The sequence below is a fragment of the Acinetobacter sp. YH12046 genome, from assembly GCF_013419905.1.
GTDB lineage: Bacteria > Pseudomonadota > Gammaproteobacteria > Pseudomonadales > Moraxellaceae > Acinetobacter.
On the sequence record NZ_VOZF01000017.1, the window covers coordinates 1 to 57671 of the forward strand.

The following is a 57671-nucleotide window of genomic DNA, read 5'->3' on the forward strand; positions in this document are numbered from 1 at the left end:
CATAATCTCTTAATGATCTTCTTGCTACTTCGTCAGTAGCAAGCTAGGTCGGCTATATTACTCTCTATCTCTAGAAAGTCAACCAGTAATGAAAATTATTTTTAAACTTTCTTTCTAAAACCCAACTTAACCATTTCACGCTAAGTTACTGTTTTATCAGAAGTTTTAATCTTCATCACCGCCGATGGATGTGCATTCTACAGCATTTCAGAGGGCTTGCAACACCTTTTTCAAATAAATCTTACCGCATGTCTAATTTTTAGCCTTTTATGAAGTTTTTATTCATTTATTATACAATTTTGCTTAAATTACGCCTATTCCTAGTAATACAGTTTATTATTCCGGGTTAAACAACGCCACTATACTCAGAACAAGGCTTTGGGGTTTCCTTATGCATCGCTCTATTTATTTATCTTTATGCTTATTTTCTTTGGCCTCTAGCCCATTAATTTTTGCTGAAGACACTACTCAGGCTGAACAGACTGAAATAGAAACTGAATCTTCTACTACTGCTACGGTTCCACTCAGAGAAAAAATATCTTCTAAAGTGAGTCACCTGCAAACCCAGCTAAAAGTCGATGCTAGTGCTGCACAGGCTGAAGAAGTTAAAGATCCTTTCCAGGGCTGGAATAGAAAGGTGTATCAATTTAATGATGCAATCGATCAGGCAGTTGTTCGCCCCATTGCGGTTCAGTATCAGGAAAAGGTTCCTCAAGATGTGCGTGGCAGCTATACCCAGTTCCGTAGCAATTTAGGTGAACCATGGAATGCGGTAAACCAGTTGATTCAGGGCCGTCCTGCTCGTGCAGCAAAATCTTTGGGCCGTTTTACCATTAATACCTTAACTACTTTAGGTCTGGCAGACCCAGCCCGTCGTCTGGGACTGGATCATGAAGATGAAAAGTTCGGGATTACGCTAGGTTATTACGGTGTACCTTCCGGTCCTTATGTGATGTTACCGTTCCTAGGCCCAAGTTCTGTGCGTGATACTTTCGGTATGGCAGTCGATAGCCAGACCCGTCCACAGAAATATATTCTTGAAGATGATGAAGGCTTGTATTGGGGTGATCAATTCTGGCGTGCAATTGATAATCGTGCAGAATTACTTGATATTGAAGGTGTGTTAACAGGTGATCGTTATGCACAAATTCGCGATATTTATTTGCAACGCACCAATTATATGATCGCCCAGAAAAAAGGTCTGGAACAGGAATCTTTATTCCTTGAAGATGACTTCGATGATGAAAATCTTGAAGATGAATCTTTCGATGAAAATGAGACTGAATCTTCTAGTGATGACCTTTGAAACCTAAGCTCAATGATGATTTGCTAGCGAAAACCGTTCGCTAGCAATCATTTGCTTGTTATAGTACATCTTATAACTCATCCTAGGATCGAACTACCTGTCTATGTATTTCATTCAACCTACCCGTGATATTCCTTATTTAGATCAAGTGCTTGAGAAGCTTCCGCACGTTCAAGTAATCAAGCTGGAAGATCACGAGTTGTACGATGCGACGATTATTGCCATTGCAGATGTACATGATTATCTGAAATATAAGTGGAACCTTCCGACTGTCGTATTAGCGCTGGAAAATGAAGGAACAGCCTTGGCACAAGCTTGGGAACAAGGTGCTTTGGCAGGCTGGATCTGGGATAAACTGCCTGAACAACCCGATATCGCATTACAAAAAATCGATGCGCAATATAAGCGTAATCAGGATAGTCGTGATCTTCCTTCAGCAGCAGAGCTACAAAAACGTTTGCTACCGAATGAAATTGAATTAACCAATTATGCGGTTGAAACCTATTTTCAGCCTTCTGCCTATCTATCTGGCGATTGGTATGATTACTGGAAAATCAGCGATAAAGAAGTCATTTTCTATCTGGCAGATGTTTCTGGTCATGGCGTTACCAGCAGTTTATTAACATCCTGGATGGCAGCCTTTCATGGACGTTCGAAAACGCCTCGTGAGCTGATCAAGAAGCTGAACGGGATGCTGGTTCAGGAAAATATTGAAAAACATATCACCATGATAGCCGGAATTCTGAACCTGGAAACCCATGTCTTGAAATGGTCCAGTGCTGGCCACTACCCTCCTCCGATTATCTTTGAACCGAATCAGGAACCTAAAATCCTGTCATCCAGCAGCTTTCCTCTTGGCCTCACTGAAGACCTTGAGGTAGAAGAAAATGAATATATCCTCAGCCGCAATGCACGATTTATTATCTGTTCAGATGGAGCATTGGAGCCGTTTAACGGCGGTCTGAATGAACAATTTTCCCAATTATTGCATCACTTACAGAACGAATCCTTCGAGGCACCCGAACATGTTGCCGACGATATTGCCATTCTCAGCTTTATAAGAGTGAAATAGCAGTATAATCACAAGCTTTATAAGCACTTAATTTGATTGCGACTTTCAGCTACTTGAGTATCCGTAGACCCTATGGGATAATTTAATATCCTTCTCTGCAAATGGCATTTATATGTCAACAGGTCATGTTGAATATGCAAGCTTGAATGGAACGCATATTTTTAAGCTTATCGGCGAAGTGCGGGCCCAATCTTGTATTAGTCTAGACAAATTACTGAACAAACTTGAGCAGCAGGACAACGTTGTTGGCGCAATTGTTGATCTGACTGAAACCAGCTTTATTGACAGCACTGTACTGGGTGTCCTAGCAAAATTAGGACTTAAACTTAAGCAGCTCCATAAGATCCAGGCGGTGATGTTGTCGACTAACTCTGATATCACGACTCTGGCCAACAGTATGGGCTTGGGGCAGGTCTTTGTCATTTTGGATTACTGCGGTGATTCAAATGTATGTACGCGTAAACTGATGGAAGAACATGTGACGCATCAAGCAATGCTGAAAACTGTTCTGGATGCACACAAGACTTTAATGCGGTTAAATCAGAGCAACCAGAATATGTTTGAGCCCTTGGTCAAACAGTTGCAAAAAGAACAAGATAATCTAGATCAAGTGTCTGAACAAAAGGTATGAACACACAATAAGGAATCCCTATGACTTTACTTTCTGTTGCACAGATGAATTCCCAGAATGAAATTGAGCAAAATTTCATGACCATCGAATCATTAATTCAACAAAGTAAAGCAAAAGGTGCTGAGCTTATTGTCTTTCCTGAAAATTTCGTCTGTTTTGCTGCTGGTAAGCAGCGCGAAACCGCTGCTCAGTTCGAGAGCATTCAACAACGTCTGGAACAACTAGCGCATCAATATCAGATCTGGATTATCGCAGGGACATTACCCTGTCCTTATCGTCCTGATGGTTCGATTATTGAAGATGACAGGGTTCGTACCGTTAGCTTGTGTATTAGCCCAGAAAAAACTGAAGCCCGCTATGACAAGATTCACCTCTTTGATGTACAGGTCGGTGATGCTGTTGGTGGCTATCAGGAATCCCAATTTTTTGAACCAGGTACCGATGTTGTTGTTGCGAAAACACCTTTTGGCAATATCGGTATGATGGTCTGCTATGACCTGCGTTTTCCTGAACTTGCGCTTCATTTACGTGCCCATGGCGCGAATATTTTAACTGCGCCATCTGCCTTTACTTACACCACTGGCCAAATGCACTGGCAATTATTATTGCAAGCACGTGCTATGGATACCCAATGCACAGTTCTCGGTGCTGCACAACAGGGTTGGCATGGTGAAAAACGTCAAACTTGGGGACATGCCGCTGCCACAAACAGCCGTGGTCAACTTCTCGATATGGTGCATGCGGAAGGCGCACAGATTATTACGGTTGATTTTGATTTGACTGGGCAGGCCAAAGTGCGTGAGTCTATGCCACTCATGCAGCATCGCAAGCTACTAAAGTTCTCTTAAGTCAGACTTTTTACCGCATTCTCATTCGCTTGCATAAATTAACAAAATCCCTGCTTATTCTTCCCTAGAAATTATGGAGCATAGAAGTTCCATAAAAGAACAAGCAGGAAATACTCTCATGTCATTAGAAAAAGCAGTATATACCGCACGTGCCAAAGCTACAGGCGGTCGAGATGGCCGTGCAACCTCTGACGATCAGATTCTGGATGTGAAACTGGCAGTGCCCAAGGAAATGGGTGGCCCAGGTGGCGGGACCAATCCTGAACAATTGTTCGCTGCAGGTTATTCAGCCTGTTTTTTAGGTGCCATGAAGTTTGTTGCCAACCGGGATAAAATCAATATTAGCAAAGATGCCTATATTGAAGGTGAAGTTGGCATTGGTCCGATTCCTACCGGTTTTGGCATTGAAGTGACTTTAAATATTCATTTAGAAGGAATGGAACAGGACGAAGCTCAAAAGCTGGTCGATGCCGCACACATCGTTTGTCCTTATTCAAATGCAACCCGAAACAATATTGATGTTACTTTGAATGTCATCACCTAAGTCTACATAAGCATTCCACTCTCTATCCTGAAAAATCAGAAGTCATTTCAGGATAGAGCTGATTATTCTTATAAAATTTTAATCAAAATTACTTTGTGCTATTTCATAGAAAAATGATCACTTGAGATATTTACTTAAGAAAACTGTGCCTTCCTATCCCATCGAATAAAAATTTACTCTGCCGCCTCATTGGTTACACGCAAAACTTCTTCAATCGTGGTTTTTCCAGCCAGTACTTTACGTAAACCATCATCGCGAATTGAACCAGATTGCTGACGTGCATAGGTTTCCAGCTCATATTCAGCCGCATTACCATGAATCAGACGGCGCATATGCTCATCAACCGGTACAATTTCATAAATGGCGGTACGTCCACTAAAGCCGGTATTACCACACCGTTCACAACCGTGCGGTTGAGGTAATCTTAAATCCTGTGGATGCTCAATATGTTCAAACAGATTCTTTTCAAATGCATCCGCATCCTTCCAGGTCGCACAATGCGGACATAAGGTACGTACCAGACGCTGAGCAACTACCCCAATTAAGGAGCTGGATAGCAAGAATGGCTCAATTCCCATGTCTTTTAAACGGGTCACTGCACCAATCGCAGTATTGGTATGTAGTGTTGATAATACCAGGTGACCAGTCAATGATGCCTGAACTGCAATTTCTGCGGTTTCCAGATCACGAATCTCACCGACCATCACCACATCCGGATCCTGACGCAACATGGCTTTTAAAGCACGAGCAAAGGTCATGTCGACTTTGGTATTTACCTGAGTCTGACCAATCCCTTCTAACTGATATTCCACCGGATCTTCAGCCGTCAGGATATTTTTGGAACCATCATTTAGATCAGAAAGTGCTGCATATAAGGTAGTGGTCTTACCCGATCCGGTAGGTCCAGTCACCAGAATAATGCCATGAGGACGATGCACCAGGGTCTTGAGTCGATCATAATCGTTATTCATCAAGCCCAGATGAGTCATATTTAGACGGCCAGCCTGTTTGTCTAGCAATCGCATCACCACCCGCTCCCCATAAGAGGATGGCAAGGTTGAAACACGGACATCGACTTCACGCCCTGCCAGACGCAAGGAAATACGTCCATCCTGAGGAATACGTTTTTCTGCAATGTCCAGCTTGGCCATGACCTTGATCCGTGATACCAGTAATGGCGCCAGCTCACGACGTGGCTGCACAATTTCACGCAACTGCCCATCGACACGCAAGCGTACGGAAAGTCGTTTTTCGAAAGATTCCACATGAATATCTGAAGCTCCAACCCGGATTGCTTCAGACAACAAGGCATTGATCAGACGGACAATAGGCGCATCATCCTCCTGATCCATCAGGTCTTCAGCTTCAGGAACTGAATCGGCAAGACTTAATAAATCCGGGTGATCTTCCAGACCAGCCGCCACCTGCTGTGACTCACCGCTATCACCAGCAAAACTGGAACTGAGTAACTGATTGAATTCTTGTTCTGTACAATGTTGATACTGAGCCGGATGACCCAGCAAACGGCGTGCTTCCTGTAATGCAAGCATAGATGTATTGTCACGACGGACAATAAAAGCCTGATCTCCCTCGTAACGCAATAGCACACCATGACGTTTCGCAAAGCTATACGGGATTTGTAATTGTTTCAGTACTTGCATCGCAGATTATAATAATGATGAAAAAATTTAAATTGAGTGTACTCTAAGCATATGACAGCGTGAAGTATGTTTTCAAAGATTTAGCAAGAAAGGATGCCAACATTGCCCCAAGATCAAGAGGAATTGAACCTGCAGTCTCCCAGAATTCAATGGTGGGGAGAGCAAAGTTTTGAAATTAACGAGTCCAAGGCCTGGCAATTTGGCTCTCTGCTGTTTCGTTTGACCCGAGGCTTGCAAGAATGGCGACTGGAATATTATCGTCCGACGGTGCAGTACGATTATGAACAGCAATGGCATCAGATTAGTGATCCACTATTTGCATTCCCGACCCCGGTGAAAATTGAACGCTATATGTTCAAATCTACCCAAAGCAAGTTACAGCTTATGCCTCGTCTGGCGAATCGCTCCGTAGTAATTAAACCGGTTGATCCGATTTATATTCCGGCTGGACAACGTGGAACGCTCTATATCAGCACCCCGCTATGGATTGCCGGTTTTGTCGAAGGTCAACGTGAACCGATTTTTGATCTTCCAGTGATTTTACCGAAAGATACCTGGTTTGGGCCAAATCACCGTTCCGGTGAAATTTGCTATGCTACCGCAGTCGATGGCCGGACTGAATTGCAACAATTACGTCCTCGTGCATTCCGTGCTGTGACCCCGATTGAGTTTCATAATACCAGTCAGCAGCAACTGCGTTTCGATCGGATGAATGTTCCAGTACCTGCATTGCCTCTCTTTTATAGTGCCAGCACTGAACGTCTGTGGACCTCGCAGATTAAGGTTTTGCATGAAGGTCTGGATCGCCCACCCCGGATCCGGGTGGAAAACCGTACCCCGCCCAATGCGGGTGAAGTGGATTATTTACACCCACCGCGTGATCCGGCGGGAAATTTATTTAATATGTTTGATTCATTTTTCTAAGAGCGTGTGATGCCAAATTCGAATATTCCAACCGAAGTCACCAACAGTCTCAAGGGAGTATTTACCAATATTAATACCGATCGCCTGACTGAAATCGTCGTCGCGGTTGTGCTGTGTTTTATTGGTTTCCTGATCGCACGTTTTTTTTCGAATGCTTTTATCCGTACTATTGGTATACGCTTTAATGCGCATCAGCAAATGGTCTGGCGCCGCGGGATTTTCTACTTTATTTTCCTGCTGTTTGTGATGGCAAGTTTGAAGGAAGCTGGTTTTAAACTCAGTGTTTTCCTTGGTGCAGCGGGTATTTTAACCGTCGCACTGGGTTTCGCTTCTCAGACTTCAGCGTCAAACTTGATCAGCGGTATCTTCCTGATCGGTGAAGGATCTTTTGAGGTCGGTGATACCATTCAGATTACACTGATTCGTGGACATACCGTTGAAGGTGAAGTGATTTCGATTGATCTGCTCTCGGTTAAACTGCTTACCCAAGACAATATCTATGTACGTTTGCCGAACGAACAGCTGATTCGGGCTCCGGTACATAACCTGTCCAAGTTTCCGATCCGGCGTATTCCGATTACCTTGGCTATTAATTTCCATGAAGACATCATCAAGGTGCGTGAAGTACTGCTTGATGTTGCCAATAAATATCCACTGGTTCTGGCCGATCCAAAGCCTGCAGTCACAGTCACCGCCTTCCGTGAATCTTCGATTGAACTTTTGTTTGCGATCTGGTGCCAGCAGGAAAATTATCTGAAAGTCCGTGATGAAATGCAGGAACGAATCCGAAATGGCTTTCTCGATAACCAGATTGAAATTCCGGTACCGAAAATGGGCTTTGTTGATCATCCACTGGCTCGCCCACTGGAAAATGAAGACGTTGATCAATATGCCAATGAGAAGGAGCTGAAGAGAGAGCCGGATTTAAAATAACTTTTTCTAAATCACTCCTCACCTCCCTTTACTAAGGGAGGAACTGTCATAAAAAGCCTGTCTTTCTTTTACATATCGCTTAAAGCAGTGCTTTAAGCTCGTTCAGGGTTTGGGGAGATTAAATTAACGCTCAAATCGAGTAATTTAGATTCAAACCCTTTTCTCCCCATCCGGCATTGGTGCTATATACGCAATCAGTAGCATGACCCCACCGGCCAGCAAGAATGAAATCACACGTGTCAGTGTACCGGTATGAGATAAGTCGAATAACACCAGCTTCAAGCTGACGATTACCAGAATACTGCCTCCTAAAATCCACATCGGTTTAAGCCTTTTTAGCGTAGCCGTCCACATAGTCGCCCAGGCCAGCAATACCCAAAGAATCGTCAGGCTTAACTGTACTGTGGCATTACTCCACAATTCCAGGCTATTGAATGGTGTTTGCAGATAGATATGTAAGGCCCGTAATACAATATAGCTCGACAGCCATAACAGGCTTAGTACCATCAGTACCGACATCATCCCGCGATCGTGTCCTGCCCGAATCTGCTGCAACAGCATCCACAGGAAACTGGCAAGCATGGCCAGACTGATCAGATCAAATGGATTGAATAGAGGTAACCAGTAATATTGGAAAGCTTGCTGGTTAAACAGCTGTGAGCATATTAACCAAGCTCCCATTAACACTAAGCAGTTTTTACTCTGCCAGAGTAAGCGCCACTCTGAATTTTCTTTTTGTCGGTAACACCAGAACCAGAACACCAGAGGAAAAATTACCATACTCAGATAAGGCATGCTCGGTATTAGGCATACACTAGCCAAAGCCAGGCTGGCAAATACCCCAAAGCTCATCCACTCTTTGGATAAATCAATCCCTTTCACCGGTCTTAACCATAAGGCAGCCAGCAATAATGATGAAAGTGCAAAGATTCCACGCTCTAAAGCACTTGGCCAGACCAGAATCCCATTTTCGCTATGATCAACAGCCAGCAAAATCGCAATGATCACCAATGGCGTAAGACCGCTCCATTTCGGTAATAACCAGCACCATTCCTGATGCTTGCGCTGAATGATCTCACTTAGAACCGTATAACCCAGTGCAAGACTGAATAAACTATAAATATAGGCCTGCTCATGAGCGAACTCATCTTCAAGCAAGGCAAACAACATCAAAATTCCAGCAAAACTGAGAATGCTCAGAAAACTGATACTTAAACTATTCAGCTGCTGGCGATATTTGGCTTTAAGCTGACTCAGGAAGACGACAGCGACATAACAGAAGCTGAGAATCCAGAAAATTTCCCGCGGTGTGGGATTAAGCTCAATCAGATAGTAAACACTACTGAAGCCTGCCATGATCAGCAGTCCCATACTCAGATAATGCGCAACCCGAATATTCTTTTCCAATGCCCAGAGATAAATCAGTACGCCTTCAACCGCCCAACCGACTACGCTCCACTGCTCTGTCAATAAAATGGGGGGAACCAAAGCCAGAAAGATCAGCATCAGGCTGAGATAACTTTGGGAAATGACCTGAATACTCTCTCGACGGCGAACTAAGGTCCAGCAGACTGCAAATATCCCGGCAAATAACAGACTAAATCCGGCTTGCCAAAGCTTTTGATCAGGCTGATTGAAATGAATCAGATACAGGAAAATATAGGCGGTAATCGGTGCAGCGAAAATCAGGGCAAGATCCAGAACCGGTTTTAAACGAAAACGCGAAAGATCCTGCCGAGCCAGTAACTGGCTAAAACGAAAGCCCAGCCAGATGAATACCGCACTATGTGCCAGAATCAGAGTCGTCATCGTATAACGTTCGTATGTATGACCATGAATCAGGCTATACATTCCACCTACTATGACTGTGACCAGAAAAGCAATCTGGTTCAGGATTTTCCAGGGCCGCAAACTGCTAAGGAACAGCACGCCGATATTAATCAGCAAATAATAACTGATGAACTCAACCGCAGAAGCATCCCGGGTCGGCAAGGTAAACGGCGCTAGATAGGCAATGAATAAGGCCATGAATGCCAGCTCAATACTTTCCTGTTTCAAGCTTAAGTACAGCGTAATTGCCAAAATGACCAAGAACACCAGAGCTGCCAGTGGCAACGTGGCAATCACCAGATTGTAATAGGCAAAGAACAAGGTCAGAAATAATGCCCCTAATCCCAAGCCTTCCAGTCCCAGACCGAAACTGCGGTTTTTAGCGATCAGGGTATAACCCAATCCGGTCACAACAACAGCAGATAAAGCGACCAGTCCTAATTTTACCGCCAGGCTCAGCTGCCAGTGCTCTGTTGCAAAACGGAGTAATAAAATAATCCCAATGACCAGAATCGCGATCGCAGCTTTAAGAACCGGATTTCCTCGAAAAATCCACTGCTGGATCTGATCCAGCAATTGTGGTTGATCTGGACTTGCTTGAGTAGCAATAGGTAAAGGAATATCTGGTTGAGTGATTTCTGGATGAGCCTGATCTGTTGACCGGTAACGAGATTGCAACTGGACAATGTTACGTTCCAAACGCTGTAGCCAGCGTAATAGAAAGAAAATCCAGGCAGTAATACCAATACCCATGAGCCAGTTGAGCTCAGTCACGCCTCCGACAATGGCGATAATAGAAGAAATATATAGCGGTATTTTAGAATTGGCTGGCACAATCACCTGCGTCGATGCAGCCAGATCCCGCACGGGCGCTTCAATGGCACTGATATATTGCATCACGCTGATCAGGAAACCCAGACCAGTGAGATAAGTCACGATCTGCAATTCCAGATACCATGCACTTATCCCCACAATTACCAGACTAATCAGCCAGATCATACGCAATTCATTTTGCCTTGCCGTCATTCTTCTCGTTCTCGTTCCTTAACCATGTCATCATACAACAGCTTGTACTGCTTATTTCATCTTCACCCGATATTCGCTAAGCTGTAGAAACCGACTTGCCCCTGCGAGTGCAGTAAAAATCACGTACAATAAAACTGTTTTTTGAATAAGGAATTGATTACATGCCACCATTTGTCTTGGTCGATGGCTCTTACTTTTTATTTCGTGCCTTTCATGCACTACCACCATTAACCACGTCAACCGGTCTGCACACCAATGCAATTCGTGGTGCGATTTCTGCTATTCAAAAACTGATGCGCCGTACCCAGCCAACCCATATGGCGGTGATTTTCGACACGCCTGAACCGACTTTCCGTCACGAGCTATCACCTATTTATAAAGGTGACCGTCCGAGCATGCCGGAAGAACTGTCACAGCAAATTCCATACTTACATGCCTTGATTCGTGCTTTGGGCATTCCCCTGCATATGCTGCCAGGTGCGGAAGCGGATGACATTATTGGTACACTGGCTAAACGTGCTGAAGCTTTAGGCCATCAGGTGCTGATTTCGACTGGTGATAAAGACATGGCACAGCTGGTGACTGATAAAGTGACCCTGGAAGACAGTTTCAAAGAAAAACCAATGGATGTTGATGGGGTTTTTGAAAAGTTTGGTGTATGGCCAAACCAGATCATTGACTATCTGACCCTGATGGGCGATGCCTCAGACGGTATTATGGGTGTGCCTGGGATTGGGGCGAAAACTGCAGCCAAATTACTCAATGAATATGGCTCGATTGGTGGCATTCTGGAAAATGTCGACAAGATCAAAGGTAAAGTGGGTCAGAATATTAAAGACAATACCGATGGCATTGCACTGGATCATCAGTTGGCCAGCATCATTTGCGATCTGGATTTAAGCTTCACTTATGATGACCTGAAACTTCAGGATCCAAATGTAGAAGCTTTACGTAATCTGTATACTGAACTGGAATTCCGTAACCAGCTGCAATCACTGGATCATCCAAATAATCCCAATAACCGTAATTATAAACAGGCTACCCAATCGATTACTGCCAAAGCAGCACCTGAACCTCAGGAAGCCGATGAGCAGCAGGCGACACTGAGCAGTGATAATGATCAGCTTGGAGAAGCCACTTATCATACTGTGTTGACTCAGGAAGATTGGAGTAAGCTGTTTGAACGTTTAAACACTGAAAAACGCTTTGCTTTTGACACCGAAACCACCAGTCTGGATTATCGTATTGCACAGATTGTTGGTTTTTCGGTGGCTTTTGATGCACAGGATGCCTATTACGTACCGCTAGCACATGATTATGAAGGTGCGCCAGAACAGCTCAATCGTGAAGAAATTTTGGCTCAGATCAAACCGATTCTAGAAAATGAAGCCATTCAGAAAATTGGCCACCATCTGAAATATGATGCGCATGTTCTGGAAAATCACGGCATTCATCTGGTGGGCTGGTATTTTGATACCATGCTGGCTTCTTATGTATTGAACTCAGTTGCCACTCGCCACGGTATGGATGATGTGGCTCGTCTGTACTTAAGCCACTTAACCACCACTTATGAACAGGTGGCGGGTAAAGGCGCCAAACAAAAAACTTTCAATAAAATCGAGATCGAAACTGCAGCGCATTATGCGGCAGAAGATGCGCATGTGACTTATCGCTTGTTTGAAGTACTCAGCAAAAAGCTGCAGACTTATCCTGAACTGGTCAATATTCTGTACAATATTGAAATGCCTGTAGCGCGTGTGCTGACCAGTATGGAAGAAAATGGCATCCGACTGGATCTGGCTTTCCTGGATCAGCTCGGTTGTGAGTTCGCTCAAACCATGCAGAATCTAGAAAATCAGATCACGGAAATAGCCGGTGAAGCGTTTAATGTTAGCTCCCCTAAGCAGGTCGGTGAAGTTCTGTTTGACAAACTGGGCCTAAAAGGTGGTAAAAAGACCTCTACCGGTCAGTACAGTACCAGCGAAAGTGTACTGGAAAAACTGGAACACCCGATTGCTGAACTGATTTTGGAATATCGCGGTCTGTCTAAACTGAAAAGTACCTATACCGATGGTCTATGCAAACAGGCCAATAACGAAACCCATCGTGTGCATACCAGTTATCATCAGGCACTCACAGCCACTGGCCGTTTATCGTCTACTGATCCAAACCTGCAAAACATTCCCATTCGTGCAGAAATCGGACGTCAGATTCGTAAGGCCTTTATTGCACCTGAAGGTCGTGTCTTACTCGCAGCCGATTATTCACAGATTGAATTGCGTCTGATGGCACATTTATCTCAGGATGATGCGCTAGTAGATGCCTTTAACCATGGACAGGATGTGCATCGCCGTACCGCAGCTGAAGTTCTGGGTATCCCGCTTGAAGAAGTGACCAATGATCAGCGTCGTCAGGCCAAAGCCGTGAATTTCGGTCTGCTCTATGGCATGTCTGAATTTGGTCTGACCCGTCAGTTAGGTTTCACCCGTCAGGAATCACAGGAATATATCAAACAGTATTTCCGCCGCTATCCGGGAATTTATGAATATATGCAGCGTACCCGTCAGGTGGCATTGGAACAAGGCTTCGTTGAAACTATTCTAGGTCGCCGTTTATACACACCTGATATCGATGCCCGTAACATGATGGTCCGCAAAGCCGCTGAACGTGCGGCGATTAATGCACCATTACAAGGTTCAGCTGCAGACATTATCAAAATGGCGATGATTGAGGTTGATAAAATGCTACCTAAAGATCAGGCCAAAATGCTGCTACAAGTGCACGATGAATTGGTATTTGAAGTCGATGAAGCGATTGCAGATGAACTGGCTCCTCAACTGGCCGAAGTGATGCAATCTGTGATTGAAATCTCTGTGCCTTTGGTCGTGGAAGTCGGTAAAGGCATGAACTGGGATGAAGCGCATTAATACTAAAGCTCCTTCCTCCTTTTAGGAGGAAGGTTGGGATAGAGGTTATTTAAATTTATAGACCTCACCCTAACCCTCTCCTACAAGGAGAGGGAATTTTCTTGAAATAAAAAAGGACGCCTAAGCGTCCTTTTTCTTTAGGGTCTGATTAAAGACCGGTTAGCAACACAATTGCCACCTGATTCATAATCATTTCAATTACGATCAATGCCAAAATTGCCAGAATTGGAGACAGATCGATCATTCCCATATTCGGCATGATACGACGGAACGGTGCCAATAATGGTTCTGCAAGTTCCTGAACTACCTCAATATAAGGTGAACGGGATTGCGTAAACATCACCACCCAGCTCAAAATAATCGTTGCAAAAATCAGGTAACGACAGAAACGGATCAAATCCTGCATCATGGTAACGAAGGTTAGAATAAGCAAATGGATTGGACCATTTGGCATTCCCCCAGACAAATACATGATGCCAAAAATTTTCAGCAAATACAGCACGACCAAAAGTGCCAGTGCAGCAGTATTCACCCGGCCTTTACCTGCAGTTGGAAAAATACGCCCAAACACATCTACAATTTTAGTCGCTTTGACAGTAGATAGAACGACAGGATTATAAGGACTCACCGCGGCTAATTGCATTAAAAAGCGGAAGAATACGAGCAAAATCGCGACGTTAATGATAATGCCAAAAATTAGCGCAGAATTTGCACCCATACTTGAACGTTCCTAAAAATTAAACTGATAGATTATTTGCTATTGTCACTGAGCTCTTGGGCCAGTTCCTGACTACGTTTTTGCGCAGCAGCAAGCGCTGCCTGAATATTCTGAGAAATCTGCGCGCGATCAAACACTTCCAATGCCGCCTGAGTTGTACCATTCGGAGATGTTACATTCTTACGTAGCTCTGCCGGTGTATTCGAACTGGTGATCGCCATTTGCGCTGCCCCCAAAGCAGTTTGCAATGTCAATGCAGTAGCTACTTTTTCATCCAGACCTAAATTCTTGCCTGCACGAATCATGCTTTCCATCATATAGAAGAAGTAAGCAGGTCCTGAACCAGAGACTGCAGTTACGGCATCAATCTGAGCTTCTGAGTTTACCCAAATTGTCAGACCGGTAGAAGCCAAAACCTGACTCGCCAGCTCACGGTCATCATTACCAACTTCTGCATTGGCAAATAAACCATGTGCACCAGTCTGTACCAATGCGGGTGTATTCGGCATCACACGGACAATACGATCAGTACCCAATAGCGCAGATAGTGTTGCAATCTCGGCACCCGCAACAATTGAAATCACCAGCTTGCCATCAAGTAAACCTTGAAGTGGTTTTAACACACCAGCTAAAACCTGTGGTTTGACTGCAAACAGGACGATATCCGCATCTTTAATAGCAGCAATATTATCATCGGTGACATTGACTTCTTTTTCTGCAAGAAGTGAGCGTACTTTCTCAACCGGATCAGAAACTGTAATACGCGTTGCTGGCAACCCCTGCGAAATCAGCCCGCCAATCAAGGCTTGAGCCATATTACCGCCACCAATAAAACTAATATTACAATTTAAAGCTGCACTCATGTTTAATGCTCGTCGTTGAATTCTAAAGTTGAAGAAACCGAAATGGGTAGCCATCCCCCTGCTTCACAATATGCAGATTGAGCTAACCAAAATCCTTTAGGTGTAAACACGCCTAGCATAACATTATCTGTGCTTAATATTTGAATAGTATGCCGAGTCCAGGGAAATATTTGCGCTTCCTGAATAGCTTTTTTGAGCGGCCAGTGTCCCACCCGTCCATAGAGATGGATTTTTTCACCCCCCTTCCGTTGCCGTAAATACAAGGGTTGTCCTAATAAAGTGGGAGATAATCCTATCTCAGCCCTTTGAATCCTGAATTGACCGGAAGGAAGATGAACCTGATCTTTATTCTGTAAAATGATCTGCTGTTCAGCTACGTTTAGCTGTTGATCAGCCAGATAAACTTCAGCTTTTAGTCGATGCAACTGCTGCTGATAACGCACATAGTAATAGCCCGACCAATGTAGCGCTGCTTGAGCATCTGGTTTCGCTCCAATTACTTCAGCCTGTACACGCTCAACCATGTCCAGAGAGGGACGATATTGTCCCTCACCTTTCATCCAGACCGAGAGTAACTGACGCTGCCGTGCTTTGGATAAACTTGAGAATGAAGATAGATCGAGAATTTCGGCGTTACCACAGAGTTTGAGATCCTGCTCTAATACTTCTTGCAGAATGTTTTGTGCATCCTGCATCAGTTCACTGGTACGAGCCAAGGCAGACTGCATTTTCGGATAGCGATGACTTAAGACTGGCCACAGCACCTGACGTGCCCAGGCACGGTCATAATGAGTATCCTGATTGGTCGGATCTTCAATATTCTGGATATTTAAATCTGCTGCCCATTGGCAAATCTGCTCACGAGAAATATCCAGCAGTGGCCGCCAGATGGTTAAATCTGTCCGTATATCGATCGCTTTCATGGCAGCCAGACCATCAATCCCTGCACCAGAAAGTAAGCGCAACATCAAAGTTTCTGCCTGATCCTGCTGATGGTGAGCCAAGACCAGAATTTCATTGGGCCGAAGATGCCGTAAATAAGCTTGATACCGTGATTGGCGAGCCTGTGATTCCAGATTGCCGCTGGCAACATGGACAGGCTGAATGATGCAAGGAATATTTAGTTGCTGACACTGTTGCTGGACAAAAGCGCCCCATTCATTGCTGATACTTTGTAATTGATGATCAACATAAATCGCGCGGATTTTTTCCGGACACAAAAAAAACATCAGATGTAGCAACAGCATAGAATCTACGCCGCCACTGCATCCGATTAGAAATTTTTTTTCTGCAGAAAATTCCTGCAGTTGCTTTAAGATGCCAGACCTAAATTGTCGCTGCCAAACTTCATTAAACGTTGGTAACGTGCTTCGCATCGTGCTTGTGGTTCCATTGCTTGCAGTTCATTTAAAGCTTCTTTCAGGACTGCTTTCAGTTGGTACATGACCTCGTCCGGATCCAGATGTGCACCTTCACCTTCATCAACAACGTATTCAACAATGCCCATCTTCTGTAATTTTTCAGCAGTCAATGCCAAAGCTTCACTGGCTTGTTCCGCTTTTTCTGCGGTTTTCCACAGAATAGATGCACAACCTTCTGGTGAAATCACTGAATAAATACTGTGAGAAAGCATCACTACACGGTCCGCCACGCCAATCCCGAGCGCACCACCTGAACCGCCTTCACCCAGAACAGTGGCAATTACAGGCACTTTCAGATTAGAAAGTTGTGCCAATGAAGAAGCAATCGCTTCAGCCTGACCACGCTCTTCTGCACCTACACCCGGGTATGCACCCATGGTATCAATAAAGGTAAAGACTGGCAGATTAAAACGTTCCGCCATATCCAGCAGACGCTGAGCTTTACGGTAACCTTCCGGGTTACTCATCCCAAAATTATGCTGCAATTTTTCACGGGTACTACGACCACGGTGCTGACCCACGATCATCACCGGTTGTCCATCAAAACGTGCCAGACCACCGATCATTGCGCCATCATCACCATAGAGACGGTCGCCATGTAAAGCATCAAATTCGGTGAATATTTCACCTACGTAGTCCAGAAATTGTGGACGTTCCGGATGACGAGCAATCTGTACTGTCGTCCATGCTTTTGATGGGGTAGCTTTATTTTTCATAGGTCAACCGTTTTCATCCCTATAAAGGTATTAATTAACAAATTGTTCAGATTGAACCGAGAGCTCGATCTCCCAATTTTTAAACTGCACCTGTTCATCATGCAGTTCAGCAATCAGTAATGGCCATTGTTTGGCATCACCAGAAATGCTGAGCTGCCATTGTTGCGCATTCTTGACCTTGAGTTCAATGGCAGGAAGCATCTCATCACTACGACTGTGATTGACCAAAACCGCCAGACGCAACAGCAAACACAGCTGTAAAAGTTTAGTTCCACCGACTTTCATCACATCATGCTTGGCATCAGCGCGCAATTTACGACGATGGTGTGCGACCAAATGTGACAAATAATTCTGATCTACCTGCGAAAAACCGGCAATGTCAGAATGTTGCAATAAATAGGCACCGTGGCGGTGATAACCACTATGACTGATCGCTAAACCAATTTCATGCAAATAAGCAGCGCGACGGAGTAAATCACTGTCTTCACTATACAGGCCGAGATCACCAGCCACATCATCAAACAGTTTTTGCGCAGTCTGCACTACACGTTCGGCCTGTTTGGCATCGGCATTATAACGACCAATTAAGGCATGAACAGAACGATCACGGATATCTTCATGCTTGAAACGACCCAAGAGGTCATACATCACGCCTTCACGCAATGCGCCATCTGAATAGACCAGATGTGGGATATTCAGTACATCAAATACTGCATATAAAATGGCAATTCCTGCAGGTAAAACTGCACGACGGTCATCTTTCAGACCTTCAAACTCCATGTCCGAAACATGCTTATATTTGAATAATTTATCTTTAAGTTTTTCCAGACCTTCACGGGTGAGCTGTTCTTTATCATTGCTCCAGCCCATATTGACACAGATCTGACGACAGGCTTTGATCGTACCACTCGAACCAACGACTGCATCCCAACCGGCAGATTTATAAGTATTGGCAATGCCTGAAATTTCTTTACGTGCCGCAGTCACTGCCTTATCAAATGCTTTATGGGTGATTTCACCATCAGCAAAGAATTTCTTGGTAAAAGTCACACATCCCATCTGCACAGATTCGGTATGAATGGGTTCGAATTCTTCCCCAATAATCAGTTCAGTCGAACCCCCACCGATATCTACCACCAGACGACGGCCAGTATTGGCCATGGTATGTGACACACCGAGATAAATTAGACGCGCTTCTTCGCGACCAGCAATAATTTCAATCGGTTTTGGTAAAATTTCAGCTGCTTTCTGAATAAATTCATGACCATTTTTGGCCTGACGCAAAGCATTCGTTGCCACAATCCGTAAACGGTTCGGTTGTACCGATCCCAAGCGTCCGACAAAACGGGCCAGACAAGCCAAACCGCGCTGCTGTGCGGCTTCAGTCAAATTTTTATTTTCATCCAGTCCCGCAGCAAGTTGAACCTTTTCTGACATTGATGCGACTTTTTTCACTTCGCCATGATCCACCCGGGCAATCGCCAAATGAAAACTGTTTGATCCCATATCGATGGCTGCGAGTAATTCTTCATCAATCAAAAAATCAGACATTCTAGAAATAAACCTTTTAAGAATTGTGCTTAGAGTAATTCACAACCATGCAATTTAAAAGCCATTTGTCAGGACAATTTCGCGTAATTATTTTTTTCATTTATAGGACAATTGTATGAGGCGATGGTGACTATCGTGATCATCCATTAGACAAAACAACATTAAAGCTTGAAAATTTACAGATTCCTCTACATTGTTAAAGATGGCTATGTAATACTAATAATTATAGTTATCTTTATAAAATTAATTCTGGAGCACTCCATGTCTGGCAACATCGTAAACACTACTGACGCAAACTTCGAAGCAGACGTTCTTCAATCAGACGTTCCTGTACTGGTTGATTTCTGGGCTGGCTGGTGTGCGCCATGTAAAGCTATTGCCCCTGTACTTGAAGTATTGGCTGATGAATATCAAGGCAAAGTGAAAATTGTCAAAGTTGACGTAACATCTTGCGAACAAACTGCTGTGAATTTCAATATCCGCAACATTCCAGCTTTATTGATGTTTAAAAATGGTGAAGTCGTAGCGACTCAAGTCGGTGCAGCACCAAAATCTAAATTGACTGCATTTATTGATCAAAACATCTAAGCATAAAATGCTATAGTAAAAATACGCGACCAAAGGTTGCGTATTTTTTTCGTCTATAAATTGACAAAAACCTGTTTCTCTCTTATATTTCAACTTCAAGAGATAAAGGATGCTAAATCCTGTCAGTTTCTTACAAGACACATTACATAACATGCCGCTCGGCAATAGAAATTGTTTTCACATTTCTCTTTGAAACAATCAAACAGACCTCTGAATTGTTCTTGTGCAAATTCAATTGCTTTCGTTTGAATGCTTATATGCGGCCGAATGTTACTCCCTTTCTAACCTATACCTTAGAACTTTGATTCTATCTGACCACCTATGAATTTAACCGAACTCAAGAAAAAACCGATTGGCGAACTCATCAAGATTGCCGAGTTTATGGGCCTTGAAGGTATGGCTCGTAACCGTAAGCAAGACATTATTTTTGCCATCTTAAAACGCCATGCGATGAATGGTGAAGAGATTTTTGGTGATGGCGTTCTAGAAATTTTGTCAGATGGTTTTGGCTTCTTACGCTCTGCAGCAGGCTCTTATTTGGCAGGTCCTGACGATATCTATGTCAGCCCATCACAAATTCGCCGCTTTAACCTGCGTACCGGTGACACCATTACGGGAACCATTCGTCCGCCTAAAGAAGGTGAGCGTTATTTTGCTTTGCTGAAAGTCAATCAGATTAACTACGATACCCCGGAAAATTCACGTAACAAGATCTTGTTCGAAAACTTAACTCCATTGTTCCCTACTGAACAATTAGTGATGGAACTTGGTAATGGTACGACTGAAGATTTAACTGCACGTGTCGTCGATCTGGTGGCACCAATTGGTAAAGGTCAACGTTCAATTATCGTTGCACCACCGAAAGCTGGTAAAACCATGCTATTACAGAACATCGCGCAATCGATTGTTCGTAATAACCCTGAATGTTTCCTGATTGTCCTTCTGATTGATGAACGTCCTGAAGAAGTCACCGAAATGGAACGTACCGTTCGCGGTGAAGTGGTCGCTTCTACCTTTGATGAATCACCTGCCCGTCACGTTCAAGTGGCTGAGATGGTGATTGAAAAAGCCAAACGTTTAGTTGAACACAAGAAAGATGTGGTGATTCTGCTGGATTCGATTACCCGTCTGGCACGTGCATATAACACTGTGATTCCTTCATCAGGTAAGGTATTAACTGGTGGTGTAGATGCACATGCACTTGAACGTCCAAAACGTTTCTTCGGTGCGGCACGTAATATCGAAGAAGGCGGTTCTCTTACTATCATTTCTACTGCACTGATTGAAACCGGCAGTAAAATGGATGAAGTCATTTACGAAGAATTCAAAGGTACAGGTAACCAGGAAATCACGCTAGATCGCCGTATTGCGGAAAAACGCGTCTTCCCTGCGATGAATATTAAGAAATCCGGTACGCGTCGTGAAGAACGTTTAATGTCCGAAGACAAACTTCGTAAAGTCTGGATTCTACGTAAACTTCTGCATACCCAAGATGAACTGGTCGCGATGGAATTCTTGCTTGACCGCATGAAAGAAACCAAGACCAATGATGATTTCTTTGATCAAATGAAACGCAAAGCATCGAACTAAAATTATCGGAAAGGTCACCATTCAAGGTGGCCTTTTTTTATGGTTGACGCATGTTACACAATGAAACAATGTAATGAGATATCTGTAAACTTATTTTTAAGTTTTTGATTATTAAAATAAACAAATAAATAACTGTATAATTTTTATAAGCTTAATAAGCCTTTCTCCAATCTATATCTTTCAATTAATTGTTATTTTCTGTTAAAAAACCCTTAATTTTTATCGTTTTTTCGCTGTTTTTGATGCTCCCCTAGTAGCAATTAAAAATGCGCAGTGATAGCATATTTGCAGACCAGTTAGACTGCTCCTGCGTTGTTAGTCCCTAACACTATTAGGAATAATAAAAGCATATTACAGCCTGACTTTGGTTTTTTTTAATCTCAATTTTTTAGAGAGTGATGCCATGTTATTCAAAAAAATCGCTATTGCTGCTGCAGTTGCTACTACTTTAGCTTTCGTTGGTTGTGCTAAAAAAGCTGACGACGCTGCTGCTGACGCTAACCAAGCTGCATCTGAAGCTGTAGAAGCTGCTTCTGAAGCTGAAGCTGCTGCTGACGCTGCTGCTGTAGAAGCTACTTCTGAAGTTGCTGCTTCTGACGCTGCTGCTGTTGCTGAAGCTGATGCTGCTGCTGCTGTTGCTACTGACGCTGCTGCTCAAGCTACTGCTGCTTCTGAAGCTGCTGCTCAATAATCTTTACGATTATTCAGTACAAAAAAAGAGAGCCTTTGGCTCTCTTTTTTTGTTTAGAAATATAAAAGATTAAAAAAATAAAATTTTTAAATGAAAAAAAGCAGATCAATTGATCTGCTCATTCCCCACACGTTGACGGAACTTCTGCCCCGCGCGGAACGTAACAACACGGCGTGCAGAAATCGGAATCTCTTCACCCGTCTTCGGATTACGGCCTGGACGTTGGCGCTTATCACGTAACTCAAAGTTACCGAAACCCGATAATTTTACTTGTTCGCCCGAGATTAGCGCTTGGCTAATCTCATCGAAAAACAACTCGACCATTTGTTTAGCTTCACGACGGTTTAAACTCGTGAGCTCACTTAAATGATCAGCCATTTCTGCTTTTGTTAATGCTGTCATGAAGCCCTCAATGTCGCTTGGTAAGTGTTTTCCAACACCTGAAGGATATTATCCATACCTGATTTAATTTCAGCATCTTCCAGTGTACGGCTTGGATGCTGCCAGAGAAGTGCAAATGCCAGTGAGCGTTTCCCTTCTTCTACTCCTTGTCCAGTGTACACATCGAACAACCATGTCGAGCCTAGAAGCTCTCCACCTGTTTTTTCGATAAGTCCCTGAATTTCGCTAACATTAATCTTATCACTAATTAAAAGCGCAATATCACGTCGAACCGATGGAAAACGTGATAATTCTGTAAAATTAGATACATAAGTTTGCAAAACAGCCGATTGATCTAATTCAGCGACCCAAGTCGTCGCCAAATCGAGCTCATCTTCCAGCGACGGATGTAAACGACCTAAGTAGCCAATTGACTGACCATTCACTAGAATTTCAGCAGATTGACCAGGATGTAACCAGCTACGTTCAGAACGTACATATTCTACATTCAGACGCGCAGCTGCCAGAATTTCCTCAATATCACCTTTGAAGTCAAAGAAATCCATTGGCTGCGCTTTACCATGCCAAGTTTCAGGTGTACGTGAACCTGTGGCAATCAAGGCAAAAGTTGGAATCTGTTTTAGATCATGAATCGAAGCCGCATTCTGGTAATCAAAACGCAGACCGAGTTCGAAGAAACGTACACGGTTCTGCTGACGGTTGACATTGTACTGTACGCATGGAATCAGGCTAGACAGTAAAGTTGAACGCATCACTGCCAAATCGCTTGAAATTGGGTTCGCCAAAGCCAATGGATTCACCGCTGGATTCAGCTGTTTTTCCAGTTTCAGGTCAGCAAAACTGAAGCTGATCGCTTCCTGATAACCCAAGGTCACGGCTGTTTGACGAAGCTGAGTTAGTTCGAATTGATCTTCATATTTCGCCAATTTCACATCAATGACTGGTAAGCTGATTTGAATATTGTCATAACCGTGAATACGGGCAACTTCTTCAATCAGGTCTTGGTAAATTGCCATGTCATAACGGTGTGATGGAGGAACCACTGACCACTGACCTTTAGCTTTTACAGTGACGCTGCAGCCTAAACGCGTTAAAGCATCTGTAATGAAATCTGATTCAACTGTATAACCTAATAGTTGATCGACTTGCGCTTGTTCTAGCTCAATCGCTTCACGCTTTGGTAATAGCTCTGGTTTTTCAGCTACAATGATTGGACCAAACTCACCGCCTGCAAGCTCAGCAATCAACTGAGATGCACGATGCATTGCAATCATAGGCAATTCGAAATCGACACCACGTTCATAACGTTGAGATGCATCAGTATGCAGACCGAAACGACGGGCACGGCCAGCAATATGCAATGGCGCGAAGAATGCTGATTCTAGGAAGATTTCAGTAGTTTCATCAGTTACCGATGAAGACAAGCCCCCCATAATCCCTGCAATCGCTAATGCTTTTTCATCATCTGCGATTACCATCACATCATCTTGCAGTTCAACTTCCTGTTCATTTAATAGAACCAGTTTTTCACCTGCAGTCGCTTGACGTACATGTACTGAACCTTGAACCTTGCCACCATCAAAGGCATGCAGAGGTTGACCCAGTTCCATCAATACATAGTTGGTGATGTCGACCAGAATACTGTGCTGACGGATACCGGCACGTACTAAAGCTCGTTCCATCCACTCAGGGGTTGGTGCTTTGGTATTGACGTTTTTGATCACACGACCGAGGTAACGTGCACAACCTTCAGTTTCAACAACGACTTTCTTCTCATCTGCAAGAGTTGCTGCAACTTCTTTAATTTCAGGTGCAGTGACAGGCAATTGGTTAATTACACCAATTTCACGTGCGATCCCGCGAATACTGAAACAGTCACCACGGTTCGGAGTGATGCTGATATCAATCACGTTGTCATCAAGGTCTAAATATTCACGAACATTGACACCGACTGGTGCATCTGCAGGAAGCTCTAATAGACCATCAATTTTGTCTTCAAGATCGATTTCTGAAGCGCCGCATAACATACCTTGTGATTCAACACCACGCAGTTTGCCTTTCTTGATTTTAAAATCGCCTGGCAGAACTGCACCGATGGTCGCAACAGGCGCTTTCATACCGGCACGTACGTTAGGTGCACCACACACGATTTGCAAAGGCTCACCTGAACCAATGTTCACAGTCGTTACACGTAAGCGATCTGCATCAGGATGCTGTTCGACAGTCAGGACTTCACCCACAACCACACCTGTGAAGGGGTTTGCGGCTGGAGACAAATCATCTACTTCCAAGCCCAGCATAGTCAGTTGGTCAGACAGTTTTTCGCTATCGATGGCTGGGTTAACCCATGTGCGCAGCCAATTTTCGCTAATTTTCATACATTCATTTCCTTAATCTCCCCTAGCCCCTCTTTTTCAAAGAGGGGAAATCCCACACCCTATCTTGTTTCGTGTAAGTCCCCCTTTTACAAAGGGGGATTTAGGGGGATTTTTAAATCTAAAAATTAATATGTTTTAGCCACTCAACTTTATAAGAAGAGGCTATCAAATCTCTTAAGCAAACTGGCGTAAGAAACGCACATCGTTTTGATAGAACATACGCAGGTCATTAATGCCATAACGCAACATTGCAAAACGTTCTACACCTAAACCAAATGCAAAGCCTTTGTATTTGTCTGGATCAATACCCGCAGCGCGAAGTACATTCGGATGCACCATACCGCAACCCAAAACTTCTAACCATTTGCCGCGCTCATCCATAATATCCACTTCAGCACTTGGCTCAGTGAACGGGAAATAAGACGGACGGAAACGCACTTTCAAATCTTTTTCGAAGAATTCGTTTAGCAGGTTTACCAATAATCCTTTCAGTTCAGCGAAGCTGGTATTTTCAGCAACGTATAAGCCTTCGATCTGATGGAACATTGGTGAATGTGTCTGGTCAGAGTCACAACGGTATACACGGCCTGGGCACACGATACGAATTGGTGGCTGCTGGGTTTCCATGGTACGAATCTGTACGCCCGAAGTATGGGTACGTAGCAGATGGTTCACATCAAAGTAGAAAGTGTCGTGCATGGCACGTGCAGGGTGATGGCCTGGAATATTCAATGCTTCGAAGTTGTGATAGTCATCTTCAACTTCTGGACCAGTCGCTACTGTAAACCCTGCTTTGGTAAAGAATTGACAGATACGTTCTTGTACTTGGGTCACTGGGTGGATGCTGCCCACCTGTTGGCCACGACCGGGCAAGGTAATATCAATTGTTTCACTAGCAAGCTTTTGTTCTAGTGCAGCTTTTTGCAGTTCAGCCTGACGTTGTGTCAAAGCACTTGTGATGGCTTCACGAACTGCATGAATTTGTGCCCCAAACGCTTTACGTTGTTCAGGATCCATTTTCCCCAGCGACTTAGATTGTTCCGCGAGCTGGCTTTTTTTCCCCGTAAATTGCACTCGTACTTGATCAAGTGCAGCAAGGTCTTGAGCTGCTGCAATCGCAGCGAGCGCTTCAGTGGTCAGGGCTTCCAGTGACATAGTAACTCTCAAAGCAACAGGTTAGAAATATTTTTAAAAACCCCATATTCTAACAGTTTTTAGGCGAGTTGATGAAGTGCGCTTTTAATGAAAATTAGATTGGCATAGCGAAAAATAAAAAGTATAAAATAAGCAGGATATCAATTAGATCAAATCACTATGGCACTCGATCAAATTTGGAAACAGCAACTGACCCTCGTCACTTATGGCAATGAGTTTTTAACTCAGGATCTCAGTTTCAGCCGCTGGCTGAATCACTCCATTTTTAATCAGCACCATTTAACTTTCCGTGATCTGATTTCCCAGCATTTACTGGCACAGCACTTTCAAATCTGGCTAGAAGGACTGAAAAAACAAGGGGTTCGTCGTATTAGTCTGCATTCTTCACATTTACTGGAAGATGAAAATAACCCTAATGCCAATGTCGAACTGGTTCCTTTGGCTCATGTGATTATCAGTCATCATGCTCAAGGTAAAACCGCCTGGATGATCGGTAAGGAACTGGCTGAATGGTATACCGCTGATAATGATTATGAAGCACCGGAAGCCCAACAGTCGCCTTTACGTCATGAAGTATTCTGGCGTTATGAACTGAATAATAAACTGGCCAAAAGAATTGATGCTGATCTGGTACAACCAAACTGGGATGATATTCATACCTATACCGAACAGGAATTATTTGAACATCATTTAGCTCAAGGATTCACTGAGCCTGCTTATACTGGTTTGCCTTATTACGGTACTACCCCAACGATTCAGTCTCATGCAGAAAATCCGAGTCATCTTGCTTTAATACCAACGGATTATTCATCTGATTATGCTCATCAGACCTTGTACCGTCTGGATGCATTAAGTGATTTTATTCAGACGAAGATTCAACACCCTTATAACGATGATGGTCAGGTACTGAATCCAGAGCAGCAATTAAATCTGCGCCACTTTGCACAAAAAATCGATGAAATCAGTGCCAAGTTCATTGTGAAAGTGGCCAATCATTATAAAACCGCACAACTCACTCCTAAAGTGACGCCTGATCCTTTTGCAGGGATGAATACTGAAGATCGCGCGGTCAAAGTTTCTAAAGCACATAAGCCCCATGACGCAGCTAAATCCAATTCAGGCAATGTGATTACCCTGATTATTATTACGGTGATTATCTGTTTGATTGGATATTATTTTGGGCTTTAAAGACTGATTTGAACGTCAAAAAATAAAAAAGACAGAGATAAAAAAAGACCGCTAAAAGCGGTCTTTTTTCTAAGTCATAAAGACTTATGCAGCCAACGCATCTTTAGCTTTAGAAGCTAGAGCTGCAAACGCAACTGCGTCATGCATAGCGATGTCAGCAAGTACGCGACGGTCGATGATAACCTGAGCTTTTTTCAAGCCAGCGATCATACGGCTGTACGATAAACCGTTTTGACGTGCACCAGCGTTGATACGCGCAATCCATAGAGCACGGAATTGACGTTTCTTCTGACGACGGTCACGGTAAGCGTATTGACCAGCTTTGATTACCGCTTGGAACGCTACGCGGTAAACGCGTGAACGAGCACCATAGTAACCTTTAGCGCGAGCAAGAATTTTTTTGTGACGGCGATGAGCCTGTACACCACGTTTTACACGAGCCATTTATAATCTCCTTAGATGTACGGGCACATACGACGAACTGAAGCAACGTCACTTACGTGAACCATTACACAGCCGCGCAATTGACGAATACGCTTAGCAGATTTTTTGGTCAAAATGTGGCGTTTGAACGCTTGTTTACGCTTAAAACCGTTAGCAGTCGCTTTGAAGCGTTTAGCTGCACCACGGCGAGTTTTCATCTTAGGCATAACAACCTCTTTTGAACACCTGTTCGGCACGTCTGCACCATTGCAAGAACGCCCTGCAGGTAAGGGAGCCGATATTCTAATGCATCTTTGCTTAAAACAAAAGCACTAGTCTTTTTTTCTTGATGAATCTGCAAACTTAGCATTTTTTACGATAAGAATTGAATGATGAATTTATATACTGCTTGCGATATCACTTTATAATTTGTCAATTTTTTCAGTTACAGCTCTTTATGCACATTCAGCCCGATGCATTTGCCGCACTCCGTTATCGAGACTTTTCTATTGTTACCTTAAATCAGTTTTGCCTGACTTTAGCCATTCTGATTCAGGAAATTATTGTTGCCTATTCACTATATCAGATTACCAAAGACCCGCTGACCTTAGGACTGATTGGTCTGGCAGAGGCGATTCCATTTATTTCCCTTTCTTTATGGGGTGGATATGTTGCGGATCGTTTTAATAAGCAGACTATTATGAAAATCTGTTTATTTTTTGCCATTCCGATGCCTGTCATTCTCTGGTCACTGTTTCATTATCACGGTTTGGGAAACCTCAGCACCAGTCAATTATCTTGGGGAATTTATGCCGTCATTTTCTGTCTGGGTACCATTCGTGGCTTTTATAATCCTTCAGCAACTTCACTAAAACCCTTTCTGATTCCACGTGCACTCTATGCCAATGGTGCAACTTGGACCACAATTGGCTGGCAAAGTGGTGTAATTATCGGGCCGATGCTCGGTGGTTTTATGCTGGCGTTTTTAGGTCGGGAAACCAGTCTTCTAACTGTCGCAGTACTGGTCAGCATCTGTTTTGTTCTGATTAACTTATTGCAAAAGCGCGATTTTCCTAAAATTGAAACTGAAAATGTCCTGCATAGTCTGGGCGATGGTTTCCGCTTCATCTGGAACAGTAAAATTGTACTGTGGTCAATTTCCCTAGATCTAGTTTCGGTGCTGTTTGGTGGGGTGATTGCCCTCTTACCGATTTTTGCCGAAGATATTCTAAAAGTTGGTCCAGAGGGTTTGGGTTATTTACGGGCTGCTCCTTCCATTGGTGCGCTGATAACCATGATTGTCCTGACCCGCTTTCCGCCTACGCAACATGCCTGGCGTAATATGCTGCTTGCAGTCGCAGGTTTCGGTGTCTTTACTTTACTATTTGCTTTCTCCAACTCGATGTGGCTATCTCTGTTTGCTCTTGCCATGACCGGGGCTTGTGACAGTATTTCAGTGGTGATTCGTCAGACGATTTTACAGATTTATCCACCCGATAATATGCGTGGCCGGGTTGCTGCAGTAAACGGCATGTTTGTCTCGTCTAGTAATGAACTGGGTGCTTTTGAGTCTGGTCTGGCTGCGAGATATATGGGTACGATTATGGCTACAGTGTTTGGTGGCAGCATGACCCTACTGGTGGTTGCCATCAGCTGGGCGAGAACCAAGGATCTGTTTGGAGTTGATATTACCAAAGGAAATGAAAAATAATTTTTAGTTCTGATGTGCAAAGGTTTTTCAATCAAGAAAATTCTGCGCACTAATGATGAATATAAATAAAAAGAGGCTTTATGCCTCTTTTTTAAAACATCGCATAAGCCCAATAGACAAACAGATAACGTCCAATTTTGGCAATACTGACTATCAAGATAAAACGGGTAAAATTTTCCTTAAGCAAACCGGCAATTAATGTAATTGGATCGCCAATAATCGGCACCCAGCTCAGCAATAATGACCAATAGCCGTATTTCTGATAGGTACTTTGAGCTTTAAGCATCTGCTGCTCAGAGACTGGAAACCATTTTTTATGCTTATATTGCTCAATCTTGAACCCCAGATACCAGTTCACACAGGAACCCAAGATATTTCCAGCACTTGCGATCATGATGAGCAAGGCCGCCGAATAGCTCCCTTGCCATAATAAACCCAGCAAAACCGCTTCCGACTGCAGCGGTAATAAAGTGGCTGCACCAAAAGCGGCAAGAAAGAGCAGAAACAGGGACATCCCGAGACTAACGGCTTAAACCCAGTTTTTTCTTGGCTTTAAGATATTCCCAATTCGCCCAGACTATAGCCATAACCATGACCAAAATACGTGACCATTGATATTTCTGGGTGATCGGCTCAAGAGCTGTATTTAAAATCTGACGATCTTTGGTATTCAAGGCACTGATCACCTGATCCACATGCACAATTTCAGCAACGAACAGCAGCAGACAAGCTGCGATACCGAAAATAATACTCCAGTAAATTCGAGGATTTGTTTCCACGATTTTAGTAAAGTTCAGGAAAAAATCTTTCATATACTCACCCAATAAAAAACCACCCAAAGGTGGTTTAATCTACTTTTATCTAGTTTAGCACAAAGGCCAGACTTATCTGACCTGTATTGCTAACGCTCTTTGCACCGCTGGACGCGCAGTCAGGCGTGTCACATATTCCTGTACTTCCGGATAATCTGCCAGATCAATTTGCTGCCATTCATGACGTAACACCCATGGCAAAATAGCCATATCCGCAATCGAATACTCACCGGCTACATATTTTTGACCAATCAGCTGTTTGTTCAGAACCCCGTATAGACGCTTGGTTTCATTGACATAGCGATCAGTGGCATACGGGATACGCTCAGGAGCAAAACGGCTAAAGTGATGATTCTGCCCCAGCATTGGACCCAAGCCACCCATTTGCCACATTAGCCATTGCTCAACTTCAACACGTTGCTGCTCATCATCCGGATAAAACAGGCCGGTTTTACGACCCAAATATTGCAGAATCGCGCCAGATTCAAAGACTGAAATCGGTTCACCACGCGGGCCATCCTGATCCACAATCGCAGGAATTTTGTTATTTGGAGAGATACGTAAAAAATCAGGTTGAAACTGGTCATTTTCCAGAATATTGATCGGGAAAATTTTATACTCCAAGCCCATTTCTTCTAATGCGATGGTAATTTTATGGCCATTGGGCGTTCCCCAATAATAGAGATCAATCATGTTATTACCTGTTACCTTTTCGTTTTTACATGACATTATTGAAATTTGATCTAGTTATAGCATGATTTAAAGCCTTACTTCCGCATATTTTGTTATAGATTCAGCAGTAAAATCGCTAAATTCAAAGCATTATTTTTAGCTCAAGATGGGTTCAAATATTTTTAAATCTTGAGGCTTGAAAAGCTTCGCCTCAATCCTATATTAGAAATAGAGCAATGATCTATTCAGGAGATTGTTTCTAATCACTGAGTTCATATTGAAGAATTGCATGTTGTTTAAAAAACTTTTCTGAGATCAGGAGGTAAGATCAATGAGCAATTTCAGTCTTAGCCCACTATTCCGTCGTAGTATCGGTTTTGACCGCTTTAATGACCTTTTTGATTATGCAATGCAAAGTGAGGCACCGAACTATCCACATTACAACATTGAAAAAACCGGCGACAACAATTACCGCATTGTGGTTTCTGCTGCCGGATTCAATGAAGACCAGCTAGAGATCAATCTGGAAAATCAGGTTCTGACCATTAGCGGTAAAGCGGTGGAAGAAAATTCAGATACGACTGTGGAATTCCTGCATAAAGGCATCGCCCACCGTTCATTCAAATTGTCTTTAAGACTGGATGAACATGTAGAGGTACAACAAGCTGAATTTGAAAATGGTTTATTGAAAATCGAATTGCAGCGCAATGTGCCAGAAGAAAAATTGCCTCGTCAGATTCCGATTGGCAAAAAGCTGTTAGCTGAAAAAAATGAATCTAACGAGCAGCAAAGCTGATCCTCAACGAAAAGAAAGGCCCGAACGGGTCTTTCTTTTTTAGGACAGAATCCTTAAGCTTGAAAGTGTTCAATTTTCACTCATTATAAAAATAATAATATGAGCACATCAGATATTATTCTGTTTCATCAAAGTGCCCAGACGATGAAACATATGGGACTTCTCCTTCTTTGCTATCCCATTGGGATTTTGATGACCTTATACCTTCATACTCCAGATCCTCCTTCCAGTTTTATTCGAGGATTGGTATTTTTATGGCAGGAGTCTCCAAGCTTTTATGGCTATATGCTGGGTTTCCTAATGCTATCGCTCTTGGTATATAGCATTAAACTAAAAATCACCTCGCGGACAATTTATTACACTTTGGCAGGTTACCGGATCAGCCTGTGTTTATATCGTGAAGCCGTCCATTATAGCTTTATCAATCCTCAATATGATTCACTTAAAGCTCGTACCAAACGCTGGCTAACCAGACTTCCCGCTCATCAAATTAATCAGCGGGATGGCACTCTCGATTTTATTCTTTGTCAGTCCAGTTGGCGCGACCGGCTCTGTTTAAGATTATTCCAGATTCATTTATCGATGTTTTCCCGTCAGCAAGCTAAAGAAATTATTCAGGCCATGCACAGTGCTTGGAATTTAAGATCATAAAAGATGACTCAAGATCTAATTTTAGCCCTACAATTTTCAATGGAAAGAAATTTCCTTGTCAGCTCCGATGAGTAAAAACTATTCGCTAAAAAATAAATAAAATGAGAAACAAACTTGATGACTAGCAATAAAAAATCTATTCGGGTCTTTCTTATTTCAAACACATCTTATACATTCAATTTATACAGTCAAAAAAATAAAAAAATGTATGAACGAACAAGAATTTAAAAGCGTCCATCCTATCTTTATTTTCCAATATACAGCTCTTGCATTTATTGCACCACCTTTAGGTATTGGACTGATCTTGTGGAGTATTGGGGCAGAAAATGGAAAATCATTTTTATATATTTTAAATGTACTTTGGGCAGAAGGTTCAAGTAGCTTTATCTATAGCTTAGCTTGCTTCCTATTCGCCTTCTTCGTATGGAATATCAGACTGACGATTACTCAATCTAAAATTTATTATAGTGTCTTTGGTTTACAAGTCAGTTTTGCTATTCAAAAACATGAAATTGCTTATAGCACCATTAACCCAGCCTATGATGCTCCCGGTACACTCATTATGCGTAAATTTAAAAAGTTTGATTCACCTGAATCTCTAGAAAAGTTCAACCAACGTTTTGGCACCGTGGAATTCGTCTTTATAAAAAAACAGCCTATCCATTGGCTAAAACATAAATTATGTTTGATTCGACTAATTTGTTATTCGAAAAAACAAGCTCAAAGCATTATTCAGACACTAGAGCAACATTGGCAACTCAAAGCTCATGAACATGAGTAAATTTCAACCCATAAAAAAAGCCCTGCAAATGCAGGGCTTTTTTCATCAAGAGATGCTTACTTTTTCTTTTTAGGACCAAGCAGCATACCCATTTGACGACCTTCCATTTTTGGTGCTTGTTCAACAACACCATATTCAACGACGTCTGCTTCAACTTTTTGCAGTTGAGCCAGACCCAGTTGCTGGTGAGCCATTTCACGACCACGGAAACGCAGGGTAATTTTAACCTTGTTTCCTTCTTCAAGGAATTTGATGATTGCACGTAATTTTACGTTGTAATCACCTACATCTGTCGCAGGACGTAGCTTGATTTCTTTCACCTGGACTTGATGTTGTTTTTTCTTCGCTTCTTTCTGCTTTTGTTTCAGATCAAACAAATGCTTATTGAAGTCCATGATTTTGCAAACAGGTGGCTCAGCATTGGCTACGATCTCAACAAGATCAAGCTCAACATTTTCTGCTGCGCGCAATGCTTCCGCAAGGCTTACAATACCTTTTTGCTCACCATTTTCGTCTACAAGACGAACTTCTTTAGCACGAATTTCATCATTCAAGGCAGGACGGTTTGATTTATTACCGCCCTGTTGATTACGGTCAGGCTGTTTAATCGCTGTTACTCCACAATGTACCGGCCGCGTTCGGCAACGGCTGCTTTTACTAAGTCAACGAAAGCATCGATTGACATAGTACCCAAATTTTTTCCTGAGCGGGTACGGACATTCACAGTACCTTCCTCTACCTCACGGTCCCCAAGTACCAATAAGTAAGGAATACGCTCTAAAGTACGTTCACGAATCTTAAAGCCGATTTTCTCATTTCTCAAGTCAGAAATTGCACGAATTCCGTTTTCTTTAAGTTTCGCGACGACTGACTCACAAGCCTCGGCTTGAGCATCAGTAATATTCATGACACACGCTTGCACTGGTGATAACCAAGGTGGCATAAAGCCCGCGTAGTGTTCAATCAGTATACCAATAAAACGTTCGAAACTGCCAAGAATTGCACGGTGCAACATCACAGGCTGATCACGATCGTTGTCTTCAGTAACATAAGAGGCATCCAGACGTTCTGGAAGGTTGAAGTCACATTGAATGGTACCACACTGCCAGATTCGGCCTAAGCAGTCTTTCAATGAGAATTCGATCTTCGGACCGTAGAATGCACCTTCACCTGGTTGTAAATCCCAATCTAGGCCAGCAGCATCTAAAGCATCTGCCAAAGATTTTTCTGCCATATCCCAAAGTGCATCATCACCCACACGTTTTTCAGGACGTGTAGATAACTTCATTTGTACTTCTTCAAAGCCAAAATCTTTGTATACGTCTAGTGTCAATTTGATAAAGTCTGCAACTTCAGTACCGATTTGTTCTTTAGTACAGAAAATATGCGCATCATCTTGGGTAAAACCACGTACACGCATGATGCCGTGTAAAGAACCCGATGGCTCGTTACGGTGACATGAACCAAACTCCGCTAAACGGATTGGAAGATCACGATATGATTTTAAGCCCTGGTTGAACACTTGCACGTGACAAGGACAGTTCATCGGTTTTACAGCGTAGTTACGGTTCTCTGAATGAGTCGTAAACATGTTTTCAGCATAGTTCGCTGCGTGACCTGATTTTTCCCAAAGCGTGAAATCCACCACTTGTGGTGTACGGATTTCAAGGTAACCATTTTCTTGCTGAACTTTACGCATGTATTGTTCAAGCACTTGGTAAATGGTCCAGCCGTTTGGATGCCAGAACACCATACCTGGTGCTTCTTCCTGCATATGGAACAAGTCTAAGGCTTTACCAATTTTACGGTGATCGCGTTTTTCAGCTTCTTCAATACGCTTGATATAAGCTGCGAGCTGTTTCTTATCCGCCCAAGCTGTACCATAAATACGTTGCAGCTGTTCGTTTTTCGCATCACCGCGCCAGTAAGCACCAGAGATTTTAGTCAGTTTGAACGATTTTAGGAATTTGGTATTTGGTACGTGCGGACCACGGCACATATCCAGATAGTCCTGATGGTAGTACAGGCCCATTTGAGTTTCTTCAGGCATGTCTGCGATCAGGCGCAATTTGTATTCTTCGCCACGTGCAGTGAATTCTGCAATCACTTCATCACGCGGAGTCATTTTTTTCACGACGTCATAGTCTTGATCAATGAGCTTTTTCATACGCTCTTCAATCGCAGCCATGTCATCTAAAGTAAATGGACGTGGCATCCAGATGTCATAGTAGAAACCTTCTTCAATGACTGGACCAATGACCATCTTTGCTTCTGGGAACAATTGCTTAACGGCATGACCCACCAAGTGTGCGCAAGAGTGACGAATAATTTCGACACCTTCTTCATCTTTAGGCGTGATGATTTGTAAGGTTGCGTCTTCAGTAATCAGATCGCACGCGTCCACTAGACGATCGTTTACACGACCTGCAACGGTATTTTTTGCAAGACCAGGACCGATGCTTTGAGCAACTTCCATCACAGATACGGCGTGATCAAACTGTTTTTGATCGCCATTTGGCAAAGTGATAATTGGCATATGAAATCCTTAAGGAGTGATGCCCCGTACCATGGAGCATGTCACCGCGAGATTATGATCGAGGGAGAACCTCAAAAGATAAAAACGGTGGATAAATAAAAAATCGCCTAGAATTTTACACGGCTTGAGCCAATGATTAAACCTTTTCCCTAATAAAAATAGGATTTATCACCAAAAAGTTCTTTTGAGCTGCAATGAGTTAAGATCATTATTCACTCAAGAATTATTTATTCTCTAAAGGTTTGCCACGCTTCAAATTGCCTTTCAGCATAGACATACAAGTGAGAAAACTGGGGAATGATGGCTTCACTTTGGGTCGGCCTTAAAAACACATAATCATCAACTTTCAGTTCGCAAGATTTCGGTACCAGAACCATTTCCTGATTGCTACTGCGTCCATATAAAACATGCAGCTGGCTTTTTTCTGGAAAATAATAGTCCGCCTGCCAGTAGCCACCATAAATAAATAATGCTTTATACTGATGCGGTAGATAATTAAATACTTCCAGACCGGGAATCTGGCCATAAGGCAGCACTTTTAAAATTGGTGTGGCAATCCACAAGGCACATTTTAAAGCAGAGAGATTTTTCAGATCGAAGTCACTGGGTTTAAGTAGCATGGAACCAAAAGCCAGATCATTACAAACACTCTGCTGGCAATGCTGCATAAAGGTCGGACTGCCGCCACCATTAAAACATAGGTTTTCATGCCATAAATCAGGAAATTGCTGCAGCGTCATCTTGAATTGTTGATAAATCTGCTGTGATTGCTGATAACTTTTTTCAAGTCTTTTGAGAATCTTTGGCAGTTTGGCTACATGCGCATCATAGCCCATTAATCCGGAAAATTTTAGATTCAGAGGATGCTGCTGAATCAGCTTGAGTAGGGCTACAAACTGTTCCTGACTGCTTACTCCTCCGCGATGCAGCCCCACATCAATTTCAATATTTATATTCAGGCAGAAATTCAGGTTTTGGGCGAGTTGCAGATACTGCTCCAGCCGTGCCTGACTATCGATCAGCCATTGAATATTTACTTGAAGATTTAAGCCCTTTTGACCAAACAAGCTCTGATAAAAGCGCTGCGCTGCATGAATCGGCATCGGTTTACCGAGCAGAATGTCCGCTTGCTGAAATGCTCCGATAATTTCCCGAAGATGTGGCAGATGAAATACCATAAAACGCTGGGTATTCAGCTTTTCACTAGCGAATTGAAGCATTTCGGTACTGGCTAGAGATTTCACCACCAGACGTGGCTTTAACTGCACAGGGAGCTTCGACTGCACAACATTCAGATTATGCTGATATTGCGCCAAATCCAGAATCAGTTGTGGTGTACCTGTACCCTGCTGTTTTAGGTCTTGAGTCAATTGCTGAAAATAAGTTGATCGCATCTTTTACTCCTGCTACTTAGCCAGAAACAGTTGTTTCAAGTAGAGATTCAGCCATTTTTTCTGCGGATCTAGTTGCTGACGTAGCGCCACAAATTCAGGCCATTTTGGATATAAATCACGCAGTGATGCAGCATGCATGTTATGCAATTTCCCCCAATGCGGTCGCCCCTGATATTTCTGAAAAATCGGTTCCACTAGATTAAAAATGACGTGATAATCCTGCTTATAAAACTGATGGATAGAAATTGAAACTGAATCCCGCTGATAAAACGGACTGAGCCAGATGTCATCCGCTTTGACATAACGAAACTCGATCGGAAAGAACATCGGCACACGATGCTGCCTTAAACAATGCAGCACTTCTTCCAGACACTGCAAGCCTAGTTCGACCGGAATCTGATATTCCATTTCATTAAATCGGGTATTACGCGGTGTGGGGAAAATCTGACTGGACCAATCCACAAAACAGGTCGGTTTGACAAAAACACCGAGCAGCTTTTGCAGATAAGGATTGGTAGACGGCAATAACCGTGTCAATTCCGAGCACAACATTAATAAACTATCTTCTGATGGCCAGCTTTCTTTTCTCGGCTGAATGCATTCATCCGTTTCATCCAGCGTTTTCAGCATGACCTGATCAGCATGCAGAAAAGCCCAAAACTCAAGATGTCGATGCTGATGTTTCCATTGATCGATATTGGAAAATATGTCTTTTAATGAACACAACCGGATCTGTTCTTTTAATTTATAAAGCGGCTGATTTTGCAAGGTGATTTTGGTGAGTATTCCAAGACTGCCCAGTGCTACCCGCCCTGCCTGAAAAATTTCCGTATTTTGCTGCTCATCACATTGCAATAATTCGCCATCTGCAGTCAGTAATTCAAAGCCTTGAACGAAAGCAGATAAACACGGCAAATCAATTCCCGTGCCATGCGTACCGGTCGAGACTGCACCCGCCAGACTTTGCTGATCAATATCGCCTTGATTGATCAAAGCCTGATTAAGAGGGGCTAGATATTCACCCAACTCATATAAACGCGTACCTGCCTGTACAGTACATTGAGCTGTCGCTTCATCTGCATCTATCACGCCTTTGAAATGATCCAGACGAATCAAGACCTCATCGGTTTTAGCTAGTGCACTGAATGAATGTCCTGCACCCACCACACGAATCTGCGCATGTGACTTCACCAGATTTTGCAATTCATTAATTTCTTTAGGCTCAAAAATTTGAGGAGAACTGTACTGGCTTCCTGACCAGTTGCGCCATGTTGCATCCGCCTGTTGTATTTTCATTATTATTCCTTGGCTGAGGCTATATTTAACACCCATTTAGAGTAAAATACCTAAAAAGGCAAATATGGGAACCCATAGGTTCAAAAAAATCGGTGCTTAAAAATAATTTTATTAATATTCAATTATTTAAATTTTTAAAATTATACATTCGCACTCGACTAAAGCATAACTGCAAGACTTCCAAGAATTGCATATCTTTTTTAACAGGATATGAAAAATAAATATAGAACGGAGTTTTACAATGGTTAAGGCATACGATGAATTACCGCGCACCCCTGCCAATTTTGTAGCGCTGTCACCTTTACGCTATCTCGATCGCGCGGCTTATATCTACCCGAATCAAAATGCGATCATTCATGGTAAGCGTCGTATTACCTGGCGTGAAAAATACAATCGTTGCCGTCAGTTTGCCCACCAGCTCCAGAATTTAGGCATCGGTAAAAATGACACCGTTTCAGTTTTACTGCCAAACGTACCTGCGATGATCGAAGCACACTTTGCTGTGCCAATGGCGGGTGCGGTCCTGAATACCTTAAATACCCGTCTGGATGCCAAAACATTGGCGTTCATGCTGGAACATGCTGAGACCAAAGTACTGCTGGTCGACCCAGAATTTTCTGCAGTTGCAACAGAAGCTTTGGCTCTGGTTCCACAGCAAGATATTTATGTGATTGACGTGGCTGATGAGGAATTTGAGGGTGAAGATACCCGTATCGGCCAGATTGAATATGAAGACTGGCTGGCTCAAGGCGATGCCAATTTTGAATGGCATTTACCGGATGATGAATGGAATGCGATTAGCCTGAACTACACTTCTGGAACCACAGGTAACCCGAAAGGCGTGGTTTACCATCACCGTGGCGCCTATATTAATGCAGCCAGTAATATCATTGCCTGTGGCATGATGCCACGTGCCACTTACTTATGGACCTTACCGCTATTCCACTGTAATGGCTGGTGCTTTGCCTGGACCATGGCAGCCAATGGCGGTACGAACGTCTGTTTACGTAAAGTTGATCCGGAACTGATCTTTAAGCTGATTGCTGAACATAAAGTGGATTATTTCTGCGGTGCGCCAATTGTACTATCGATGCTGATCAATACCCCTGAAGAGAAAAAGACCAAGTTTGATCATCGTGTCGAAGTGATGGTAGCCGGTGCTGCGCCTCCTGCTGCAATCATTGAGGGCATGCGCAATATCGGTATTAATGTGACTCATGTCTATGGTCTAACTGAGACCTACGGCCCTTCTGCGCTCTGTGCGTCTCAGGCAGGCTGGTCAGATCTGTCGATTCAGGAGCAGGCGCAATTGCATTCTCGTCAAGGTGTACCATATCCGCTGCAAGATGGCATGAAAGTACTTGATCCTGACACTATGCAGGAAGTGCCACATGATGGTCAGACCATGGGTGAAATCATGTTCCGTGGCAACATCGTCATGAAAGGTTATTTAAAGAATCCGGAAGCAACTGCAGAAGCCTTTGCCGGTGGCTGGTTCCATACTGGCGATCTGGCAGTATGCCAACCTGATGGTTATGCAAAAATCACTGACCGCTCTAAAGATGTGATTATTTCGGGAGGTGAAAACATTTCATCGCTGGAAGTGGAAGAAGTGCTCTATCAGCATCCTGCTATTCTCACGGCAGCCGTGGTGGCAAAACCAGATCCTCGCTGGCAGGAAGTGCCATGTGCCTTTGTCGAACTGAAAGTAGGACAAACTGCCACAGCAGAAGAGATTATCGAATTCTGTAAGCAACATCTGGCGCGTTTTAAAGTACCTAAAGATGTAGTGATTACCGAGATTCCAAAAACTTCAACCGGGAAATTGCAGAAATTTATCCTGCGTGACTGGGCCAAAGAACGCTCAACGGGTGAATTTTCTTAATTCATTAACACTCTAGCATCCAGCCCTACTCCTGAAATTTCTTTTTTTAATATTGAGAAAGAAAAATTTGATAAGTAGGGCTTTTTTATATCCAGAATAAAGATAACTAATTTATTTAAGTGACTGAATTTAGAGTGCTGATTAAGGTACTTATTCTAGAAAATACCTTCCCAACTTGAAAAAAGAATGTGATCAATCAATGAGGTTCATATCCACATGCTTATTTTTAGGCAATAAAAAACCCCAAGACTTAATATGCTTGGGGTTCTTCAGAATCTTGGTCCCGAGGGTCGGACTCGAACCGACACGTCATCTCTGACAGCGGATTTTGAGTCCGCCGCGTCTACCAATTTCACCACCTCGGGAGTGGATGACGGCTATATTACTCTGTTTCAAAAACTTGTCAACGCAGAAAAAACACATTTGCCTAATTTTAAAACAATTCTTATTTTTTTGTTTTATAATCGAGCAATTCCCGCCATAAAAAAGAAAAAAGTTTATACTAGCCGCAGTTTTTTTATCGTAAATTGTCATGCAACTTTCTGATTTTAGTTTCAATCTCCCTGATGAGCTGATTGCTCGCTATCCTCTTGAACAACGCAGTGCTTCTCGCCTGTTACACCTTGATGCACAAGGCCAATATCACGATCATCAATTTACCGATATTCTGGATTTATTGAATGAAGGCGATTTGCTGGTTCTGAACGATACCAAAGTGATGAAAGCGCGCCTGAAAGGTAAACGTGCCTCTGGTGGTGCAGTTGAAGTACTGGTTGAGCGTATGATGGATCAGTTCATTGCGCATTGTCATATCAAGGCCAGCAACACACCCAAAGCCGGTGCAGAATTATTTATCGGTCCAGATGAAGTCAAAGTCACTGTTCAAGGCCGTCATGAAAATCTGTTTATTGTCGAGTTTTCTCAGCCGATTCTGGATGTTTTAGACAAATACGGCGCACTGCCAATTCCACCTTATTTTAATCGTGAAGCCGAAGAGATTGATACGGTTCGTTATCAGACTGTCTTCAATGATCCGACTAAATTGGCCAGCGTTGCTGCTCCTACCGCTTCCCTGCACTTCGATGAAGAGTTGCTGAAGAAACTGGAAGAAAAAGGCATTCAGAAAACCTTTGTGACCTTGCATGTCGGTGCAGGTACTTTCCTGCCGGTGCGTACCAATGATATCGAAAATCACATCATGCACAGCGAATGGTGTCAGGTATCGGATGAATCCATGGAGTTGATCAAAGCCACTAAAGCGCGCGGCAATAAAGTCATTGCTGTGGGTACGACCGCAACCCGCGCGACCGAAAGTGCGGCTCAGGCCAATGGCGGTGAACTAAAAGGCTGGACCGGTGATACTCAAATCTTCATCTATCCGGGTTATGAGTTCAAAGTGGTGGATCGTCTAATCACCAACTTCCATTTACCGGAATCTACCTTGCTCATGCTGGTTTCGGCTCTATCTAACCGCGAAAACATCCTGAATGCTTACAAGCACGCGGTTGAATGCAAATACCGCTTCTTCAGTTATGGCGATGCCATGCTGATTGATCAAGCGCAGTAATCAGCAGGAAACCTCCCCATGCCGATCAAGTCTGTGCAGCACTCCATTCATATTCGACGCAAGAAAAATGAAGTGGTGTTTCGCAATATCGCCCGGCTCTGGGATCTGGGTCGTCAGGCCAAAAGCCATCAGGAATTATTGGATGGCTTGCATCCATGGAACGGCCCAATTAGCTTAAAATTTGAAAATAATTTACCGTTTGCTCTGGCCGGAATCGGACTCTTTCTGATTGGCTGCATCTTTGTGGCACCGGCCAATATCTGGATGCAAAGCGGTGTTTTCTTTGGATGCCTACTGGTATTCTGGGCTTATATCAGCTATGAACATCGCCAGCCACTAGATGAAGTCATTCGCTATCTGGAAGATGAGGCGCTCGCCAAAAAATACCAGCTGGCTTTTCAGAAACAGCCACAACATATTTCTATTCCACTCAATCCCCAACATTTTATTAGCCATTTAAAACGTCTGTTCCCGGTATTTAATCAAGGTTCTCTAAGTAATGAGATTTCACGCTATGCCAGCACTGTCTGGGAAGATGAAGATGGTCAACAACATCAGGTTCTGGTCTTTCAATATCATTATGTGCACGAAGTTCAGGTACGCAATAAGGAAGGTCAGCCGGTCAAACTGACCCAGGTACATAAAGACCTTTGGGGGGTATTTGTTTTTGATGTTCAGATTCAGGGGCTAGCCGTGACTACCTCCAGAAAGAAATTTCATTATCCTTATGCTTATCCCTGGCACAGCAGCGACATTCGCACCAACCAGAAGTTAAATTTCTTTGGCAGTGATCCGATGCAAATGGCCAAAATGCTCACGCCTGGTTTTGTACTTCGACTAGCGGACTTTTTTGAACAGCGTCAGGGCGATTTATTGTTTCACCCGGAGAGCCATATGCTCTGTTATCTGGGACCACATGATTTATTTCAGGTATCCAGTAAACACCATAAAATTAACGATATTTCCACATTGCGTGGCCATCTCAGAACGTTTAAATTAATAGAATTGGAAAAGTTACATACTGATCTGACGCAATTTTTAAAATAATTATTTTTTTCTGGGGACTACTTTTATGGGATTTTTTGTTTTTGTCATTATCCCGCTTCTGGTCATTATTGCCATTATCATGATTCGTAACAGCATTGTGCGCCATCATAACTCCACTATTCGTGCATGGTCCGATGTCGCCAACTATGAGCGGCAAAAACTAAAAATCCTGGATGGTCTGCAACCTCTGGTTGAGCAATATTCCAGTTTTGAAAAAGGAACTTTAGAGAAAGTCACTGAACTGCGCCAGAACATTATGAGCCTGAATATTCAGGATGCCGATATTGCCCAGTTACAACGGGTTGAAAACCTGAATAAAGAACTGATGCGCAGCCTGAATGTGGTGATTGAAAACTACCCTGAACTGAAAGCTAATGACATTTATCTGAAAATGATGAATGAAATTGAAGAACAGAATGAAAATGTCGGCGCTGCAATTACCATCTACAACCGCAATGTCGAACTCTTCAATAACCAGATTCAGATTTTCCCGCACAATATTATCAATAACATGTTTCTCAGAAAGAAAGCAGTACGCCCTTTCCGTGACCAGACCGTGACTCAAAACTTTGACTATCGTCCGAACTTTCACTGAGAAAAATCATTACATTTTATAGTTTTTGATTTGCAATACATTGGCTTATGATGCAATAGCGAGAGATAAAGCAATACACTTATAAAAACCCAATAAAAAGAATAAAAAATCATGCTGGATTATTTAGAACACTTGCAACAGACGCTGGTCAAGGAATTTTATCAGCTGTATGACCGCTATCAGGATGACCACATCTATGCCTGTAGTCTGGTCTTTGACGAATTTTTATTGCTGGATGATCTGGCGATTTCCACAGAACGTAGCATTTTTCAGGACCCTGAAGATCCACAGCAATATCTGGCCGAACGGGATCGCTGGAATGTACGAAAATGGCGCTATAAAAGCCAAAGCTCTTCACAATCTGAACTCATGCCTTTTAAAACTTTGCTGGCAGAGTATTTTAAAACCCAGCATAGTTTTGGCCATCCTGTCTTAGCTCAACAAAAACAGCTTCCTGCTACTCACTTGGATTTATTGCTAGAAACTTTTAAACAAGCCAAACGCAAATTATCTGAAGCTTATGGTCTGGATCTAGATTCGATTATTTTTTTCCTCAGCGTTCCGATCCAACCCGAATGTGAATACCAATCTGCACTTGAACTCAATTCCGACAGTCGCTTATTGCAGGACTTTTTAGCTTCCAGACAGACCCTGTCTCAACCGAGAGTCAATAAACGTTTAAAACTCTCACAAAGTGATAAGGATATTCTGATTGATCTGGAACAAATGCTCACGATAGAGCCTTATGACTATCTACAAGTGGCGCAGGATGCCTATTTACTGACGCTGGAATCCTATTTTATCGACAGCAATATCTATATCCAAAAATTGATCCAGCATATTGCTGCCATGGCGGCTGAACCTGATGGTAGCTGTGCCTTGAGCCGGGAAGAAATTATGCAGCGTTTACAGCAATTTTCTGCAAACTTACCTCTTTCACCTGATATTTCCTCTATTCATCGATAAATAAAATTACAGAGTGAATTCTCTACAATGCTGGCGTTTAAGGTCAGAATCAAGGAAAATAGCGCCCTTTAATTCGCATTAGTAATCAGCGAACTGTTTTTTCGCCTTGATTTGGAACTCTTATGAAGTTTGAAAAATTAGGTCAGTCGGGTCGTGCCCGTCGTGGTCGTTTAACGCTTGAACATGGCGTAGTAGAGACACCTGTCTTTATGCCAGTTGGTACTTATGGCACGGTTAAAGGCATGTTGCCACGTGATGTTGAAGGTATTAAAGCACAGATTATCCTCGGTAATACCTTCCACTTGTACCTGCGCCCTGGACTTGAAGTCATCAAGCAGCATGGTGGCCTGCACGGTTTCATGAAATGGGACAAACCGATTCTGACTGACTCAGGCGGCTTCCAGGTCTTCAGTCTGGGTGCAATGCGCAAGATTGAAGAAAAAGGCGTGACCTTCCGCTCCCCAATTGATGGTTCAAAAGTTTTCCTTTCACCTGAAATTTCAATGGAAATTCAGCATACATTGAACTCCGATATCGTGATGATTTTTGATGAATGTACGCCTTATCCAGCGACCCATGAAGAAGCGCAGAAATCTTTGCAACTGTCTTTGCGCTGGGCTGAGCGCTGCAAGAAACATCATCATGATGAACTCAACAATAAAAATGCTCTGTTTGGGATTATTCAGGGCGGGATGTATGAAGACCTGCGTGATGAATCCTTAAAGGGCTTGCTTGGGATTGACTTCGACGGTTATGCAATTGGCGGTCTGTCTGTTGGTGAACCGAAAGAAGAAATGATCAAGGTACTGGATTATCTTCCGAACAAAATGCCGGAAAATAAACCGCGTTACCTGATGGGTGTCGGCAAACCGGAAGATATTGTTGAAGGTATCCGCCGTGGTGTAGACATGTTCGACTGCGTCATGCCAACCCGAAATGCACGTAATGGTCATTATTTCGTGACCGATGGTCTGGTGCGTATCCGTAACAGCCAATACCGTCATGATCAAAGCCCACTTGATCCACATTGTGACTGCTATACCTGTCAGAACTTTACCCGTGCTTATCTGTTCCATTTAGAGAAATGTGGAGAAATGCTGGGTTCTATGCTCGGTACCATCCATAACCTGCGTTATTACCAGCGTTTTACCGAAGATATCCGCAATGCGCTGGATAACGGAACTTTTGATGAATTTGTTCAGGACTTTTACGCTCGTCGTGGCCTGGAAGTTCCACCTTGTCCACAAGATTAATCTTTCAGCATTTGCGCTGAGGAAAAAGACAGGGTAAATTGCAAGAATATGTCAATTTATTATCAAGTTGATCACCAGTTTTTTATTTTAGGAAAATGAAATGAGCCTATTTATTTCGACTGCTCACGCTGCAGGTGAAGCTGCACAACAACCAAGCTTGATGGCTAACCTTTTGATGATTGCGGTTTTTGTTGCAATCTTCTATTTCTTGATCTGGCGCCCTCAATCAAAACGTGCCAAAGAGCACCGTGCTCTGGTTGACAGCCTTGGCGTAGGCAGCGAAGTCGTTTTTGCAGGCGGCTTAATGGGCAAAATCACTAAAATTGAAGGTGATTTCGCAGTCGTTGAGTTGAGCCGCGGTGTAGAAGTCAAAGTTCAACGTGCGAGTGTGATCTCAGTTCTGCCTGAAGGCACTTTAAATAACATTTAATCAAAATTAGTCGTGCTCCCCGCACGACTTTTTCATTTTAAGAAGAAAACGAATGCGTTACCCAGCATGGAAATATGTGCTGATCCTGGTTGTCCTGGTGGTCAGTACTTTATATGCCCTGCCAAGTTTGTATCCAGATGAACCTGCTGTACAGATTTCGGGTGCCAAAGCCGGTACTCAGATTGACGCAGGCATCGTACAAAAAGCAGAGCAGATTTTAACAACTGAAAATATTGCAACTCACGACAATAGCTTTAGTAATAACGCTGCTTTATTACGTGTAAATTCAAGTGAAGCACAGCTGAAAGCCAAAGAAGCTTTACGCCGTGGTTTAGGTGATGAATACGTCGTAGCACTTAACCTTGCTCCAACCACTCCAGAATGGCTACAGAAAATTGGTGCCAAACCAATGAAACTGGGTCTGGACTTACGTGGTGGTGTTCACTTCCTGCTCGAAGTGGATATGGACAAGGCAATTGCACAGCGCATGGACACCTCAGCAACTGACCTGCGTCGTCAGCTGCGTGATAACAACCTGAAATTCAATAGCCTGAATTTAAGCAATAACACCATTGTTGTGCAGTTTGCCAATAATGATGATCGTGCTGCCGTCATGGATTTCTTGCGCCGTAATGGCAATGAATTCAACCAGCAGGCAGTGGCGACTGAAACAGGTTCGACTTTACGCCTCAACTATACCGATACGCGTAAGCAGGAAATCGAATCTTATGCGGTGAACCAGAACTTAACCACTTTACGTAACCGTATTAACGAGTTAGGTGTGGCTGAAGCGCTGGTACAAACCCAAGGTAGCAACCGTATTGTGGTTGAACTTCCGGGTGTACAGGATACCGCAGAAGCAAAACGTGTCTTGGGTCGTACGGCGAACCTGGAATTCCGTCTGGTGTCTGATCTGAATGATCAATACATCGATCCTTATACTGGCCAATTAAGTGGTACAGCTCCAGCAGGAACTCAGGCATTTGCTTATGAATCTCTGGACAGTGGTCGTCAGTTATTGCTAAACCGTAACCGTATTTTGACCGGTGAACGTGTACAAAATGCATCTTCTGGCTTTAGCCAAGATACTGGCGGTGCTGAAGTTAATATTACTTTGGACAGCGCTGGCGGTAAATTGATGGCAGATGCCACACGTAATGCCGTAGGCAAACGTATGGCGGTACTGTTCATCGAGAACAAGCAAAAGATCAGCTACGTAGAAGATCCGGCAACTGGTGCACAAACTGAAGTGCGTACGCCATATACTGAATCTGTGGTGATTAACGCTGCAACCATTCAGGCGGTATTGGGCTCTCAATTCCGTATTACCGGTCTAGACTCACCTCAGGAAGCTTCTGAGCTTGCCTTGATGCTACGTGCCGGTGCGCTGGCTGCGCCAATGTATTTCGTTGAAGAACGTGTGATTGGTCCAAGTCTGGGTCAGGAAAATATTGATAAAGGCGTACTCTCTACTCAAATCGGCTTCATTCTGGTAGCAATCTGGATGGTCGTATTCTTCCGTCTGTTTGGTGTGATTGCCAACTTCGCACTGGTTGTTAACCTGGCGATGATTCTGACAGTGATGTCATGGATTGGCGCTTCCCTCACCCTGCCGGGTATTGCCGGTATCGTGATTACTATCGGTATGGCGGTCGATGCCAACGTACTGATCTGTGAGCGGATACGGGAAGAAATGAAATGGGGCGCCTCGCCGAAACAGGCAATTGTGGCCGGTTATGATCGAGCCTATAACACCATTTTCGACTCGAACTTAACTACCTTCCTGGTCGCGTTCATTCTGTTCGCAATTGGTACTGGTCCAATCAAAGGCTTTGCTGTCACCCTGATGATTGGTATTGTCTGCTCGATGTTTACGGCGATTACCGTAACCCGTGCGATCGTACAGATCATCTATGGCAAAAAACGTAACTTGAAAAAGTTGAGCATTTAGGAGATCGATGATGACTGAAAATACTCAACTGAATCAAAAACAGTATGGTCGTCCTGAAGACGAACGTATCATTCCGTTTATGAAGATTGCATTGCCTGCGGCAGTGTTCTCTATCATCCTGACGGTTGCCAGCATCTTCTTTATTGCGACCAAAGGCTTGAACCTCGGTCTGGACTTTACTGGTGGTGTCTCAGCAGAGCTGAACTATACCAATCCGGTAAAACCTGATGATGTAACTCAGGCACTCAGCAAAGCTGGCTTTGATGATGCTGTCGTGCAGACTCTGGGCTCGGAACGTGACCTGATGGTACGTATGCCGGTTCAGGAAGATATTGAAGCAGAAGACCTTACCAAAGCCGTTACTGCAGCAGTTCAGCTGCCAGGCAATGCGGCTCAGGTACCTAAGGTCGATGTAGTCGGTGGACAGGTCGGTAATGAGCTGTATGTGCGTTCTGCGGGTGCAGTTGCTCTTGCCCTCTTGCTGATGCTGGTCTATGTCACTATCCGCTTTGAGTTCAAACTGGCGATGGGTGCGGTACTGTCATTGTTCCACGATATCGTGGTGACCATCGGTATCTTTGCCATGATGCAATGGCCATTTGACCTTACGGTTCTGGCTGCACTACTGGCGATCATCGGTTTCTCACTTAACGATAATATCGTGGTCTCTGACCGTATCCGTGAGAACTTCCGTAAGATCCGGGGTGCCGAACCTGTTGAAATTATCAATATTGCCTTGACTGAAACCTTACGCCGTACCATTCATACTTCTATGACTTTATTACTGGTTGTAGTGGCCATGATGATCATGGGCGGTGCTGGTCTGAAATGGTTCTCGATTGCGATGTTTGTGGGTGTCTTTGTCGGTACCTATTCTTCGATCTATATCGGTACAGCCTTTGCCCTGTGGCGCGGTCTGAATCGCCAGGACTTTATTGTTCAGGTGAAACCAGAATTTGAAGACGAAAATCAGCTTCCATAAGCTGCCCGTTTTCGATTTCACTATTCAGCCCATCTTATGATGGGCTGAATTTTTTCTGGTCTAAGAAAATTGAATGCTGAGGCACTATGGCAATCACAGGATGGATTTTAGCTACATCAGACTTTTGGAAACTGACCTTGCGGCTTTCATCCAGACTTTGGATCTGATAGCTATCCTGGTTTTCCGACATCAGCTCCACAATGAGTTGCAGTCCATTAATTAAATAAAGACACGCCAAGCCAGATGACTGTAATACAGCTTGCGCATCACAGACCAACCACCAGCCTGCTTTTAGGCTCGGAAAATAATATTGTCCTGTGACCTGAATGGCATAATGCTGAAGCTCCAATTTAAGCCATGGTAAAAGTCTTTCTGCCGAATCTATAGTTTTCATTTTAAAGGCTTGCTGCTCAACAACCTGCATCTGGAACAAAGTTATTTTTACAGGACTAGATGCCACTTCAATGACAGGTGCTTCAGCACGATCCAATATTAAACATTCCAAACCCAGTTGCTGTTCAAGTTCTCGTGCAGCCTTTTCTCCAATCTGGCGCTTACTGTTCAATAGCTGGGTAATATAGGCTGCAGACAGACCAAAGTGCTCGCAAATCTCTTTGCCATTGTTAAACTGCTGGCTATCAATCAACTGATCAATCACTTTGGCCAGATTATTTCGTCTCAGTTCAAATATTTCCGTGGCACTCATGTTTATTATTTGCTCTTTTCCCTCTTCAGCACACCTTATAACAAAAAAGCCCGCAATTGAATTGCGGGCTTTTCTAATCATGCCTAAAAAGAATCAGTTACCTTGAACCAGACGGCGGGCACTGATAATTCCCGGCTGCTGTTCAAGACGGGCCAATAATTTGGAAAGTTGAGCCAAGCCTTTAACTTCGATCAACAGCTTCATATTGGCAATACCATCCGCTTCTGAAATGGTATTTACCTGACGGATATTGATCTGATCCGAGAAAATTACCTGAGTCAGGTCTTTGAGCAAGCCACGACGGTCATAGGCTTCCACCACAATCTGCACGCTCTGACCGCGAGTCGGCTGCATTTCCCAGTCGGCTTCTACCGCACGTTCTGGTTCTTGCGAGATCATGCGTACATAATCCGGACAAGCCACCTTGTGGATGCTTACACCACGATTCAACGTGATATAACCCGCAATCGATTCACCATGTACCGGCTGACAGCATTGGGCAACATGCAGTTCGACGTTATCCAGACCATCAATCAGAATACCATGTGCAGACAAGGTATGGCTGGCACGCGGATTCAACGCCGGTTTCAGCACCAGTTCAGGCTCATCCTGATCCAGATGCATATGACGGTTCACCTGATTGATCAGGGCATGCAGGCTGATATCACCATTCACCAGACCAATCAGAATGTCTTCACCACTTTTCACATTGAAATGGTTGCAATAATCACCCAAGTCGATTGATTTCGGGTGAATTGCTAGACGTGCCAATTCTTTATTCAGAATTTCACGACCCACTTCCAGATTCTTACTGCGATCCTGCTGACGGAACCAGTGACGTAACTTGTCACGGGCACGTGCAGTCTTGATATAACCCAGTGAATTAACCAACCAGTCCCGATTTGGTTCACGGTCTTTCTTGGTCAGAATCTCAACCTGTTCACCAGTTTTCAAGGCATAGGTTAAAGGTACATAGCGCTGGTTGACCCGGGCTGCATAGCATTTGTTGCCGACTTCCGTATGTACATGATAGGCAAAGTCGAGTACGGTTGAACCTCGTGGTAACTCTTTAATATCACCATCACGGCTGAACACATAGATTTTTTCGAAGCCTTCAAAATCTTGAATATGCTCAAAATTTTCAACTTCCTCTTCTTCATCCTTATGTGCACTGGCTTCATTGCGTTCCTGATAATGCTCAATCACTGCACGCAGGGAGTGCAGACGATGATTAAAGGAAGTATCGGTATTTTTCGAACCTTCCTTATAGTTGAAGTGTGAGCATACGCCAAGTTCAGCCTCTTCATGCATCGTATAAGTACGAATCTGCACTTCAAGTGACTTGTTTTCCGCAATCACAGCTGTGTGTAAAGAGCGATAACCATTGGCCTTCGGATTGGTAATATAGTCATCAAACTGATGCGGAATATGTCGCCACAATTGATGTACGATCCCGAGCGTGTGATAACACTCAGGCACACTTTTCACCAATACACGCAGCGCACGGATGTCATACAGCTGGTCGAAGCTCAGGCTTTTGCTTTTCATTTTCCGATAGATCGAATAAATGTGCTTCACCCGGCCGTTAATTTCAGCTTCAATGCCGTGTTCTGCCAGCTCTTCACGCAATTTATCAATCACGAACTGAATATATTGTTCACGTTCCAGACGCTTTTCATTCAGCAAAGAGGCAATTTCTTTATAGCGTTCTGGCGCCAGATAGCGGAAGGCCAGATCTTCGAGTTCCCATTTCAACTGGGCAATCCCGAGACGATGCGCTAGAGGAGAATAAATGGTGAGAATTTCTCGTGCGACCCGTTCTTGCCGTTCACGTGAAGAATTGGCCAGTTCGCGCAGTGCATAGGTACGTTCTGCCAGCTTGATTAACACGACGCGGACATCTTCTGTCACTGAAATCAGCATCTTGTAAATGCCAGACAGATGTTCACGCTGGTTATTATTAAAGTGATCTTCCAGGCGTTTATTTTTTTCAATCAGCTCAGACAGCTTACCCATGGACAGCGTGCCTTTGACCAGACTGTAGACCTGTTCACCGAATTTTTCCTGCACTTCTGCCAGTGGCATGACGCCTTCACGTACTGCGCGGTAAAGCATGGCAGCGGACAAAGTATCTTCATCGACATAGAGATGCGCGAGAATATCCGCCATTTCAATACCGGTATAGAAGGTATTAGAGCGATGCTGAATCGTACTTTGTAGCTCTTTTTCTAAGGTTAAACGGGCAACTTCTTCGAGCTGCTTCAGGGGAGCCCCGTCTAATATGCCACGAACCCGATCTAACCATTCAGTCAGATCCTGCTGTGCTTGTTCGGCATGTTCTACAGTCGCCTCCTGTGACAACTCAGTGAGCCGCCCAGGCAGTTGCTCACGTACTGTGACCATACCCTTCTCCTACTTTTAGATACATCATCTCTTTGATCGTTTATTTAATTTTCTTTTTCGAACAAGGCAATCGACTCGACATGTCCGGTATGCGTAAACATATCCATCACACCGGCTTTCGTTAGCTGATAACCTTGTTGTACCAGTAGCCCTGCATCTCTTGCAAGCGTAGCAGGATTACATGACACATAAACGATTCTTTTGGCACCAAACTGAGGGATATAATGCATGACTTCTTCTGCTCCAGCACGTGGCGGGTCGATTAATAATGCATCAAATCCTTGATTTGCCCAAGACTGGTGCGAAAAATCTTTGGTTAAATCTTGTGAATAGAACGAAACTTGTGCAATACCATTATTGTTAGCATTTTCCGCACCGCGTTGCACCATTTCCTCACTTCCCTCAACCGCAACCACCTGACCAGACGCACCAACACAGCGCGCCAGTGGCAAAGAAAAGTTTCCTAATCCACAAAACAGATCCAGAACGCGTTCGCCCTGCTGTAATTGAAGCAAATCACATGCCAAGCGCACCATTTGCGGATTGATCGTTGAATTGACCTGAGTGAAGTCCAATGGATTAAAACCGAATTCCACATCAAAGTCATCAAGACCATAGTGTAAGCGTGCTGCCTGTTCAGGCTCATCAATCCGCTTCAAATAATCTTGGCCTGCAGGCTGCAAATAAAGCTGCCAACCTTTCTCTAACGTAAATTGGCGCAATCGGTTGACATCTGTTACCGATAATTCTGCGGTTTCACGAATGAGCAACGCAATGTCATGATCACCCATAGCCAATTCTATATGACCAATATCTGCCTGACCATCGAGACTTTGGAGCAATTGTTTAAGACGTGTAACCGCTCCAAACTCGCGATCCAGAATCATGCAACGGTCAATCGAAGTCAGTTTGTTGGACTGGTTTTCACGAAAACCGACCACCAGCTTTTCTTTTTGAGGCAGATAACGCACCCCAATCCGGGCTTTACGACGGTAATCTTCACGTTGTGAACGTAACGGTGGCAGCCATTCTACAGGCTGAATCCCGGCAAAATGCTGCAAATGTGATTTCAGAACATTCTGCTTAAGTTCAATTTGGGCATCTGGATGGATATGCTGCATATTGCAGCCGCCGCATACGCCAAAATGTGGACACACAGGTTTGACCCTGATCTCGGAAGCCTCACTGAGCAACTCAAGGCTATCCGCCTCTTCCAGTTTTTTGACTTCACGGGTAATGCGGGCACGTACGGTTTCACCCGGCAAGGCATAGCGGATAAAGACTTTCTTACCATGCTTTTCAAGTGGATGATCCGGATGTGAACCATAGTGAGCAATGCCACGTCCTTCATGTGAGAGTGATTCAACCTGAAAAATATACTCGGATTGCGGTGCTGGACGTGGTTGTGCTCGACGTTTCATGAAAACCTAGGATGTGGAGATGGGAAAATCAAAACGGGTAAATTCAGTTCTTTGTGAGGTTTCACGCCAGACTGATAAAAAATCTGCATGTTGCGGCTGAGTATGCAGGTATTGAATCGTACTTTGCACCAGATGCTGATAATCAGGCAACATCAACTGGCCTTTTAGCAACAGCCAGCGAATATAAACCAACCAGGTATTGAGCACATCACCTTCGCAATAGCTGGTGAGTTCGCTCCATTGCTGGTTACGTACATATTCCGGTACATGATAGCCACCATCGCCACGCTTGCCTGGATAACCCAGTAAATGAGCAACATCATCCAGTTTCTGAAAATGACGGGCATGAAACATGGCCATGACATCCATCAAATCGACGTGACGCTGATGGTAACGATTCTGGTAGTTATTATAACGCTTTTGCGTATCAATTTCGCCCTGATCGAACAGACTTGGGGCAGATAAGCCATGATACATGGCCCGATAAAGAATAACCGGCAGGTCAAATTGTGAGCCATTCCAACTGACTAGCGTCGGATGACGCTTGTCAAAAATGGATAAGAATTTTTTTAAAATCTCTGCTTCGCTGTACTGTTCACGGCTGAAAGAAAACAGGCGCATGCCCTGTTCATCCATCCATAAACCGGAAATACAGACAATCTCATGCAGTGGCAGACGCTGAAAGTCCGAGCCTGATTCCTGACGGCGTAATTTGGTCAGGGCCTGATCCAGATCAGCCTCGGGCAGATCCAGACCAAACAGATGCGCGCCTGATTTAAGATCGGTTTGGGTTTCAATATCGAAAGTTAAAACAGGCAGGCGCATAAAAGATTTCTCAAAAATTATTCAGGGTCTTGTACAGAGAACAAGCCTGTAGACAGGTAACGGTCACCACGGTCACAGATGATACATACAATCACTGCATCCGGATTTTCTTCTGCAAGCTTGATCGATGCCCAAACTGCACCGCCAGAAGATGTACCGGCACTGATGCCTTCTTTTTGCGCCAATTTACGCATGGTGCGTTCCGCTTCAATCTGTGGAATATCGATAATACGGTCGATGCGGCTACGATCAAAAATCGTTGGCAAATATTCTTCTGGCCAGCGACGGATACCGGCAATGCTAGAACCATCAGATGGCTGTAGGCCCACAATCTGAATATCAGGATTCATTTCTTTCAGATATTTAGATACGCCCATGATTGTACCTGTAGTACCCATTGAGCTGACAAAGTGCGTAATCTTGCCGCCAGTTTGCTGCCAGATTTCAGGACCAGTGGTCAGATAATGTGCTTCGACATTGTCCGGGTTACCAAACTGGTTTAACACCAGACCTTTACCTTCAGCCTGCATTTGCAAGGCCAGATCACGCGCACCTTCCATGCCCTGCTCTTTGGTCACTTCAATCAGTTCAGCACCATAAGCACGCATTGCGTCCTTACGTTCCTGACTCATGTTATTCGGCATAATCAGCTGCATCTTGTAACCACGCATGGCCGCAACCATCGCCAATGCAATCCCTGTATTTCCGCTGGTCGCCTCAATCAAGGTATCACCCGGTTTGATCTGTCCGCGCTTTTCCGCCTGCATGATCATGTTATACGCTGGACGGTCCTTGACCGAGCCTGCCGGATTATTTCCTTCGAGTTTTGCGAGTACTGTGGCTTGAGTGTGACTAGCCAGACGCTGCAAACGCACCAGTGGCGTTTTGCCTACATAATGGTCCAGTAAAAATTCGTCTGCTTGAAAATCAGGGGTGGTATTACTCATTATTTGCACCTATATCGAGGTGCGGCTATTGTATGAAAAAATGCATTTCCCTGCACCCATTTATAGCAGTGCTTTTGCATAAAACTGTATAAATCACAATCGGCATGGCCAATTCATCCCGTTTTAGCTTGATAAAACTCCTCAATCGTGACAGTGACTTAGCTCACCTCTACTCCTGAAAAAGGTTTGCTCAAACACCCATAATGACTGTTCAGCGCAATAGTTCTTATTTTTTGCCTTAATCTGAAGCTTTAGAAAAATAATGCTGAAATTTTAACAGTAGATTTAAAGCATGCTAATATGCAAAGCATAAGGAAAATACTGCTTGAATCATGTCAAATATCAACAAAAAGCTGTTTAAACGCCTACACTTAAATCATGCTTATGGACAGCTGATTGCACTGATTTTTGTACCCATTACTATTCTGGCCTGTGTTGGTGCTGCTCTGGTCATCTCGGAAACTTCCAATGCGGCCCGTGCCCAGCAAAAGCAGATGGCCATTGCGATTCTGACCCGTTTTCAGGCCACTTCTGAATATGCGCTGGACATTTTGAGCCTTTATCCATGGCAATATGAACAAGCTCATGACGCCATGCAAAATATGCTGAATGAAAAGCATCTGGTTCGTGCGGCTATTCTGGATGAAAATGGTAAAAGTAAACTCGGTATTGGGTTTCAGGAACAGGCGCCTTGGCCGGACTTTAAAAAAGACGGCAATTTTGTTGGCCCGATCTTAGATAAAAACAATCATATTTATGCAGTCAAAGTAAATGAAAATGGCATGAATGCAGGCTGGCTGGCGATCGAACTGGACAATCAGCCCTTAGAAATTGCCCGCTACCGGGTCCTGATCGTTTTGATTGCGACCGGCTTATTGACCTTATTGCTCTTGTTGTTATGTCTGAATTTCTATTCTCGTCGCTGGATTGCACCGATGTATGAGATTCGCATGCAGCTACAACGCCTGAATGCCGACACCCTAGATCAGCATATGGTGATTAACAGTACCGGTGAATTGCGTCTTTTGCAGCGTGATATTGCCAATGTGGTGAAACGTCTGCATTTCAGTTTTCTGGAATTGCGCGAGCATACCGAACAGACTGAAGATGATTTGCGCCGTACTCTAGATACTTTAGAAGTTCAAAATATTACTTATCGTCAGGCACGTGATCAGGCGATTTCGGCCAACCAGGCCAAGTCGGTGTTTCTGGCCAATATTTCCCATGAATTACGCACACCCTTAAATAGTATTGATGGTTTTATTCACCTGCTGCTGCGTCAAGGCAATCTTAGCAATGAGCAAAGCCTGTATTTACAGACCATCCGCAAATCTTCTGCGCATCTGCTGGCCCTGATCAATGATGTACTGGATTTCTCCAAGATCGATGCCGGCAAACTGGAACTGGAAACCGCACCTTTTGATCTGGAAGAAGCCATTTTCGATGTGATGGACATGCTCTCGCCACTGGCTGCACAGAAGCATATCGATATGGCATTCTATTTTGCAGACAATGTGCCAAAACATGTGATTGGTGATGTACTACGCTTCAAGCAGATTCTGACCAACCTGATTTCCAATGCGATCAAGTTTACTCCAGATGGCGAAATCATTGTCCGGGCACGCATGGAGCACGATGATATTGGACAATGTCTGCTGCATTTCAGTGTTCAGGACAGCGGCATTGGCCTGAGCGGAACTGACCGCAAGAAACTGTTTGAATCGTTCTCGCAAGGCGACACCTCGGTCACCCGCCAATTCGGTGGTACAGGTCTAGGGCTGGCCATTTCTAAGCAACTGGTTCACCTGATGCATGGTCAGATCGGCTTTGAAGATAACCAGGAACGTGCACCAACAGAAAAAGGCTCAACCTTCTGGTTTACTGCCCAATTCCCGGTGGATGAAGATATTGTTCATGAACATCCGGACTTCAGTGATCTGACCGTTGTGTCTTATCTTGCCCATCCGGCAACAGCGAATGTTTTGAGACATTATCTGGAAAATTATCGCGTTAAACATATTGAATCGACTTCCATTCTGGATCTGTTCAGTCGTCTGAACCATTTACAGAATATTGAGAATACCTGGCTGATTGTTGACCATAGTGGCGATAGCCAGGCTCTACTGACAGAAATTCGCTCTCGCTATCAGGGGCATCTGGCTGTGTATGGTTATCAGATGCAGCTAGATCCGAACATGCTGAATGATCATCGTGCTCGTGCCCTGCATCAGCCACTGAGTCGTAGTGCCTTGATCCAACTGCTCGGCAATCAACCCGTCTTCGATCAGGAACAGCATGAAGACTTTAATGGTCAGGGACTGCATATCCTTGCCGTTGATGACCATTTGCCGAACCTGATTGTTCTGGAAGCTTTACTGGCCGAACTGAATGTCACCACGACCAAAGCCATTAGCGGACAGGAAGCGATTGATATCATCCAGAGCCGTTATGAACAGGGTCTGCCGTCCTTTGACCTGGTGTTTATGGATATCCAGATGCCAGTGATGTCCGGTATCGATACCACGCGTGCAATCCGTTCACTGGAATCAACTTTTGAAAATCATCAGCGTCTGCCGATTATTGCCCTGACAGCACATGCCCTTTCCGATGAGAAACAGAAACTGCTACAAAATGGTATGGATGATTATGTCACTAAGC

The 57671-nt window shown here is 43.8% G+C and carries 50 protein-coding genes and 1 tRNA gene (1 of these 51 running past the window's edge); 26 read left to right on the forward strand and 25 right to left on the reverse strand.

From position 1 onward, the window contains the following. Positions 1 to 391 precede the first annotated feature (391 nt). The 5 genes from FTU03_RS10485 (at position 392) to FTU03_RS10505 (ending at position 4401) form a co-directional block, all read left to right on the forward strand. The gene (locus tag FTU03_RS10485) at positions 392 to 1306 is read left to right on the forward strand and encodes a VacJ family lipoprotein (RefSeq protein WP_159123041.1); all 915 of its coding nucleotides are present in this window, start codon (positions 392 to 394) and stop codon (positions 1304 to 1306) included. Between the two features lie 103 nt (positions 1307 to 1409). Then, entirely contained in the window at positions 1410 to 2378 is a 969-nt protein-coding gene (gene gigA / locus FTU03_RS10490) for an RsbU family protein phosphatase GigA (RefSeq protein ID WP_159123042.1), read from the forward strand. 112 nt (positions 2379 to 2490) lie between these two features. After that, positions 2491 to 3009, forward strand: a complete 519-nt coding sequence (gene gigB / locus FTU03_RS10495) for an anti-anti-sigma factor GigB (protein ID WP_004783532.1) — start codon at positions 2491 to 2493, stop codon at positions 3007 to 3009. 20 nt (positions 3010 to 3029) lie between these two features. Continuing rightward, positions 3030 to 3857: a carbon-nitrogen hydrolase family protein gene (locus FTU03_RS10500; RefSeq protein WP_179992964.1), complete on the forward strand. Its 828-nt coding sequence runs from the start codon at positions 3030 to 3032 to the stop codon at positions 3855 to 3857. 118 nt (positions 3858 to 3975) lie between these two features. After that, the gene (locus FTU03_RS10505) at positions 3976 to 4401 is read left to right on the forward strand and encodes an organic hydroperoxide resistance protein (RefSeq protein WP_004783539.1); all 426 of its coding nucleotides are present in this window, start codon (positions 3976 to 3978) and stop codon (positions 4399 to 4401) included. Between the two features lie 173 nt (positions 4402 to 4574). Here the strand turns inward: FTU03_RS10505 and gspE are convergent, their stop codons facing one another. Next, positions 4575 to 6062, reverse strand: a complete 1488-nt coding sequence (gene gspE, locus FTU03_RS10510) for a type II secretion system ATPase GspE (RefSeq protein ID WP_004783540.1) — start codon at positions 6060 to 6062, stop codon at positions 4575 to 4577. Between the two features lie 93 nt (positions 6063 to 6155). Between gspE and FTU03_RS10515 the strand changes: the two genes are divergently transcribed. Further along, positions 6156 to 6986 carry a hypothetical protein gene (locus FTU03_RS10515; protein ID WP_179992965.1) on the forward strand — a complete coding sequence of 277 codons (831 nt, stop codon included), beginning with the start codon at positions 6156 to 6158 and terminating at the stop codon, positions 6984 to 6986. A 9-nt stretch (positions 6987 to 6995) separates the two neighbouring features. Then, positions 6996 to 7919: a mechanosensitive ion channel family protein gene (locus FTU03_RS10520; protein ID WP_004783545.1), complete on the forward strand. Its 924-nt coding sequence runs from the start codon at positions 6996 to 6998 to the stop codon at positions 7917 to 7919. Positions 7920 to 8069: 150 nt separating this feature from the next. On the opposite strand, the gene FTU03_RS10525 is transcribed toward FTU03_RS10520, so the two are convergent. Next, positions 8070 to 10775 (reverse strand): DUF2339 domain-containing protein, encoded by a 2706-nt coding sequence (locus FTU03_RS10525; RefSeq protein WP_179992966.1) that lies wholly within the window; start codon positions 10773 to 10775, stop codon positions 8070 to 8072. Positions 10776 to 10936: 161 nt separating this feature from the next. On the opposite strand from FTU03_RS10525, the gene polA reads away from it, so the two are divergent. Continuing rightward, positions 10937 to 13702, forward strand: coding sequence for a DNA polymerase I (gene polA / locus FTU03_RS10530; protein WP_179992967.1), 2766 nt, complete (start codon positions 10937 to 10939; stop codon positions 13700 to 13702). Between the two features lie 148 nt (positions 13703 to 13850). On the opposite strand, the gene FTU03_RS10535 is transcribed toward polA, so the two are convergent. The 5 genes from FTU03_RS10535 to ppx are packed head-to-tail and all read right to left on the reverse strand — an operon-like array spanning position 13851 to position 18971. Next, positions 13851 to 14420 (reverse strand): YggT family protein, encoded by a 570-nt coding sequence (locus FTU03_RS10535; RefSeq protein ID WP_004783550.1) that lies wholly within the window; start codon positions 14418 to 14420, stop codon positions 13851 to 13853. A gap of 32 nt (positions 14421 to 14452) precedes the next feature. Further along, positions 14453 to 15283: a pyrroline-5-carboxylate reductase gene (gene proC / locus FTU03_RS10540; protein ID WP_004783553.1), complete on the reverse strand. Its 831-nt coding sequence runs from the start codon at positions 15281 to 15283 to the stop codon at positions 14453 to 14455. Between the two features lie 2 nt (positions 15284 to 15285). Then, a complete protein-coding gene (tilS, locus tag FTU03_RS10545; protein ID WP_179992968.1) occupies positions 15286 to 16659 on the reverse strand; it encodes a tRNA lysidine(34) synthetase TilS in 1374 nt (457 codons plus the stop codon). Next, on the reverse strand, positions 16596 to 17420 hold the full coding sequence (locus FTU03_RS10550; protein ID WP_004783557.1) for an acetyl-CoA carboxylase carboxyltransferase subunit alpha: 825 nt from the start codon (positions 17418 to 17420) through the stop codon (positions 16596 to 16598). The genes tilS and FTU03_RS10550 overlap by 64 nt, the downstream gene beginning before the upstream one ends. A 30-nt stretch (positions 17421 to 17450) precedes the next feature. Next, complete coding sequence (gene ppx, locus FTU03_RS10555; protein ID WP_179992969.1) at positions 17451 to 18971, reverse strand: exopolyphosphatase; 1521 nt, start codon at positions 18969 to 18971, stop codon at positions 17451 to 17453. Positions 18972 to 19232: 261 nt separating this feature from the next. On the opposite strand from ppx, the gene trxA reads away from it, so the two are divergent. From trxA to FTU03_RS10570, 3 genes are all read left to right on the forward strand, one after another. Continuing rightward, entirely contained in the window at positions 19233 to 19559 is a 327-nt protein-coding gene (gene trxA, locus FTU03_RS10560; protein ID WP_005233946.1) for a thioredoxin, read from the forward strand. Positions 19560 to 19880: 321 nt separating this feature from the next. Beyond that, complete coding sequence (gene rho / locus FTU03_RS10565) at positions 19881 to 21149, forward strand: transcription termination factor Rho (RefSeq protein ID WP_004783562.1); 1269 nt, start codon at positions 19881 to 19883, stop codon at positions 21147 to 21149. A 403-nt stretch (positions 21150 to 21552) separates the two neighbouring features. Next, the gene (locus FTU03_RS10570; RefSeq protein WP_179992970.1) at positions 21553 to 21840 is read left to right on the forward strand and encodes a hypothetical protein; all 288 of its coding nucleotides are present in this window, start codon (positions 21553 to 21555) and stop codon (positions 21838 to 21840) included. 105 nt (positions 21841 to 21945) lie between these two features. Here the strand turns inward: FTU03_RS10570 and FTU03_RS10575 are convergent, their stop codons facing one another. The 3 genes from FTU03_RS10575 to pheS all read right to left on the reverse strand — a co-directional run bounded on the left by FTU03_RS10575 (position 21946) and on the right by pheS (position 25775). Continuing rightward, complete coding sequence (locus tag FTU03_RS10575; RefSeq protein WP_004783565.1) at positions 21946 to 22242, reverse strand: integration host factor subunit alpha; 297 nt, start codon at positions 22240 to 22242, stop codon at positions 21946 to 21948. Next, on the reverse strand, positions 22239 to 24620 hold the full coding sequence (gene pheT / locus FTU03_RS10580; RefSeq protein ID WP_179992971.1) for a phenylalanine--tRNA ligase subunit beta: 2382 nt from the start codon (positions 24618 to 24620) through the stop codon (positions 22239 to 22241). Before pheT ends, FTU03_RS10575 begins: the two co-directional genes overlap by 4 nt. Before the next feature lie 174 nt (positions 24621 to 24794). After that, on the reverse strand, positions 24795 to 25775 hold the full coding sequence (pheS, locus tag FTU03_RS10585) for a phenylalanine--tRNA ligase subunit alpha (RefSeq protein ID WP_034703065.1): 981 nt from the start codon (positions 25773 to 25775) through the stop codon (positions 24795 to 24797). A gap of 159 nt (positions 25776 to 25934) precedes the next feature. Here pheS and FTU03_RS10590 point away from each other — a divergent pair, with 159 nt between their 5' ends. Next, a complete protein-coding gene (locus FTU03_RS10590; protein WP_179992972.1) occupies positions 25935 to 26963 on the forward strand; it encodes a hypothetical protein in 1029 nt (342 codons plus the stop codon). 84 nt (positions 26964 to 27047) lie between these two features. Here the strand turns inward: FTU03_RS10590 and rplT are convergent, their stop codons facing one another. Both rplT and rpmI read right to left on the reverse strand, forming a co-directional pair. Further along, the gene (gene rplT / locus FTU03_RS10595) at positions 27048 to 27407 is read right to left on the reverse strand and encodes a 50S ribosomal protein L20 (RefSeq protein ID WP_004647525.1); all 360 of its coding nucleotides are present in this window, start codon (positions 27405 to 27407) and stop codon (positions 27048 to 27050) included. Between the two features lie 11 nt (positions 27408 to 27418). After that, positions 27419 to 27613: a 50S ribosomal protein L35 gene (gene rpmI, locus FTU03_RS10600; RefSeq protein ID WP_004278281.1), complete on the reverse strand. Its 195-nt coding sequence runs from the start codon at positions 27611 to 27613 to the stop codon at positions 27419 to 27421. Positions 27614 to 27843: 230 nt separating this feature from the next. On the opposite strand from rpmI, the gene FTU03_RS10605 reads away from it, so the two are divergent. After that, on the forward strand, positions 27844 to 29097 hold the full coding sequence (locus tag FTU03_RS10605) for an MFS transporter (RefSeq protein WP_179992973.1): 1254 nt from the start codon (positions 27844 to 27846) through the stop codon (positions 29095 to 29097). Between the two features lie 91 nt (positions 29098 to 29188). Here the strand turns inward: FTU03_RS10605 and FTU03_RS10610 are convergent, their stop codons facing one another. From FTU03_RS10610 to FTU03_RS10620, 3 genes are all read right to left on the reverse strand, one after another. Further along, positions 29189 to 29611, reverse strand: a complete 423-nt coding sequence (locus FTU03_RS10610) for a YqaA family protein (RefSeq protein WP_034170828.1) — start codon at positions 29609 to 29611, stop codon at positions 29189 to 29191. A 7-nt stretch (positions 29612 to 29618) separates the two neighbouring features. Further along, entirely contained in the window at positions 29619 to 29909 is a 291-nt protein-coding gene (locus tag FTU03_RS10615) for a hypothetical protein (RefSeq protein WP_159123055.1), read from the reverse strand. 72 nt (positions 29910 to 29981) lie between these two features. Continuing rightward, on the reverse strand, positions 29982 to 30602 hold the full coding sequence (locus tag FTU03_RS10620; RefSeq protein ID WP_004783581.1) for a glutathione S-transferase N-terminal domain-containing protein: 621 nt from the start codon (positions 30600 to 30602) through the stop codon (positions 29982 to 29984). Positions 30603 to 30912: 310 nt separating this feature from the next. On the opposite strand from FTU03_RS10620, the gene FTU03_RS10625 reads away from it, so the two are divergent. The 3 genes from FTU03_RS10625 to FTU03_RS10635 all read left to right on the forward strand — a co-directional run bounded on the left by FTU03_RS10625 (position 30913) and on the right by FTU03_RS10635 (position 32809). Next, on the forward strand, positions 30913 to 31377 hold the full coding sequence (locus FTU03_RS10625; RefSeq protein ID WP_004783582.1) for an Hsp20 family protein: 465 nt from the start codon (positions 30913 to 30915) through the stop codon (positions 31375 to 31377). 99 nt (positions 31378 to 31476) lie between these two features. Then, a complete protein-coding gene (locus tag FTU03_RS10630) occupies positions 31477 to 32028 on the forward strand; it encodes a hypothetical protein (protein WP_179992974.1) in 552 nt (183 codons plus the stop codon). Positions 32029 to 32236: 208 nt separating this feature from the next. Next, the gene (locus tag FTU03_RS10635) at positions 32237 to 32809 is read left to right on the forward strand and encodes a hypothetical protein (RefSeq protein ID WP_179992975.1); all 573 of its coding nucleotides are present in this window, start codon (positions 32237 to 32239) and stop codon (positions 32807 to 32809) included. A gap of 56 nt (positions 32810 to 32865) precedes the next feature. On the opposite strand, the gene infC is transcribed toward FTU03_RS10635, so the two are convergent. The 4 genes from infC to FTU03_RS10655 all read right to left on the reverse strand — a co-directional run bounded on the left by infC (position 32866) and on the right by FTU03_RS10655 (position 38035). Next, complete coding sequence (infC, locus tag FTU03_RS10640; RefSeq protein ID WP_081400954.1) at positions 32866 to 33417, reverse strand: translation initiation factor IF-3; 552 nt, start codon at positions 33415 to 33417, stop codon at positions 32866 to 32868. A gap of 5 nt (positions 33418 to 33422) precedes the next feature. Further along, positions 33423 to 35345 (reverse strand): threonine--tRNA ligase, encoded by a 1923-nt coding sequence (thrS, locus tag FTU03_RS10645; RefSeq protein WP_004783592.1) that lies wholly within the window; start codon positions 35343 to 35345, stop codon positions 33423 to 33425. Between the two features lie 227 nt (positions 35346 to 35572). Continuing rightward, a complete protein-coding gene (locus FTU03_RS10650; protein WP_179992976.1) occupies positions 35573 to 36739 on the reverse strand; it encodes an alanine racemase in 1167 nt (388 codons plus the stop codon). Positions 36740 to 36751: 12 nt separating this feature from the next. Beyond that, the gene (locus FTU03_RS10655) at positions 36752 to 38035 is read right to left on the reverse strand and encodes a D-arabinono-1,4-lactone oxidase (RefSeq protein WP_179992977.1); all 1284 of its coding nucleotides are present in this window, start codon (positions 38033 to 38035) and stop codon (positions 36752 to 36754) included. Between the two features lie 241 nt (positions 38036 to 38276). On the opposite strand from FTU03_RS10655, the gene FTU03_RS10660 reads away from it, so the two are divergent. Then, on the forward strand, positions 38277 to 39920 hold the full coding sequence (locus FTU03_RS10660; protein WP_179992978.1) for an acyl-CoA synthetase: 1644 nt from the start codon (positions 38277 to 38279) through the stop codon (positions 39918 to 39920). 278 nt (positions 39921 to 40198) lie between these two features. On the opposite strand, the gene FTU03_RS10665 is transcribed toward FTU03_RS10660, so the two are convergent. Next, positions 40199 to 40285, reverse strand: a tRNA-Leu gene (locus FTU03_RS10665). 167 nt (positions 40286 to 40452) lie between these two features. Here FTU03_RS10665 and queA point away from each other — a divergent pair. The 8 genes from queA (at position 40453) to secF (ending at position 48711) form a co-directional block, all read left to right on the forward strand. Further along, positions 40453 to 41487 (forward strand): tRNA preQ1(34) S-adenosylmethionine ribosyltransferase-isomerase QueA, encoded by a 1035-nt coding sequence (gene queA, locus FTU03_RS10670; RefSeq protein ID WP_179992979.1) that lies wholly within the window; start codon positions 40453 to 40455, stop codon positions 41485 to 41487. Between the two features lie 18 nt (positions 41488 to 41505). Then, entirely contained in the window at positions 41506 to 42534 is a 1029-nt protein-coding gene (locus tag FTU03_RS10675; RefSeq protein ID WP_179992980.1) for a hypothetical protein, read from the forward strand. Positions 42535 to 42559: 25 nt separating this feature from the next. Further along, entirely contained in the window at positions 42560 to 43129 is a 570-nt protein-coding gene (locus FTU03_RS10680; RefSeq protein ID WP_179992981.1) for a LemA family protein, read from the forward strand. Positions 43130 to 43240: 111 nt separating this feature from the next. Then, on the forward strand, positions 43241 to 44095 hold the full coding sequence (locus tag FTU03_RS10685; RefSeq protein WP_179992982.1) for a DUF4303 domain-containing protein: 855 nt from the start codon (positions 43241 to 43243) through the stop codon (positions 44093 to 44095). A 122-nt stretch (positions 44096 to 44217) separates the two neighbouring features. Beyond that, positions 44218 to 45348, forward strand: a complete 1131-nt coding sequence (gene tgt, locus FTU03_RS10690; protein WP_159123075.1) for a tRNA guanosine(34) transglycosylase Tgt — start codon at positions 44218 to 44220, stop codon at positions 45346 to 45348. A gap of 100 nt (positions 45349 to 45448) precedes the next feature. After that, a complete protein-coding gene (gene yajC / locus FTU03_RS10695) occupies positions 45449 to 45778 on the forward strand; it encodes a preprotein translocase subunit YajC (RefSeq protein WP_004783613.1) in 330 nt (109 codons plus the stop codon). 52 nt (positions 45779 to 45830) lie between these two features. After that, a complete protein-coding gene (gene secD / locus FTU03_RS10700; RefSeq protein WP_159123076.1) occupies positions 45831 to 47729 on the forward strand; it encodes a protein translocase subunit SecD in 1899 nt (632 codons plus the stop codon). Positions 47730 to 47736: 7 nt separating this feature from the next. Beyond that, positions 47737 to 48711, forward strand: coding sequence for a protein translocase subunit SecF (gene secF, locus FTU03_RS10705; RefSeq protein WP_171064806.1), 975 nt, complete (start codon positions 47737 to 47739; stop codon positions 48709 to 48711). A gap of 34 nt (positions 48712 to 48745) precedes the next feature. On the opposite strand, the gene FTU03_RS10710 is transcribed toward secF, so the two are convergent. The 5 genes from FTU03_RS10710 to cysM all read right to left on the reverse strand — a co-directional run bounded on the left by FTU03_RS10710 (position 48746) and on the right by cysM (position 55013). Beyond that, positions 48746 to 49417, reverse strand: coding sequence for a hypothetical protein (locus tag FTU03_RS10710; RefSeq protein WP_179992983.1), 672 nt, complete (start codon positions 49415 to 49417; stop codon positions 48746 to 48748). Positions 49418 to 49510: 93 nt separating this feature from the next. Next, complete coding sequence (locus FTU03_RS10715) at positions 49511 to 51820, reverse strand: bifunctional (p)ppGpp synthetase/guanosine-3',5'-bis(diphosphate) 3'-pyrophosphohydrolase (RefSeq protein ID WP_179992984.1); 2310 nt, start codon at positions 51818 to 51820, stop codon at positions 49511 to 49513. A 44-nt stretch (positions 51821 to 51864) separates the two neighbouring features. Continuing rightward, positions 51865 to 53241: a 23S rRNA (uracil(1939)-C(5))-methyltransferase RlmD gene (gene rlmD, locus FTU03_RS10720; RefSeq protein ID WP_179992985.1), complete on the reverse strand. Its 1377-nt coding sequence runs from the start codon at positions 53239 to 53241 to the stop codon at positions 51865 to 51867. A 6-nt stretch (positions 53242 to 53247) separates the two neighbouring features. Continuing rightward, a complete protein-coding gene (locus FTU03_RS10725) occupies positions 53248 to 54066 on the reverse strand; it encodes a 3'-5' exonuclease (protein ID WP_179992986.1) in 819 nt (272 codons plus the stop codon). 17 nt (positions 54067 to 54083) lie between these two features. Then, complete coding sequence (cysM, locus tag FTU03_RS10730; RefSeq protein ID WP_034702431.1) at positions 54084 to 55013, reverse strand: cysteine synthase CysM; 930 nt, start codon at positions 55011 to 55013, stop codon at positions 54084 to 54086. Positions 55014 to 55345: 332 nt separating this feature from the next. Between cysM and FTU03_RS10735 the strand changes: the two genes are divergently transcribed. Then, on the forward strand, positions 55346 to 57671 hold the 5' portion of the coding sequence (locus FTU03_RS10735) for an ATP-binding protein (protein WP_179992987.1). The gene runs 482 nt beyond the window's last position; 2326 of the gene's 2808 nt are visible here — the first part of the coding sequence; it begins with the start codon at positions 55346 to 55348; its stop codon lies off the right edge, out of view.

What these genes read in the sequence shown, in the direction of transcription:
- FTU03_RS10485 (WP_159123041.1), top strand. Translation starts at nt 392, where the DNA reads ATGCATCGCTCTATTTATTTATCTTTATGCTTATTTTCTTTGGCCTCT.
- gigA (WP_159123042.1), top strand. Translation starts at nt 1,410, where the DNA reads ATGTATTTCATTCAACCTACCCGTGATATTCCTTATTTAGATCAAGTG.
- gigB (WP_004783532.1), top strand. Translation starts at nt 2,491, where the DNA reads ATGTCAACAGGTCATGTTGAATATGCAAGCTTGAATGGAACGCATATT.
- FTU03_RS10500 (WP_179992964.1), top strand. Translation starts at nt 3,030, where the DNA reads ATGACTTTACTTTCTGTTGCACAGATGAATTCCCAGAATGAAATTGAG.
- FTU03_RS10505 (WP_004783539.1), top strand. Translation starts at nt 3,976, where the DNA reads ATGTCATTAGAAAAAGCAGTATATACCGCACGTGCCAAAGCTACAGGC.
- gspE (WP_004783540.1), bottom strand. Translation starts at nt 6,062, where the DNA reads ATGCAAGTACTGAAACAATTACAAATCCCGTATAGCTTTGCGAAACGT.
- FTU03_RS10515 (WP_179992965.1), top strand. Translation starts at nt 6,156, where the DNA reads ATGCCAACATTGCCCCAAGATCAAGAGGAATTGAACCTGCAGTCTCCC.
- FTU03_RS10520 (WP_004783545.1), top strand. Translation starts at nt 6,996, where the DNA reads ATGCCAAATTCGAATATTCCAACCGAAGTCACCAACAGTCTCAAGGGA.
- FTU03_RS10525 (WP_179992966.1), bottom strand. Translation starts at nt 10,775, where the DNA reads ATGACGGCAAGGCAAAATGAATTGCGTATGATCTGGCTGATTAGTCTG.
- polA (WP_179992967.1), top strand. Translation starts at nt 10,937, where the DNA reads ATGCCACCATTTGTCTTGGTCGATGGCTCTTACTTTTTATTTCGTGCC.
- FTU03_RS10535 (WP_004783550.1), bottom strand. Translation starts at nt 14,420, where the DNA reads ATGGGTGCAAATTCTGCGCTAATTTTTGGCATTATCATTAACGTCGCG.
- proC (WP_004783553.1), bottom strand. Translation starts at nt 15,283, where the DNA reads ATGAGTGCAGCTTTAAATTGTAATATTAGTTTTATTGGTGGCGGTAAT.
- tilS (WP_179992968.1), bottom strand. Translation starts at nt 16,659, where the DNA reads ATGCGAAGCACGTTACCAACGTTTAATGAAGTTTGGCAGCGACAATTT.
- FTU03_RS10550 (WP_004783557.1), bottom strand. Translation starts at nt 17,420, where the DNA reads ATGAAAAATAAAGCTACCCCATCAAAAGCATGGACGACAGTACAGATT.
- ppx (WP_179992969.1), bottom strand. Translation starts at nt 18,971, where the DNA reads ATGTCTGATTTTTTGATTGATGAAGAATTACTCGCAGCCATCGATATG.
- trxA (WP_005233946.1), top strand. Translation starts at nt 19,233, where the DNA reads ATGTCTGGCAACATCGTAAACACTACTGACGCAAACTTCGAAGCAGAC.
- rho (WP_004783562.1), top strand. Translation starts at nt 19,881, where the DNA reads ATGAATTTAACCGAACTCAAGAAAAAACCGATTGGCGAACTCATCAAG.
- FTU03_RS10570 (WP_179992970.1), top strand. Translation starts at nt 21,553, where the DNA reads ATGTTATTCAAAAAAATCGCTATTGCTGCTGCAGTTGCTACTACTTTA.
- FTU03_RS10575 (WP_004783565.1), bottom strand. Translation starts at nt 22,242, where the DNA reads ATGACAGCATTAACAAAAGCAGAAATGGCTGATCATTTAAGTGAGCTC.
- pheT (WP_179992971.1), bottom strand. Translation starts at nt 24,620, where the DNA reads ATGAAAATTAGCGAAAATTGGCTGCGCACATGGGTTAACCCAGCCATC.
- pheS (WP_034703065.1), bottom strand. Translation starts at nt 25,775, where the DNA reads ATGTCACTGGAAGCCCTGACCACTGAAGCGCTCGCTGCGATTGCAGCA.
- FTU03_RS10590 (WP_179992972.1), top strand. Translation starts at nt 25,935, where the DNA reads ATGGCACTCGATCAAATTTGGAAACAGCAACTGACCCTCGTCACTTAT.
- rplT (WP_004647525.1), bottom strand. Translation starts at nt 27,407, where the DNA reads ATGGCTCGTGTAAAACGTGGTGTACAGGCTCATCGCCGTCACAAAAAA.
- rpmI (WP_004278281.1), bottom strand. Translation starts at nt 27,613, where the DNA reads ATGCCTAAGATGAAAACTCGCCGTGGTGCAGCTAAACGCTTCAAAGCG.
- FTU03_RS10605 (WP_179992973.1), top strand. Translation starts at nt 27,844, where the DNA reads ATGCACATTCAGCCCGATGCATTTGCCGCACTCCGTTATCGAGACTTT.
- FTU03_RS10610 (WP_034170828.1), bottom strand. Translation starts at nt 29,611, where the DNA reads ATGTCCCTGTTTCTGCTCTTTCTTGCCGCTTTTGGTGCAGCCACTTTA.
- FTU03_RS10615 (WP_159123055.1), bottom strand. Translation starts at nt 29,909, where the DNA reads ATGAAAGATTTTTTCCTGAACTTTACTAAAATCGTGGAAACAAATCCT.
- FTU03_RS10620 (WP_004783581.1), bottom strand. Translation starts at nt 30,602, where the DNA reads ATGATTGATCTCTATTATTGGGGAACGCCCAATGGCCATAAAATTACC.
- FTU03_RS10625 (WP_004783582.1), top strand. Translation starts at nt 30,913, where the DNA reads ATGAGCAATTTCAGTCTTAGCCCACTATTCCGTCGTAGTATCGGTTTT.
- FTU03_RS10630 (WP_179992974.1), top strand. Translation starts at nt 31,477, where the DNA reads ATGAGCACATCAGATATTATTCTGTTTCATCAAAGTGCCCAGACGATG.
- FTU03_RS10635 (WP_179992975.1), top strand. Translation starts at nt 32,237, where the DNA reads ATGAACGAACAAGAATTTAAAAGCGTCCATCCTATCTTTATTTTCCAA.
- thrS (WP_004783592.1), bottom strand. Translation starts at nt 35,345, where the DNA reads ATGCCAATTATCACTTTGCCAAATGGCGATCAAAAACAGTTTGATCAC.
- FTU03_RS10650 (WP_179992976.1), bottom strand. Translation starts at nt 36,739, where the DNA reads ATGCGATCAACTTATTTTCAGCAATTGACTCAAGACCTAAAACAGCAG.
- FTU03_RS10655 (WP_179992977.1), bottom strand. Translation starts at nt 38,035, where the DNA reads ATGAAAATACAACAGGCGGATGCAACATGGCGCAACTGGTCAGGAAGC.
- FTU03_RS10660 (WP_179992978.1), top strand. Translation starts at nt 38,277, where the DNA reads ATGGTTAAGGCATACGATGAATTACCGCGCACCCCTGCCAATTTTGTA.
- queA (WP_179992979.1), top strand. Translation starts at nt 40,453, where the DNA reads ATGCAACTTTCTGATTTTAGTTTCAATCTCCCTGATGAGCTGATTGCT.
- FTU03_RS10675 (WP_179992980.1), top strand. Translation starts at nt 41,506, where the DNA reads ATGCCGATCAAGTCTGTGCAGCACTCCATTCATATTCGACGCAAGAAA.
- FTU03_RS10680 (WP_179992981.1), top strand. Translation starts at nt 42,560, where the DNA reads ATGGGATTTTTTGTTTTTGTCATTATCCCGCTTCTGGTCATTATTGCC.
- FTU03_RS10685 (WP_179992982.1), top strand. Translation starts at nt 43,241, where the DNA reads ATGCTGGATTATTTAGAACACTTGCAACAGACGCTGGTCAAGGAATTT.
- tgt (WP_159123075.1), top strand. Translation starts at nt 44,218, where the DNA reads ATGAAGTTTGAAAAATTAGGTCAGTCGGGTCGTGCCCGTCGTGGTCGT.
- yajC (WP_004783613.1), top strand. Translation starts at nt 45,449, where the DNA reads ATGAGCCTATTTATTTCGACTGCTCACGCTGCAGGTGAAGCTGCACAA.
- secD (WP_159123076.1), top strand. Translation starts at nt 45,831, where the DNA reads ATGCGTTACCCAGCATGGAAATATGTGCTGATCCTGGTTGTCCTGGTG.
- secF (WP_171064806.1), top strand. Translation starts at nt 47,737, where the DNA reads ATGATGACTGAAAATACTCAACTGAATCAAAAACAGTATGGTCGTCCT.
- FTU03_RS10710 (WP_179992983.1), bottom strand. Translation starts at nt 49,417, where the DNA reads ATGAGTGCCACGGAAATATTTGAACTGAGACGAAATAATCTGGCCAAA.
- FTU03_RS10715 (WP_179992984.1), bottom strand. Translation starts at nt 51,820, where the DNA reads ATGGTCACAGTACGTGAGCAACTGCCTGGGCGGCTCACTGAGTTGTCA.
- rlmD (WP_179992985.1), bottom strand. Translation starts at nt 53,241, where the DNA reads ATGAAACGTCGAGCACAACCACGTCCAGCACCGCAATCCGAGTATATT.
- FTU03_RS10725 (WP_179992986.1), bottom strand. Translation starts at nt 54,066, where the DNA reads ATGCGCCTGCCTGTTTTAACTTTCGATATTGAAACCCAAACCGATCTT.
- cysM (WP_034702431.1), bottom strand. Translation starts at nt 55,013, where the DNA reads ATGAGTAATACCACCCCTGATTTTCAAGCAGACGAATTTTTACTGGAC.